At 41.3% G+C, this 57,092-nt stretch carries 56 protein-coding genes and 1 tRNA gene (2 of these 57 cut by a window edge); 31 read left to right on the plus strand and 26 right to left on the minus strand.

The annotated features are described in order from the left end of the window. Together AC4MCD_RS04820 and AC4MCD_RS04825 are read left to right on the plus strand one after the other, a co-directional pair. Positions 1-185, plus strand: the final stretch of a protein-coding gene (locus tag AC4MCD_RS04820; protein ID WP_419365358.1) for a GFA family protein. The gene continues 226 nt to the left of window position 1, outside the view; the window shows 185 of its 411 coding nt (coding positions 227-411); its start codon lies off the left edge, out of view; the stop codon is at positions 183-185. A 406-nt stretch (positions 186-591) separates the two neighbouring features. Then, positions 592-1,929, plus strand: coding sequence for an MATE family efflux transporter (locus AC4MCD_RS04825; RefSeq protein ID WP_180002831.1), 1,338 nt, complete (start codon positions 592-594; stop codon positions 1,927-1,929). Positions 1,930-1,973: 44 nt separating this feature from the next. On the opposite strand, the gene AC4MCD_RS04830 is transcribed toward AC4MCD_RS04825, so the two are convergent. Then, entirely contained in the window at positions 1,974-3,209 is a 1,236-nt protein-coding gene (locus AC4MCD_RS04830; RefSeq protein WP_491876669.1) for a pyridoxal phosphate-dependent aminotransferase, read from the minus strand. Positions 3,210-3,462: 253 nt separating this feature from the next. Next, on the minus strand, positions 3,463-4,290 hold the full coding sequence (gene map, locus AC4MCD_RS04835) for a type I methionyl aminopeptidase (protein WP_004784494.1): 828 nt from the start codon (positions 4,288-4,290) through the stop codon (positions 3,463-3,465). Positions 4,291-4,497: 207 nt separating this feature from the next. Between map and rpsB the strand changes: the two genes are divergently transcribed. From rpsB to AC4MCD_RS04850, 3 genes are all read left to right on the plus strand, one after another. Beyond that, positions 4,498-5,244 carry a 30S ribosomal protein S2 gene (gene rpsB / locus AC4MCD_RS04840; RefSeq protein ID WP_004784492.1) on the plus strand — a complete coding sequence of 249 codons (747 nt, stop codon included), beginning with the start codon at positions 4,498-4,500 and terminating at the stop codon, positions 5,242-5,244. Positions 5,245-5,385: 141 nt separating this feature from the next. Further along, entirely contained in the window at positions 5,386-6,261 is an 876-nt protein-coding gene (gene tsf / locus AC4MCD_RS04845; RefSeq protein WP_004784491.1) for a translation elongation factor Ts, read from the plus strand. Positions 6,262-6,336: 75 nt separating this feature from the next. Then, positions 6,337-6,843, plus strand: a complete 507-nt coding sequence (locus AC4MCD_RS04850) for a DUF3465 domain-containing protein (protein WP_491876670.1) — start codon at positions 6,337-6,339, stop codon at positions 6,841-6,843. A 45-nt stretch (positions 6,844-6,888) separates the two neighbouring features. Here the strand turns inward: AC4MCD_RS04850 and AC4MCD_RS04855 are convergent, their stop codons facing one another. The 7 genes from AC4MCD_RS04855 to AC4MCD_RS04885 all read right to left on the minus strand — a co-directional run bounded on the left by AC4MCD_RS04855 (position 6,889) and on the right by AC4MCD_RS04885 (position 12,965). Next, the gene (locus AC4MCD_RS04855) at positions 6,889-7,344 is read right to left on the minus strand and encodes an Mpo1 family 2-hydroxy fatty acid dioxygenase (protein ID WP_491876671.1); all 456 of its coding nucleotides are present in this window, start codon (positions 7,342-7,344) and stop codon (positions 6,889-6,891) included. Positions 7,345-7,576: 232 nt separating this feature from the next. Continuing rightward, on the minus strand, positions 7,577-8,191 hold the full coding sequence (locus tag AC4MCD_RS04860; RefSeq protein WP_004784482.1) for a septal ring lytic transglycosylase RlpA family protein: 615 nt from the start codon (positions 8,189-8,191) through the stop codon (positions 7,577-7,579). A 289-nt stretch (positions 8,192-8,480) separates the two neighbouring features. Then, positions 8,481-9,482 (minus strand): lytic murein transglycosylase B, encoded by a 1,002-nt coding sequence (gene mltB / locus AC4MCD_RS04865; RefSeq protein WP_491876672.1) that lies wholly within the window; start codon positions 9,480-9,482, stop codon positions 8,481-8,483. 289 nt (positions 9,483-9,771) lie between these two features. After that, on the minus strand, positions 9,772-10,425 hold the full coding sequence (locus tag AC4MCD_RS04870; protein ID WP_491876673.1) for a hypothetical protein: 654 nt from the start codon (positions 10,423-10,425) through the stop codon (positions 9,772-9,774). Positions 10,426-10,444: 19 nt separating this feature from the next. Then, positions 10,445-11,260, minus strand: coding sequence for an NADPH-dependent 7-cyano-7-deazaguanine reductase QueF (gene queF, locus AC4MCD_RS04875; RefSeq protein ID WP_491876674.1), 816 nt, complete (start codon positions 11,258-11,260; stop codon positions 10,445-10,447). Next, entirely contained in the window at positions 11,260-12,033 is a 774-nt protein-coding gene (locus tag AC4MCD_RS04880) for an ABC transporter permease (RefSeq protein ID WP_180179032.1), read from the minus strand. Before AC4MCD_RS04880 ends, queF begins: the two co-directional genes overlap by 1 nt. Next, positions 12,030-12,965, minus strand: coding sequence for an ABC transporter ATP-binding protein (locus AC4MCD_RS04885; RefSeq protein ID WP_180010723.1), 936 nt, complete (start codon positions 12,963-12,965; stop codon positions 12,030-12,032). The genes AC4MCD_RS04880 and AC4MCD_RS04885 overlap by 4 nt, the downstream gene beginning before the upstream one ends. A gap of 179 nt (positions 12,966-13,144) precedes the next feature. Here AC4MCD_RS04885 and AC4MCD_RS04890 point away from each other — a divergent pair. Continuing rightward, positions 13,145-13,220: transfer RNA gene (locus AC4MCD_RS04890), tRNA-Arg, on the plus strand. 62 nt (positions 13,221-13,282) lie between these two features. On the opposite strand, the gene AC4MCD_RS04895 is transcribed toward AC4MCD_RS04890, so the two are convergent. Beyond that, positions 13,283-13,456, minus strand: coding sequence for a hypothetical protein (locus AC4MCD_RS04895; protein WP_179993406.1), 174 nt, complete (start codon positions 13,454-13,456; stop codon positions 13,283-13,285). Between the two features lie 209 nt (positions 13,457-13,665). Between AC4MCD_RS04895 and AC4MCD_RS04900 the strand changes: the two genes are divergently transcribed. Then, the gene (locus tag AC4MCD_RS04900) at positions 13,666-14,319 is read left to right on the plus strand and encodes a hypothetical protein (protein ID WP_491876675.1); all 654 of its coding nucleotides are present in this window, start codon (positions 13,666-13,668) and stop codon (positions 14,317-14,319) included. Positions 14,320-14,831: 512 nt separating this feature from the next. Here AC4MCD_RS04900 and AC4MCD_RS04905 read toward each other — a convergent pair. After that, positions 14,832-15,764, minus strand: a complete 933-nt coding sequence (locus AC4MCD_RS04905; RefSeq protein ID WP_419365521.1) for an IS5-like element IS17 family transposase — start codon at positions 15,762-15,764, stop codon at positions 14,832-14,834. 221 nt (positions 15,765-15,985) lie between these two features. On the opposite strand from AC4MCD_RS04905, the gene AC4MCD_RS04910 reads away from it, so the two are divergent. Continuing rightward, positions 15,986-16,210 (plus strand): hypothetical protein, encoded by a 225-nt coding sequence (locus AC4MCD_RS04910; RefSeq protein ID WP_419365342.1) that lies wholly within the window; start codon positions 15,986-15,988, stop codon positions 16,208-16,210. A gap of 262 nt (positions 16,211-16,472) precedes the next feature. Here AC4MCD_RS04910 and AC4MCD_RS04915 read toward each other — a convergent pair whose 3' ends face one another. Beyond that, positions 16,473-16,823: a hypothetical protein gene (locus AC4MCD_RS04915; RefSeq protein ID WP_166135969.1), complete on the minus strand. Its 351-nt coding sequence runs from the start codon at positions 16,821-16,823 to the stop codon at positions 16,473-16,475. Between the two features lie 294 nt (positions 16,824-17,117). Then, on the minus strand, positions 17,118-17,816 hold the full coding sequence (locus AC4MCD_RS04920) for a putative quorum-sensing-regulated virulence factor (RefSeq protein WP_491876676.1): 699 nt from the start codon (positions 17,814-17,816) through the stop codon (positions 17,118-17,120). A 350-nt stretch (positions 17,817-18,166) separates the two neighbouring features. Here AC4MCD_RS04920 and AC4MCD_RS04925 point away from each other — a divergent pair, with 350 nt between their 5' ends. From AC4MCD_RS04925 to rnk, 3 genes are all read left to right on the plus strand, one after another. Next, positions 18,167-19,396, plus strand: coding sequence for an alpha/beta hydrolase (locus AC4MCD_RS04925; RefSeq protein ID WP_419374670.1), 1,230 nt, complete (start codon positions 18,167-18,169; stop codon positions 19,394-19,396). A 154-nt stretch (positions 19,397-19,550) separates the two neighbouring features. Further along, a complete protein-coding gene (glyA, locus tag AC4MCD_RS04930; protein ID WP_004784306.1) occupies positions 19,551-20,804 on the plus strand; it encodes a serine hydroxymethyltransferase in 1,254 nt (417 codons plus the stop codon). Positions 20,805-21,194: 390 nt separating this feature from the next. Beyond that, positions 21,195-21,599: a nucleoside diphosphate kinase regulator gene (rnk, locus tag AC4MCD_RS04935; protein WP_491876677.1), complete on the plus strand. Its 405-nt coding sequence runs from the start codon at positions 21,195-21,197 to the stop codon at positions 21,597-21,599. Between the two features lie 63 nt (positions 21,600-21,662). Here rnk and AC4MCD_RS04940 read toward each other — a convergent pair whose 3' ends face one another. Next, positions 21,663-22,151, minus strand: a complete 489-nt coding sequence (locus AC4MCD_RS04940) for a TIGR00645 family protein (RefSeq protein ID WP_005236522.1) — start codon at positions 22,149-22,151, stop codon at positions 21,663-21,665. Positions 22,152-22,552: 401 nt separating this feature from the next. Here AC4MCD_RS04940 and AC4MCD_RS04945 point away from each other — a divergent pair, with 401 nt between their 5' ends. From AC4MCD_RS04945 to ahpF, 4 genes are all read left to right on the plus strand, one after another. After that, the gene (locus tag AC4MCD_RS04945) at positions 22,553-23,344 is read left to right on the plus strand and encodes a tellurium resistance protein (RefSeq protein WP_491876678.1); all 792 of its coding nucleotides are present in this window, start codon (positions 22,553-22,555) and stop codon (positions 23,342-23,344) included. 16 nt (positions 23,345-23,360) lie between these two features. Further along, on the plus strand, positions 23,361-24,494 hold the full coding sequence (locus AC4MCD_RS04950; protein ID WP_005236518.1) for a toxic anion resistance protein: 1,134 nt from the start codon (positions 23,361-23,363) through the stop codon (positions 24,492-24,494). A gap of 37 nt (positions 24,495-24,531) precedes the next feature. Further along, positions 24,532-25,449, plus strand: coding sequence for a hypothetical protein (locus AC4MCD_RS04955; RefSeq protein WP_491876679.1), 918 nt, complete (start codon positions 24,532-24,534; stop codon positions 25,447-25,449). Between the two features lie 225 nt (positions 25,450-25,674). After that, a complete protein-coding gene (ahpF, locus tag AC4MCD_RS04960; RefSeq protein ID WP_491876680.1) occupies positions 25,675-27,240 on the plus strand; it encodes an alkyl hydroperoxide reductase subunit F in 1,566 nt (521 codons plus the stop codon). A 247-nt stretch (positions 27,241-27,487) separates the two neighbouring features. On the opposite strand, the gene AC4MCD_RS04965 is transcribed toward ahpF, so the two are convergent. The 3 genes from AC4MCD_RS04965 to AC4MCD_RS04975 all read right to left on the minus strand — a co-directional run bounded on the left by AC4MCD_RS04965 (position 27,488) and on the right by AC4MCD_RS04975 (position 29,699). Continuing rightward, the gene (locus AC4MCD_RS04965; protein WP_419374667.1) at positions 27,488-27,742 is read right to left on the minus strand and encodes a YfhL family 4Fe-4S dicluster ferredoxin; all 255 of its coding nucleotides are present in this window, start codon (positions 27,740-27,742) and stop codon (positions 27,488-27,490) included. 3 nt (positions 27,743-27,745) lie between these two features. Continuing rightward, positions 27,746-29,155 (minus strand): prephenate-dependent tRNA uridine(34) hydroxylase TrhP, encoded by a 1,410-nt coding sequence (trhP, locus tag AC4MCD_RS04970; protein ID WP_491876681.1) that lies wholly within the window; start codon positions 29,153-29,155, stop codon positions 27,746-27,748. A 133-nt stretch (positions 29,156-29,288) separates the two neighbouring features. After that, positions 29,289-29,699, minus strand: coding sequence for a Cd(II)/Pb(II)-responsive transcriptional regulator (locus tag AC4MCD_RS04975; protein ID WP_312332070.1), 411 nt, complete (start codon positions 29,697-29,699; stop codon positions 29,289-29,291). A gap of 85 nt (positions 29,700-29,784) precedes the next feature. Between AC4MCD_RS04975 and AC4MCD_RS04980 the strand changes: the two genes are divergently transcribed. From AC4MCD_RS04980 to AC4MCD_RS04990, 3 genes are all read left to right on the plus strand, one after another. Beyond that, positions 29,785-30,408, plus strand: a complete 624-nt coding sequence (locus tag AC4MCD_RS04980; protein WP_491876682.1) for a cation efflux transmembrane domain-containing protein — start codon at positions 29,785-29,787, stop codon at positions 30,406-30,408. Positions 30,409-30,598: 190 nt separating this feature from the next. Continuing rightward, a complete protein-coding gene (locus AC4MCD_RS04985) occupies positions 30,599-30,850 on the plus strand; it encodes a hypothetical protein (protein WP_180002853.1) in 252 nt (83 codons plus the stop codon). A gap of 18 nt (positions 30,851-30,868) precedes the next feature. Further along, a complete protein-coding gene (locus AC4MCD_RS04990; RefSeq protein WP_180105119.1) occupies positions 30,869-31,051 on the plus strand; it encodes a YgdI/YgdR family lipoprotein in 183 nt (60 codons plus the stop codon). Positions 31,052-31,121: 70 nt separating this feature from the next. Here the strand turns inward: AC4MCD_RS04990 and AC4MCD_RS04995 are convergent, their stop codons facing one another. Together AC4MCD_RS04995 and AC4MCD_RS05000 are read right to left on the minus strand one after the other, a co-directional pair. After that, positions 31,122-33,536: a membrane-bound PQQ-dependent dehydrogenase, glucose/quinate/shikimate family gene (locus tag AC4MCD_RS04995; RefSeq protein ID WP_491876683.1), complete on the minus strand. Its 2,415-nt coding sequence runs from the start codon at positions 33,534-33,536 to the stop codon at positions 31,122-31,124. 370 nt (positions 33,537-33,906) lie between these two features. After that, the gene (locus AC4MCD_RS05000; protein ID WP_005236496.1) at positions 33,907-34,686 is read right to left on the minus strand and encodes a ferredoxin--NADP reductase; all 780 of its coding nucleotides are present in this window, start codon (positions 34,684-34,686) and stop codon (positions 33,907-33,909) included. A 105-nt stretch (positions 34,687-34,791) separates the two neighbouring features. Between AC4MCD_RS05000 and tsaA the strand changes: the two genes are divergently transcribed. Next, on the plus strand, positions 34,792-35,511 hold the full coding sequence (tsaA, locus tag AC4MCD_RS05005; RefSeq protein WP_180033815.1) for a tRNA (N6-threonylcarbamoyladenosine(37)-N6)-methyltransferase TrmO: 720 nt from the start codon (positions 34,792-34,794) through the stop codon (positions 35,509-35,511). 53 nt (positions 35,512-35,564) lie between these two features. On the opposite strand, the gene AC4MCD_RS05010 is transcribed toward tsaA, so the two are convergent. Both AC4MCD_RS05010 and AC4MCD_RS05015 read right to left on the minus strand, forming a co-directional pair. Next, positions 35,565-36,635 carry a hypothetical protein gene (locus AC4MCD_RS05010; RefSeq protein ID WP_491876684.1) on the minus strand — a complete coding sequence of 357 codons (1,071 nt, stop codon included), beginning with the start codon at positions 36,633-36,635 and terminating at the stop codon, positions 35,565-35,567. A gap of 129 nt (positions 36,636-36,764) precedes the next feature. Beyond that, positions 36,765-38,021: an MgtC/SapB family protein gene (locus tag AC4MCD_RS05015; protein WP_491876685.1), complete on the minus strand. Its 1,257-nt coding sequence runs from the start codon at positions 38,019-38,021 to the stop codon at positions 36,765-36,767. A gap of 226 nt (positions 38,022-38,247) precedes the next feature. Here AC4MCD_RS05015 and tfpB point away from each other — a divergent pair, with 226 nt between their 5' ends. The 4 genes from tfpB to AC4MCD_RS05035 all read left to right on the plus strand — a co-directional run bounded on the left by tfpB (position 38,248) and on the right by AC4MCD_RS05035 (position 42,605). Further along, a complete protein-coding gene (gene tfpB, locus AC4MCD_RS05020) occupies positions 38,248-40,005 on the plus strand; it encodes a type IV pilus assembly ATPase TfpB (RefSeq protein ID WP_180033818.1) in 1,758 nt (585 codons plus the stop codon). Positions 40,006-40,100: 95 nt separating this feature from the next. After that, complete coding sequence (locus AC4MCD_RS05025) at positions 40,101-40,466, plus strand: NirD/YgiW/YdeI family stress tolerance protein (protein WP_034170733.1); 366 nt, start codon at positions 40,101-40,103, stop codon at positions 40,464-40,466. Positions 40,467-40,602: 136 nt separating this feature from the next. Continuing rightward, positions 40,603-41,274 carry a response regulator transcription factor gene (locus tag AC4MCD_RS05030; protein ID WP_180002863.1) on the plus strand — a complete coding sequence of 224 codons (672 nt, stop codon included), beginning with the start codon at positions 40,603-40,605 and terminating at the stop codon, positions 41,272-41,274. Then, a complete protein-coding gene (locus AC4MCD_RS05035; RefSeq protein WP_491876686.1) occupies positions 41,271-42,605 on the plus strand; it encodes a sensor histidine kinase in 1,335 nt (444 codons plus the stop codon). The genes AC4MCD_RS05030 and AC4MCD_RS05035 overlap by 4 nt, the downstream gene beginning before the upstream one ends. Positions 42,606-42,681: 76 nt before the next feature. Here AC4MCD_RS05035 and hemP read toward each other — a convergent pair whose 3' ends face one another. Further along, on the minus strand, positions 42,682-42,852 hold the full coding sequence (gene hemP / locus AC4MCD_RS05040; protein ID WP_004784247.1) for a hemin uptake protein HemP: 171 nt from the start codon (positions 42,850-42,852) through the stop codon (positions 42,682-42,684). Positions 42,853-42,990: 138 nt separating this feature from the next. Between hemP and AC4MCD_RS05045 the strand changes: the two genes are divergently transcribed. Next, positions 42,991-43,890, plus strand: a complete 900-nt coding sequence (locus tag AC4MCD_RS05045) for an NUDIX domain-containing protein (protein ID WP_491876687.1) — start codon at positions 42,991-42,993, stop codon at positions 43,888-43,890. Between the two features lie 41 nt (positions 43,891-43,931). Here AC4MCD_RS05045 and AC4MCD_RS05050 read toward each other — a convergent pair whose 3' ends face one another. Both AC4MCD_RS05050 and mrcB read right to left on the minus strand, forming a co-directional pair. After that, positions 43,932-44,480, minus strand: a complete 549-nt coding sequence (locus AC4MCD_RS05050) for a tetratricopeptide repeat protein (protein WP_419374656.1) — start codon at positions 44,478-44,480, stop codon at positions 43,932-43,934. A 14-nt stretch (positions 44,481-44,494) separates the two neighbouring features. Continuing rightward, on the minus strand, positions 44,495-46,885 hold the full coding sequence (gene mrcB, locus AC4MCD_RS05055; protein ID WP_491876688.1) for a penicillin-binding protein 1B: 2,391 nt from the start codon (positions 46,883-46,885) through the stop codon (positions 44,495-44,497). Positions 46,886-47,076: 191 nt separating this feature from the next. On the opposite strand from mrcB, the gene AC4MCD_RS05060 reads away from it, so the two are divergent. After that, positions 47,077-48,015, plus strand: coding sequence for an NAD(+) kinase (locus tag AC4MCD_RS05060; RefSeq protein ID WP_125279078.1), 939 nt, complete (start codon positions 47,077-47,079; stop codon positions 48,013-48,015). A 2-nt stretch (positions 48,016-48,017) separates the two neighbouring features. Beyond that, a complete protein-coding gene (locus AC4MCD_RS05065) occupies positions 48,018-48,290 on the plus strand; it encodes a YeaC family protein (RefSeq protein WP_004784238.1) in 273 nt (90 codons plus the stop codon). A 59-nt stretch (positions 48,291-48,349) separates the two neighbouring features. On the opposite strand, the gene AC4MCD_RS05070 is transcribed toward AC4MCD_RS05065, so the two are convergent. Beyond that, on the minus strand, positions 48,350-49,351 hold the full coding sequence (locus AC4MCD_RS05070; RefSeq protein WP_491876689.1) for a glycosyl transferase family protein: 1,002 nt from the start codon (positions 49,349-49,351) through the stop codon (positions 48,350-48,352). A 414-nt stretch (positions 49,352-49,765) separates the two neighbouring features. Here AC4MCD_RS05070 and AC4MCD_RS05075 point away from each other — a divergent pair, with 414 nt between their 5' ends. Further along, positions 49,766-51,109 (plus strand): dicarboxylate/amino acid:cation symporter, encoded by a 1,344-nt coding sequence (locus AC4MCD_RS05075; protein WP_005236469.1) that lies wholly within the window; start codon positions 49,766-49,768, stop codon positions 51,107-51,109. 166 nt (positions 51,110-51,275) lie between these two features. Continuing rightward, the gene (locus tag AC4MCD_RS05080) at positions 51,276-52,418 is read left to right on the plus strand and encodes an acyl-CoA dehydrogenase family protein (protein ID WP_491876690.1); all 1,143 of its coding nucleotides are present in this window, start codon (positions 51,276-51,278) and stop codon (positions 52,416-52,418) included. A 71-nt stretch (positions 52,419-52,489) separates the two neighbouring features. Here the strand turns inward: AC4MCD_RS05080 and AC4MCD_RS05085 are convergent, their stop codons facing one another. Beyond that, positions 52,490-53,008, minus strand: a complete 519-nt coding sequence (locus AC4MCD_RS05085) for a DJ-1/PfpI family protein (protein WP_180179014.1) — start codon at positions 53,006-53,008, stop codon at positions 52,490-52,492. A gap of 486 nt (positions 53,009-53,494) precedes the next feature. On the opposite strand from AC4MCD_RS05085, the gene pheA reads away from it, so the two are divergent. The 3 genes from pheA to AC4MCD_RS05100 form a co-directional block, all read left to right on the plus strand. Further along, complete coding sequence (pheA, locus tag AC4MCD_RS05090; RefSeq protein WP_034170724.1) at positions 53,495-54,604, plus strand: prephenate dehydratase; 1,110 nt, start codon at positions 53,495-53,497, stop codon at positions 54,602-54,604. A 66-nt stretch (positions 54,605-54,670) separates the two neighbouring features. Continuing rightward, entirely contained in the window at positions 54,671-55,762 is a 1,092-nt protein-coding gene (gene hisC / locus AC4MCD_RS05095; RefSeq protein ID WP_491876691.1) for a histidinol-phosphate transaminase, read from the plus strand. Between the two features lie 3 nt (positions 55,763-55,765). Next, positions 55,766-57,092 carry the 5' portion of a bifunctional prephenate dehydrogenase/3-phosphoshikimate 1-carboxyvinyltransferase gene (locus AC4MCD_RS05100; RefSeq protein ID WP_491876692.1) on the plus strand. Its footprint extends 920 nt past the window's final position, so the window shows 1,327 of its 2,247 coding nt (coding positions 1-1,327); it begins with the start codon at positions 55,766-55,768; its stop codon lies beyond the right edge, outside the window.

The following is a 57,092-nucleotide window of genomic DNA, read 5'->3' on the forward strand; positions in this document are numbered from 1 at the left end:
GGCGGACCAAAGATCATTCCTTTGCCAATATTAATGTATTTACTTTAGAGCAACTACCAGAGGATCTGGATTTCAATTTAGAAATTTATGTAGATCATCAGCCAGCGTTTTACTCATTTAACAATCAAACCAAAAAAATGACAGAAGCTGAGGTCATTGCCATGTTTCAGCAACCGGATTCCTGAAATAAATATAATCAGATAAAGGAAAAGTAAGTCCCGTAATTTGATCTGATAAAAATACTTTTTTTAAAACTAAAAGCGCCATATAAATACTTATATATCATTAAATAAAAATACTGATCAGCAGGTTCGTATTTCAGATAGCATCCTGCTTTTCATGTAATGATCATTCTTTCTTTTGATTAAATTGTTAAAAATTGGAACGAAAAACTCATAATTTCTGAACTCAATAAATTATTATTTTCTATAAGCAAACGAAAGATAGAGACTGAACTTTTTATAAAAATTAATAAATATAATGATTTATGGCACAAGGATTGTATGTAATTTTCATTGTATGTCGAAGCCTCAAATAATTCAGTTTGAAAATAAATTTCGAGAAAAGAATTAATAATAGAGTGATCTTGCAATGAAACAGTTTTTGCATCTTTGGGTGCCTATTTTTCTGAGTAATGCCATTATTATGCTGGGTGGTTTATTCGATGTGATCTTCCTGTCACATTTTTCACCCCAGCATGTTGCTGCTATGGCTGTGTGTGTTTCAATTTATTCATTGTGTTTTGTTTCAGGGGTCGGAGTTCTGCAAGGCATGATGCAAGAACTGGCTGAAGCCAATGGGCGTCAGGCTTTTTCTGAAATACAGCAGATTGTGAAACAAAGTATTTTGATTGTACTTACACTATCTGTTTTGGCAGCTTGGTTATTTACCCATGCCACACCCTTATTGAATCTTTTAAAAGCTGATGCTGAACTGCAAGCCCTGATTACACCCTGTTTGTGGTTAATGGCATGGGTAATTCCAGGACATCTTTTATTACGTATTCTATATATTCTGACGCAAACTTGTGGGCAGGCTAAACGTGTATTTTATGCCAATATTTTGTATTTAATCATCAAGGGGTTATTAGGGTATTGCCTGATTTTTGGTGTTGAAGGTTATATCGCTGCTTATGGTGTGCAAGGTGCTTTCATTTCAAGTTTGGTTGCACAGTGGTTATTGTTATTTGTTTATTATTTTGTATTTCTAGAGAAGAAATTACAAATACAGTGGTCAGGCACATTTTTACATTGGGCTACCTTGCTCAAAATTCTCAGAATTGGTGTGCCTAATGGTGTTGTCACGTTTGTGGATGTATTTGCCATAAGTGCGATTGCATTGCTGATTTTACCCTTGGGGGACATCGTTATAAATTCTCATCAAATTATGCTGGGCTTGACGGGATTGATGTTTATGGTGCCGATGTCAATGGGGTCTGCTTTTAGTATTTTGGTATCGACAAAAATTGGCGCAGAACATATTGATTCAGCATGGCAATTAAGCAAAAAAGCAGTTGTAGTTGTTGTGTCGATTGGATTCTGCCTCGCTAGTTTTGTATGGATTTTTCAGAGTGGGATTATTACTTTATTTAGTGGTGATCAGCAGGTATTGGCTGTGGCATTCAGTTTGATGATGCTCGTGTGTTGGATGCATATCTTTGATGCCATTCTGGTAATTAGTGTCAATATGCTGCGCTGCTGGAAAGAAGTGGTATTGCCCATGTTTATTTTTACAGGTGCAGTTTTGGTACTTGGTTTAGGTGGAGGTTGGTATGTTGCCTATCATCCTATTTCATTTATGAATATTGGTTTCAATGCATTGGGAATTCATGGCTTTTGGTGGATGCTGGCTATTTCATATACCTTCGCTGCATTGATGTGCTTGCTGTGCTTGGCACTTAAATACCGTAAGCATATACAAACTGCATAAAAAAACCCGCGATCATCGCGGGTTTTTTCATCTAATCAATTAGATTATTTTGCAGCTTTTTCAGCTTCGATCGAAGCAATCGCCTCATCAACGCCTTCGATAGAATCAGCAGCTTTTTTGATACGTGCAAGTGCATCAACTAATACTTCGTCAGCAGTTGCGTAAGAGATACGCATGAAACCGCCTAGACCGAATGCATCACCAGGAACGACTGCAACACCAGTTTCTTCCAGTAACCAAGCAGAGAATTCTGTGCAAGAGTTCAGACCTTTCGCACGGATCAATGGTTTGATGTTCGCGTATGCATAGAATGCACCGTCAGCAGGTAGGCAAGAAATACCTTTAATGTCATTCAAGCCATTCACAACCAGGTCATGACGACGTTTAAACGCTTCAACCATTGGTACAAGAACGTCTTGAGGACCATTCAATGCAGCTTCTGCAGCAACTTGTGAAATAGAAGTTGGGTTAGAAGTTGATTGAGACTGGATTTTTTTCATCGCACCGATCAGTTTAGCAGGACCTGCCGCATAGCCGATACGCCAGCCTGTCATTGCATAGGCTTTAGACACACCGTTTAATACGATAGTGCGGTCGTAAAGGTCTGGGGCAACAGTTGCGATGTTGTAGAATTCATCTTCCCAACGGATTGGTTCGTACATGTCATCAGATGCGATGAATACTTTTGGGTATTTACGCAGTACTGCAGCTAAAGCTTCTAATTCAGCTTTAGTGTAGATCATGCCAGTCGGGTTAGAAGGGCTGTTTAATACCACTAGACGAGTTTTGTCAGTGATCGCAGCTTCTAATTGCTCAGGAGTAATTTTAAAACGTTGTTCTTCACCACATTTCACGATTACTGGTGTACCTTCAGCAATGATCACCATGTCTGGATAGCTCACCCAGAATGGAGCAGGGATGATCACTTCATCACCTTTGTTTAACAAAGCAAGTGCCAAGTTAAAGAAAGACTGTTTACCACCACAAGAAACCAGAATTTGGTTTGCTTGATAGTCAAGGTTATTGTCACGTTTTAATTTAGCAATAATTGCTTTTTTAAGACCTGGCGTACCATCAACAGCGGTGTATTTGGTGAAACCGTTGTTAATTGCTGCAATTGCTGCATCTTTGATGTGTTGAGGGGTATCAAAATCTGGCTCACCTGCGCCCAAACCAATAACGTTGTGACCAGCAGCTTTCAGTTCAGCAGCCTTATTTGTCACAGCAAGCGTAGGGGACGGTTTGATGGCATTCACACGATCAGAGAGACGTACGTCCACGGCAGTATTCCTTCTTATAGGGATTAAAAAATAAAAAGCACATTATCTTAGCCTAAAATGGTGCACATTGGGCAAAAGAATTTGGAAAAATATACGAAAAAAATGCTGAATCAGTGCAACCTTATCTTGAACATCGATAGGTAGTTTAGATAGACATGAACTAAGAATATGCTTTGAGGATGAGAATAATAGGGGAAATATAAACTAAAAATGGCCACTTTAAAGTGGCCATTTATGTGAGAAAGTGTTGTTGTTATGCACTAAAACGTGACAAATCTTCTTCAGGACGGGCAGTCAGCACTTCAATGCCATTTTTTGTTACTAAAAGAGTGTGCTCATATTGAGCCGATAATTTATGGTCTTTAGTGACCACAGTCCATTTATCACCCAACAGTTTGGTTTGCCAAACACCCGCATTCACCATAGGTTCAATCGTAAAAGTCATACCTTCTTCAAGAACCATCCCGGTATCTGGCTGACCATAATGCAGCACCTGTGGTTCATCATGGAAAGTTGTACCGATTCCGTGGCCACAGTATTCACGAACAACGCTAAAACGTTCAGATTCAACATATTTTTGAATCGCATGACCAATATCACCAATCGTTGCACCGGGTTTAACTACAGCCATACCACGATACATGGCTTCTTGAGCGACTTTGCACAGACGGTTGGCCAGAATTGAAGTTTCACCACCCACGATGTACATCATATTGGTGTCGCCATGGAAACCATCTTTGATGACAGTGACATCAATATTTAAAATATCGCCTTTTTTCAGGATCTTGTTTTCAGATGGGATCCCGTGACAGACCACATGGTTTACAGATGTACAGATTGTATGCTGGAAAGCAGGGCGGCCAGGCGCTGCACCATAACCTAAACATGCAGGAATAGCATTCTGCACATTTACAATATAGTCATGACAAATCGTATCCAATTCCAGTGTCGTTACGCCGGGTTTGATATGCGGTTTGATCATATCCAACACTTCTGCAGCCAGTCGTCCAGCGATACGCATCTTTTCGATATCTTCTGCGGATTTGATTAAACGACGGGGAGCTTGATAAGTAGTGTTCATGATCTCTAAAAACTTTTGGAAATTTGTATGTGACTATGGTATAAATAGCCGCCCATTTTATCAAATGCTTTTTCGTGAATATATTTGCGAGGCTGATGGAATGGTGTATTAAAAATCCGCACATATATCGTCACATTACTCTGGGTGCCCGCAAGGGTGGAGAATGCGGATATATGGAGGCCTAACCCAAACTTTAAGGTAAAGAAAATGGCAGATTACAACGTAAGCATGCGCGACCTTCTACAAGCTGGCGCGCACTTTGGTCACCAAACTCGTTTCTGGAACCCAAAAATGCGTCAATACATCTTTGGCGCGCGTAACAAAATTCACATCATCAACCTTGAGCACACTGTTCCTGCGTTAAATGATGCTTTGAACTTCGCTAACCAATTGGCTAGCAAAAAGAACAAAGTTTTGTTCGTTGGTACTAAACGTGCTGCTTCTGCAATCATCCGTGAACAAGCTCAACGCGCTGGTCAACCATACGTAGATCACCGTTGGTTAGGTGGTATGTTGACGAACTGGAAAACTCTTCGCCAATCTATCAACCGTTTAAAAGACCTTCAAACTCAATCTCAAGACGGTACTTTCGCTAAACTTACTAAACGTGAAGCTTTAGAACGTAGCCGTGAGATGGAAAAACTTGAACGTGCTTTAGGCGGCGTTAAAAACATGGGTGGTTTACCTGACGCATTATTCGTAATCGACGTTGATCACGAAGCGATTGCAATTAAAGAAGCTAAAAACCTTGGTATTCCTGTAATCGGTATCGTTGATACTAACTCTAACCCAGACAACGTAGACTACGTTATTCCGGGTAACGACGATGCGATCCGTGCAGTAACACTTTATGCTTCTGCTATGGCTGATGCGATTCTTGCTGGTAAAGAATATGCTCAATCACAAGCAAATGCACAAGCTAAAGCAGAAGAAGCTCCTGCTTCTGAGGCTTAATGCGTTAGACGCTAGCTTGTCATTTTTGCGACACGTGATGGTGGCAAAGTAAGCGTTATGTATGCAGGCGGCCCATGAGAATCCTCTGGGCCGTTTCTGTTCTAAAAAGAATTCATTTTCTACCGAATTTAGGAGATAAACATGACTGCAGTTACAGCAAGCATGGTTAAAGAACTGCGTGATCGTACTGGTCTAGCAATGATGGAATGTAAAAAAGCTTTGACAGAAGCTGGTGGTGACATCGAATTAGCGATCGACAACCTTCGTAAATCTGGTCAAGCAAAAGCAGCTAAAAAAGCTGGTAACATTGCTGCTGACGGCGCGATCACAATTGCTCAAGAAGGCAACAAAGCAATCCTTCTAGAAGTAAACTGCCAAACTGACTTCGTTGCTAAAGACGAAAACTTTGCTGGTTTCTCTGCGAAAGTTGCTGCTGCTGCACTTGCTGCAAACGAAACTGACGCTGCTAAAATCGCTGAACTTAAACTTGAAGATGGCGCTACTGTAGAAGAAGCTCGTATTGCGCTAGTTCAAAAAATCGGTGAAAACATCCAAGTACGTCGTGCGAAAATTGTTGAAGGTGAAAACCTTGCTGTTTACAAACACGGTCTTCGTATCGGTGTGGTTGTATCTTACTCAGGTGATGCTGAAACTGGTAAAGGTTTGGCAATGCACATTGCTGCATTCAATCCGGTTGCTGTAAACGCTGAACAAGTTCCTGCTGACCTTATCGCGAAAGAAAAAGAAATCGCTGAAGCTAAAGCACTTGAATCTGGCAAACCAGCAAACATCGTTGAGAAAATGGTTGTAGGTTCTGTTGAGAAATACTTGAACGAAGTTGTTCTTGAGCGTCAACAATACGTAATCGACAACGACAAGAAAGTTGCTGAAGTTCTTAAAGCGACTGGTACTACTGTTGCTAACTTCGTTCGTTTCGAAGTGGGTGAAGGTATCGAGAAGAAAGCTGAGCTTTCTTTCGCTGAAGAAGTTGCTGCTGCTCAGGCTGCTGCAAAATAATTCGGTAACGAATTAGAAAAAAGCCCCGAATGGGGCTTTTTTTATGACTAAATAAAGAATGATCAAGGAGAAATTATGGCAAATAAAACCAATATGGGGATCGGGGCTGTCATTGCACTTTTGGTGGCTGCTTATTTAGGTCTGGATTTATCAGAATCTAAACAACAGACCAATACTTTTGTACCTTCAGCAGAAGTTGCGATTCAAGAGCAGCCTAATGTTCAAAAAAGTACGCATAAGGTTTCTGATGATACCCAGCGTATAGAGCAAGCTTACCAGCAAAGACAAAGTGATCTTCAGGTTCAGGCGAGCGGTAAGGTGGTAGCGTTATTAAAAGATGATAATGAAGGTTCCCGTCATCAGAAATTTATTCTGGAATTATCTACTGGTCAAACTGTATTGGTTGCGCACAATATTGATCTGGCGCCACGCATCCAGAATATTCAAAAAGGTGATCAGGTTGAGTTTTTTGGTGAATATGAATATAGCGACAAAGGTGGGGTGATTCATTGGACCCATCATGATCCATCCAATAAGCACATCAGCGGTTGGTTAAAACACCAAGGAAAAACCTATCAATAAGGGAATTTTCCTTGGTTTTATAAATGTAATGATATTACATACGCTTTAAGTGCACTGTATTGCCTCAGATTGACGAGATTTCCATTTAGGTAGGACTTTGCCTAAATAGGCATCCATGCACCATAACGGGCCAATGAGAAGGAATTGAAGGTCTTTAAAGAAAGAAGGCTTTTTACCTTCGACTTTGTGTCCATAAAATTGCCCAATCCAGGCAAAAACAAACAAGGCTATAAAGAAACCGACACCTACAGGTAAAACCCAGATGAACCAGGCCATCATCAGGGTTAGCGCTGCCATTGCTACAGCCAGTACGATATCTAAACGTGCATAAAACACAAAAGCCAGAACCAAGAGCAGGGCAGTCAGTAAAGCGCTAAAGTGCGCCATGATTCCAATAATGGAAAAATAGATGGTAGGCACGCAGACCCAATGGATCAGTTTGTTGGTTTTGTTTTGATGACTTTCACTATATTCATCTAACCATTCGGATATTGTTTTCATTCTATCGCTCCCATCCATGAACGTACTGTTAGTTTTCAAAATATAAAACAGTTTGGAGGTATGGTCAAAATGAAATCGATAGTGGGTTGATAAGGGTTAGAGAAGGCTTATACCTGAATGGAATAACATCGACAGTATTAAGGATAAAAGCAGTTCGAATTCCTGCTCTACATCACCAAATAAAAAAGCCACATGACTGTGGCTTTTGAGTTAAATGTAGAGCGGTCAAATCTTATGAGTTTGGACCATCTACACGCTCAATATTGACATGTGCAGTACCAGCATTGGTAATACCAAGCTGTTTAGCAGCACCGTAAGATAAATCTAGAACACGATTGCCATGGAATGGACCACGGTCATTCACCTTCACAACCACGCTCTTACCATTGTTTTTGTTGGTCACGCGGATAAAGCAGTTTAATGGCAGGCTACGGTGTGCAGCAGTCATTGCATTCATATCGAATGTTTCACCACTGGCAGTTTTACGGCCATGGAACTGACGACCATACCAAGATGCTGTACCTGTCTGACTGAATTTACGAACTGTGTTTGAAGCAACATTGTTCAGTTTCTCAATCACTGAAGGCTCTTCTGCAGGAATTGCAATTTTTGCTGCAATGGTTTGACGACGAACTTTATCGCCAGAACGCTCAGTGATTGAAAGGCTGTTCAAATTTGTGAAATTTGAATTGAAGCTTTGAGCTTCTTTGTTTAATACACGCGCTGCAAGACGCGAATTGTCATGATCATTATTGAATGATGATGACTGAACCATATCTGCTTGCGATTGCGTTAGGGTAACGGTCGCGGCGATGGCCATAAAATACTTCAGAAAAGAAGAATGCATTGAATCAACTCCTAACAGCATGTTTCATTAGATTGGGCCTAAGTAGCTGATAACCCTATAAACATGCCTGATATTTAACTTATGCAACTACATTTAACGAATTGGATAATATTCATGCTGGCAACTGGCTGTCTAGTGTTTAATTAAAATAGTTAAAAAAAGTACGCAAAATAAACAATGAGTGATTAAAAAATAATCAATATTGTAACAAGAAGTAAAAAATGCCTAAAATTTAGGCATTTTGTTTAATAAAAATCTTGACTTTAATAGTATGTAGTAATTTTTACTGTTATCGGCTCGTAATTTCTGTACCTAAAAGCCACAATGCAGTGGCATACATACGACTACGATTGTATGTGGTAATCACTTGAAAATTTGGATAAGTAATATAGTAAATCGGTCCGTAATTTTCTTGTAATTGAATGACATTGACCATATCAAGATCATCAATACGAACAATCGGATTCATCGGACTGATCCTTTGGGTTTTGATTACACCATAAGGCGTTGGCTGTGTGAGATCTTTGGCGATAACAGAATCAGGATTCGAACCGCTATAACGGGCAGGAAAGGCAATCGGCTGATCACGTTGCCAGCCATTTTGAGCCAGATAGTTTGCAATTGAACCAATCGCATCTACCGCAGAATTACGTAGATCGATATGGCCATTGCCATCATAGTCGACCCCATACTTTGGAATATTACTTGGCATAAACTGCGGATAACCGACCGCACCCGCATAAGAACCCACGATCGAGGATGCTGACACACCATCCTTATATGACCATGCGATCAATGCCGCCAGTTCATCCTGAAAGTATTGCGCACGACGTTCATAACCAAAGCCAAGAGTTGCTAGTGCATCACGGGTCACAAATGAACCCTTGTTGCTGCCAAAACCGGTCTCAACCCCTAAAATACCCAAAATGATCGATTGTGGTACACCAAACTGCTGCTCAGCGCGATTTAGTGTTGCAGCATATTGCTGCTTGAAACGTACACCACGTTGAATCGTACCTTCAGACAGAAAATTGGTCTTATAGGCATACCATGGCTTACTTTCACCTGGACGATTCATGATATTGATAATATTTGGAAGATTTTTTGCTCCCGTCATTGCACTGTCTACTTGCTGAGCACTTAGACCATAAGTCTGCATGGTGTTCTGCTTGAAACTGGCATAAGAAGGATGATATTGAAAATCGTTGGCCAGGCTTAAACTACTGAGTCCGAATGCACTGACAAGGATCGAAAGTTGCTTCAATTTTTTATAAAAATTCGATTTCAACATCTTGGTATGATTTCCAATTTTTTGGTGAATTTGTGGCTATGTCATTTGAATCGTGCCATGAAAAAGATCAATTTACTTTTCTCAGTTTTCTGGCATTAGAGGCGAGATTAAAGATAACATTCTGATGAATAGGAGTCATATAAACTCCCTTAAAAATAGGAAAGGGTTGGTTGTTTTTTCAGCATTTTGTATTTTAGTTCACAATAACTGTAACAAGCTATTTCTTAAGCCACAAAAAAGCCTGACTGAAGTCAGGCTTAATCTACATTATTTGAATAAATGTGCGGCTTTATTCAGTAAAGAATAAAGTGTCGTGATATTCTGCCATCGCCTGCAACTCATCCTTATTTAAATTCAGGATGATTTTATCTGCTGCAATATTAATCGCTTTGATTACAGCTGAAGCACCAATATCAGCAGCCTTGCGTTTAATCATGCCTAAATCTAAGGTTTTATTAAAGTCGACCATAAAATGACGTACAGTTGCTTCACCAAACTGTTTGTACAGATTGCTGAGACTCTGCTTATCGACACTTTGGCCAGCTTTTAATGCTGCATAATGGTGTTTTAGGTTGGTGACCAGATTGGCATCCAGAGACTCACCAATACGGAAGTTTCCTTCCGGATCTTTAAACAGGCTGCGTTCAGAAAAAGCAATCGACTCTTTGACGACTTCATTTGGCGCTTTACCCAGCAACTGTTTCAGTAACACTGCCACAGTGGACTTGATATAGCCCGCCAGTTTTTCTGCCGTATCGCGTTTTTCGCTCGCAGGAAAACGGCGTACCAGTTCCGTGAGAATTGCATCAATAATTTCATCATTAATCATTAATGCGGTTTTATCACGCAGTGGATAAAGCGGTTCACTCGAGTTTTTATTTTTCTGTGCAGTCTGAATTGTATTTAATAGTTCTGCAGAAGGAATAAAACCAAAAAAAGGCATTCTTAAACCTCAATGTTTTTTATTGTCGCGCTAAACGAATAGGGCGAGGCATCCATGTGGAATCCGATACACGACAAGGGTTGATATCCAATCCACCACGGCGTGTATAGGTCGCATATACCATCAGCTTTTCCGGTTTCAGATTGTGCCAGATATCGGCAAACATCTGTTCCACACATTGTTCGTGAAAACCGTTGTGCTGACGATACGAAATAATATAAGCCAAAATACTCTTATAACAAGGTTTTTTGCCCTGATAGCGTATAAATACTGTACCCCAGTCCGGTTGTCCAGTGACTGGGCAGTTACTTCTTAATAAATGTGAATAGAGTTGCACTTCGATATTTTCATCGCTTTGCTGATCTAAAGACAATAAAGAAGCGTCCGGATGATTTTCCAGGCGTTCCGGAGTCAGGTCATCAATACAGATACCCTCAGGCTTAGAAATTTCAAGTTCATCAACATGGAAAAGATCCAGTGTGATTTCAGCACCAGCAGCTTTTGAGAGGTCTTTTTCAACAGTTGTAATAAAAGCCTCTTTCGAATCAAACTTGGCAAAGTTCAGGCTATTGAAATACAGCTTTAAAGATTTTGATTCAATGAGATTTGGGGAAAATGCTGGCAGGGTAATCCGACCAATCGCCACTTGAGGCACGCCAATAGCATTTAACCAAGAAATTTCAAAAACATGCCACCAGTCTTTGCCTTGCTGAATAGCTTCAACATGGGCATATTTTTCACGGGCAGGCGCACGGGAAATCGGGAACAAAATATCGGGCTGATATTCTGTTGGGTAGTTGGTGTCTTTACCAAGGAGAGAATTTTCTACACTCATTATTCACGCATTCCTGAACCACGAGACAATAAATAGTAAGCAATACCGTAAAGCACGGCACACCAGAAAGTAATCACGACCAATGAAATGGAAACATTGACATCGCTATGACCTAAAATGCCGAAACGGAACGCATTGACCATATATACGATCGGGTTAACTAAAGAGAGATTTTGCCAGAACGGACTTAAGGCTGAAATCGCATAAAACACACCGCCTAAATAGGTCAGTGGTGTGAGTACAAAAGTCGGGATGATCGAGATATCATCAAAAGATTTGGCATAGACAGCATTAATAAAACCGCCTAGAGAGAATAATAGCGAGGTAATGAGTACTGTATATATAGTCACAAACCAGTTGGTAATATAAAGGTCTGCAAAAAACAGGCTCATGGCACTGACAATAATCGCAACCAACAGACCACGAATTACACCACCCAATACATATCCCCATAAAATGGCATGTAAAGGTACTGGACTCATGATTAGCTCTTCAATGCTTTTCTGAAATTTTGAGCTAAAGAAGCTGGAAGAGACATTGGCATAACTATTGGTAATCACCGCCATCATGATCAGACCAGGGACAATAAACTCCATATAACTATAGCCGCCCATTTCCCCAATACGTGAACCGACCAGATTACCGAAGATCACGAAATATAGACTCATGGTAATTGCTGGTGGCAACAGAGTTTGTGGCCAGATCCGCATAAAGCGGCGAACTTCTTTATGAACGATGGTATATAAGGCGACGCCGAGCTGATTTATATTCATTGTGCAGCTCCATCCAGATTTTTCTCGACCATTTTCACAAATAGTTCTTCTAAGCGGTTTGACTTGTTACGCATACTGCGTACCTGAATGTTCTGTGATTCCAGTAACTGGAACAAATCATTCATGGAATGGGCTTTATCCAGTGTCACTTCTAGGGTCATTGGATCAACTAAATTAAATTTCACACCAATAATTTCAATATTTAATGGCTCAATAGGTGCAGCCAGATCGAAGATAAAGGATTCTTCATTGAGCTGATTCAGGAAATTTTTCATGGTGGTATCTTCTTTGATCACACCACGGTCGATGATGGCAATCCGACGACATAACATCTCTGCTTCTTCCAGATAATGAGTCGTTAAAATAATAGAAGTACCATTATTGTTCATTTCATTAAGAAAATCCCACATGGAACGACGCAATTCGATATCTACACCAGCGGTCGGTTCATCCAGAATCAGTAATTTTGGTTCATGCATCATCGCACGGGCAATCATCAAGCGGCGTTTCATACCCCCTGAAAGCATACGAGCTTGAGTAGAGCGTTTTTCCCAAAGACCCAGTTTATTTAAGTATTCTTCAGCACGAGCTTGGGCAATTTTTTTTGGAATACCGTAGTAACCGGCTTGAGTAACCAGAATATCAAAGGTTTTTTCAAACTGGGCGAAGTTAAATTCTTGGGGTACTACGCCTAAACATTGTTTGGCTTCAGAAGGGTGGGTGTCCAGATTGTGACCAAAAATTTCAACGGTTCCAGAGGTTTTTCTTGTTAATGAACTGATAATACCAATAGTAGTGGACTTGCCCGCGCCATTAGGTCCTAACAGAGCATAGAATTCACCTTCAGGTACAGTTAAGTTGATTCCTTTAAGTGCCTGAAAACCATTTCCATAGGTCTTCGACAAATCCCTTAATGTCAGCGCATCAGTCATAGAGATCTCAAATGGTGAAAAGTTGAGATATTGTGAGTGATCTTGCAGAATAAACCAAGTCATTCACATGGAATTCTCTGTTGCTGTTTTGGCACACTGTATAAAGGATAGGCATAAAAATAACGAAGTTATAGATAGTTGCTTTACCTTATGCATTTTTTTGTTATGATGTGCATCGCGCGCTCATAGCTCAACTGGATAGAGTACAGGTCTCCGAAGCCTGTGGCGTGGGTTCGAGTCCCGCTGAGCGCACCATCATTTTATTAGTTCACTTATCTCATTAGACTAAAAAAACAATTCCAGATTTATAAAATAAATTATGGATTCTCTTCCTCTTCATCCTGATGTTTTTGACGTATTTGATCTCTTTTCACCTGAGGGTCTTGATTCACGCCTAACTGACCGCGTTGAATCTCTCGATCCTGTTTCTCTTGTGGATCTAATTCTTCTTCTGGAAACTCTTCATTCAGTTCTTCATCTGGTTTAGCCATCGGGAATTACCTCTTGGGAATATATATGTATGTATAAGTCGCCCTAGTCCTTTAATTCTATAAAAGTGGATGAATTACATTGTTGTATTTATAGTCTGTTTAATCTCATAAATTGTTGTTTCTATAAATAGATGTGAAATAGATGTGCTGAGTAGTTTTTCTCTTAAAAAATTAGTATCTTATGCTCACAATAAAAATGAGACATAGATATGAAAAAACTATTATTCATTGGGGTAATGATTGGGGCTTCTTCAGTTGCTGGAGCGAATACACCTTTAGCTATTCAACATGGTAATCCTGTTCCAATAGATAAAGCAGTAATTACAACTACATCTTATCATGCTCAAGAAAACCTAATAAGTCAGTACTCTTTAGCTTTTGGCTACGCCGGTTCAAAAATAGGGGCAGACAGTTTTTTTGGTACGGAATCATTCGATGGGCTGTTTATTAATGGTGAATATCAATCCCATCCGACGGCCAGCTTATGGGCCGAATATAAATTTCAAAGTTCAGATATTGATTACAATCAAGTTGCAATTGGGATAAAAAATAAATTTCTGGAAAATGATCAGCTTTATTCAGCAGTTTCTATAGGCTTGGGAATGAGCTGGGTAGATGAAAGTGAAACGGATGCAGATCTTGGTCGAATCGATCTTGAATTGGATTATTTTACAATTCCTGTTGCACTGGAAGTCGGTTATAAAGTTGCTCCTGAAGCAGATTTATTTGGATCTTTTGGTTATCAATGGATGTTTAACCGTGATGCCAAGATTTGTATGAATGGCGCATGTGTCTCTGGCAAGAGTGATGATCTGGACTTAAATGGGGTTACTTATCAATTTGGTTTTCGCTATTACTTTTAGTGGCTAATCAATCGCCTTAATAGCGAATTCGTTTACTTAAGACTTGAAATTGTATCTAGATAAAATTATTCATTTTTCATATAAATAAAGAATATTTTTATTAAAATTTAAATAGATAGGGTATAGAGATAGAAAAGAATAGAGTTGTTTGTAGTACTCTATTGATCCAGCCAAAATATTCTAATCTGCTTTTGAAAAAGCACAATTTAAATATTGTATAAGTCTTCTTTTAGAAGTGTAAAAGCGTATTGTAGGTAAAAAAAATCCTGCTATATTGAACTCATGGTAGGTCATAAAACGAAACGACGCTACCAATAAGTTGGACGGATCAATGACAGTTAGTTGAGCTGGAACTTACGTTCAGGCAATAAATCTAGCACTAGCCATCCAACACAGAGCCCGCAGCGATGCGGGCTTTTTAATGCAAAATTTTAAGCGAGATTTATTAATAATTTTGACTGGCTTTGTTGCACAAAGATTTGAAATGCAAAGCGCCCCTAATTGAGCCAAATTTAAGGCGTAATTTGGGTAAGTGGTCGACCTAATTCCGTAAATCGGTTGAGGACTGCTACACGTGCATGAATTTCATTCACCTGACTAGGAAAGCTTCTTGCCATTAATTTATCGCCTAATAATTTGATGCAATGCATCTTGGTTTCCACCAAACTGCGGCGATGATAGCCTGACCATTTTTTCCATAATGTCCTGCCTAAACGTTTAACTGTTCGAAGTAATTCATTTCGCTCTAGCGAGCTACTCTTTCTATCTTTCCATGGTTTCGCATTTTTTCTAGGTGGAATCACCGCATGTGCTTGCCGATCTGCAATGACCTGACGGCATTGCTTGGTGTCATAAGCTCCATCGGTATAAACAGAGTCAATCTGCTCATCTTGTGGAATCTGATTAAGTAAATCACCAAGCACCTGTGAATCACTGACATTATTGGTCGTGAGCTGAATAGCGCGTATTTGTAGGGTTTTGGCATCTATACCAATATGTAGTTTACGCCATTGGCGACGATATTCAGCTCCATGTTTCTTGCGTTTCCATTCGCCCTCACCTAGAAACTTCATGCCTGTAGAGTCTACAAGTAGATGCAGCCCCTCACTACTTTTTTGGTAGCTGATTGCAATATCAATATGCTTTTGTCTTCTACAAAGCGTACTGTAATCTGGTGCGGTCCAATTTAATCCGCAAAGTTCAATCAGACTTTGCACAAAGCCAGTGACCATACGTAAAGATAGACGGAATAAGGATTTAATCATTAAGCAGCATTGGATAGCTGCGTCGGAGTAGGTTTGATTTCGCCCTTGTTTGCCTTTTGATGGAGCATACCATTGCGTAGCAGGATCAAACCAAATGGCAATATTTCCGCGACTCATGAGTACTCGGTTATATGCGGGCCAATTGGTTGTGCGGTAGATTTTATGTGTAGGCTTCTTCATTTGAAAATTATATCGCTGAAAAAGCCTTTACAGATAGGTTTGTGCAACAAAGCCATTTTGACTCATTTATTTGTATAGCACATTCTTCATTAGCGACTATATAGTCAATAAAAGGTGCTCGCTAAAAAATCTTACATATTCGTTTGAAAGCCTTTCAAATAACTATGTTATAAGAATTCAGACAAGCAAATTTAATAATGCCAATAAAGGGAGGTATGACGATGACAGAAGATTTAATTGAAGTGCGAGTCAAAAACCAGTATGGCAAAATCCTGAATGTAAAAGCATTACTACGTGCTGGTGCTCAGCATAGTGATCCGTCCCAGCGTTTGGAACAGCAAGTTGAATATATTGTAGTGGATGATGAAATTATCAGGCCAACGATTGAACTGTTATTTGCCAGTGAGCAGACTGACTGTATCTATCGTGTTTTGGATCCTAAATAAAGATCCGGGATTCATTAAGCTGCTTTGCGACCCTTAAAAAAGATATAGCTCATCAAATGATGAGCTTGATTTTGATATCTTAGTTCAGCTTCTTTATTAAATAGTTTGATGCAGAATAAAAACTGATAAATTTAATTAGAAGAGATTGGATAAATTCCTATCATTTCTCAGTTTTATAATTTTTTATATTAAATAACATCAAACTCTACATATATGATATAAATTAACTTCTTCAAAAATACGCTCTGAGAAAAGTATTATTTCAGAAAACTTTTAATGTGACATTTACATCATAACGGTCAAACTCGTCCAGAATTTGATGAAGTGTTTGCTGTCCCAGTTCATCTGCCGGCCTGATATGAACTTCCTGATTGGTCGCGCTGTCAAAACATTCAATTGTTTGAATTAGCCAATGATGTTCAATTGAACTCTTTTGAATTAATACCCGTCGTGGCTGTAATGCGTCACTGATCTGGCGTGGCAGTACATAAGTAATCGCAAGTTGTATAGTGTCCAATTCTTCAGCTGGACTTAAAAAGGTGATCACCCAATTACCCACTTTACTGAGCTGCATGGGATTATCAAAGGCATCGAATTCAAGATAATATTGCATAGGAAGAAAGAGGATTAATTTATATTATTTCCTATATGCACCTGTTTAGAGGTGTGTTCTATCACGCTAAAGTATAAGAACAGTTAGGCGTTAGAAAGGATTAAATATTAAATTATTAAAAATCAATAAATTAATATTGATTTGTATCTATTTTTATTCTGAATATCGATTAGTTAAGAGCTTTAAAGACTAAGGTAGTCATCTTTAAAATACTTTATTTCACTTACTGAATAAAAAAAACATTATTAGTTAAAAATCCCTCTCCATATTTAAAGAGGGACGAAAAAATTTCATTTATAGCGTAAGGATCGCTGTATTTTCCAATGCTTTGCGTAGATAGGGATCTAAATCATCCTGACGAAGGAGCCACTGAACATAGTCAGCAGGAAGATCAACAATCGCAGTGCCACGGTGCTTACCAAAATTGATGGTCCGTGGAATACGCGCATCTTCAGATGCCTCATAGAGTTCTTCAATACTGCTGATTTTCAGGTGATGCACAATATGCATCAGGATATTCGCTGTCAAAATGATATCCATATCGGCGCGATGGGCTTTACGGATCATTTCCCGAGCGCGTTCACTGCCTTTGGTAATCATATAGATTAATGCAGAGATATTATGTGCTTCTGCCTCTGGCCAAACCAGGCGGGCGAGGGCAAGGGTACAAATTGCTTTAATATTCGATGAATCGACGCCACATTTTTCTAGGGCACGAATATCATAATCAATATTATGGCCAATGATATAAGTGGTTTCTTGCGGAAGTTCAAAGCTGCTGTAGTGCGGTTGTCCTTCCAAATCGGACTGCAGAATATGGTGTACAGCCATTGCTGCAAAGGAAATTGGTTCGTCGCATGAATAAAGCTGATCAAACAAGCGGCTTTTATCCAGACTGATTTTATGATCTATGATCTCTACAGGCGCATAGGCAATTTCAATGGGTTGACCATTCAAGGTATGGGTTTCAGTATCGAGAATGATAGCCTGCATGACGAAAATATGCCTGAAAAAAGTGGATATCAAAATCTAACATTATTGTTTCGATCCTGACAATTGAAATGCCGGATTTCATCTTTAATTGCAGACTTTTTGACTGATACAGAACATTTGTAATCTAGACTCATAAATAATAGTTTTTAAAGTTTATGTAAATATTTCCAAAACTTAAATTTATCGTATCGGAATGGTCATAAATTAAATCACTATTTATTAGAAAAATAACAAAATAATCTCTTGTATTTAATGAAATAACTTGGGAAATTAATGTCTATTTTTATCAACGGATAAAGATAAAACTATAAAAATCATGAGAGATAATAATTAAGACAAGGATAAGATCGATGAAACGTCATGTATTGACTGGTTCTCTACTCGCGCTAAGCGTAGCTTTAACTGCCTGTAATGATAGCGATGATGATCGTTATTATGAATCCAAACCTGCTATCCCCGTAAATAATATCGACAATCCTGTAGTGGCAACACCTGTAGCCTATAACAAAACAGATTTGTCTGCTGTTGCTGATGAAAGTGTGGTCATGACCTATAAGATGTTAGGTACTAATAATAAGGAAACCCAAGCGACGGCACTGCTTTTCACTCCAAAAGGAACGCCTCCTGCAAAAGGTTGGCCGATAGTGGCATGGGCACATGGTACAACGGGTGTGGCCGATCAGTGTGCGCCAAGTCGCAATGAAATAAATCCTTATATCAAAAATATGATTGCCGGATTTCTTCAAGCTGGATATGTGGTCGTTGCACCTGATTATGAAGGTTTAGGAGAGCCGGGTGGAAAAGAACTTCATCCTTTCCTTAATCTTAAGAGTGAAGCTTATTCGATTACCGATGCTGTAGTCGCAGCAAAAGACTATTTAGGTTCGGATGCTTCTAATCAATGGATGGCTGTCGGTCATTCTCAAGGTGGTCAAGCGGCTTTAGGTGCTGCCCAATATGCAGCACGTGCTTCTCAAATGACTTATAAAGGTACGGTAGCTTTAGCTCCTGCTTCTAATTTCAGTTTGATTTTGGCAGGTGGTGAGGCTCAAGCTGGACAAGAAACAGATCTGAATAAAAAAATTCAAACTCTAGCATCTTTAGATACTTTTACCGCGCTGATCGTCGCGGGATTGCGTAATCCGAATCCAAATCTGCAATATAGTCAGGTTTTTAAAACACCAACAGACGAGATTGCCAAGAATGCTGAAACAGATTGTTATGATGTATTAGGCAACAAATTCGGTACGGCAATGGGAGCTTATGCCCAAACCAATGGAAATCTGGAAGGATATCCGCGTACTCAAGCTAATTTTATGACTATTTCAGTAGTGAAGAATTTCCTGGAAAAAGACTCTCAGCCTTTACAGGTTAAAGTGTCTACACCTGTGATTATTTATCAAGGAGAGGCGGATCCTACTGTTCCAAAGGCTGCAACAGATGTTTTAGTGAGCTTAGCGAATCAGAAACAAACCTCGGTACGCTATATTACGGACGGTTCATGGGACCATGGCAGCGTCTATGCACTGAATATTGCTAATATTATTTCAGATGTAAAATCTCTAATGCCAATTCAATAACTTATTTTTATCTCTATAGCTCATGTTTTTTAAGCATGAGCTATTTTTTATTGCAAACTGAATAAAGTTCATGGTCGAAATTGGCAAAGTTCATGTTACAATACGCGCCAATCTTAGCACGGCTTAAAAGCCCTAATTTAATAGGACCTCGCTAATGTTTGCCAATATCTCTATTGCTGAATTTGATCCAGAAATCGCTCAAGCAATCTCTAACGAAGATGCACGCCAAGAAGCGCACATCGAGTTGATCGCTTCTGAAAACTATTGCTCACCAGCAGTAATGGAAGCTCAAGGATCAAAACTCACTAACAAATATGCAGAAGGCTACCCAGGCAAACGCTACTATGGCGGTTGTGAATATGTAGATGTCATTGAACAATTGGCAATTGACCGTGCTAAAGAATTATTTGGTGCTGATTATGCTAACGTTCAGCCACATGCTGGTTCTCAAGCAAACTCTGCAGTTTATTTAGCGCTGCTTAACCCAGGCGACACAGTATTGGGTATGAGCTTGGCTCACGGTGGTCACTTGACTCACGGTGCGAAAGTAAGCTTCTCTGGTAAAACTTACAATGCAATTCAATACGGTCTAAACCCAGAAACTGGTGAGATCGATTATGAAGAAGTTGAACGTTTAGCTGTAGAACACAAACCACGTATGATCGTAGCTGGTTTCTCTGCATACAGCCAAATCGTAGATTGGCAACGTTTCCGTGACATCGCGGACAAAGTTGGCGCTTACTTATTCGTAGATATGGCTCACGTCGCTGGTCTGGTTGCTGCTGGTGTTTACCCAAGCCCAGTGCAAATTGCTGACGTAACAACAACGACTACCCACAAAACTCTTCGTGGTCCTCGTTCAGGTCTGATCCTTGCGAAAGCAAACGAAGAAATCGAGAAAAAACTTCAATCAGCTGTATTCCCAGGTAACCAAGGTGGTCCTCTGGTTCACGCGGTTGCTGCTAAAGCAATCTGCTTCAAAGAAGCAATGGCACCTGAATACAAAGCATACCAGCAACAAGTGGTTAAAAATGCTCAAGCTATGGCCGAAGTTCTAATCGAACGCGGTTACGATGTTGTATCTGGCGGCACTAAAAACCACCTGTTCTTGTTGTCTCTGATCAAACAAGATATCACTGGTAAAGATGCTGACGCTTGGTTAGGTGCTGCTCACATCACTGTGAACAAAAACTCTGTACCAAACGATCCACGTTCTCCATTCGTGACTTCAGGTATCCGTATCGGTACACCTGCTGTAACGACTCGTGGTTTCGGTGAATCAGAAGTTCGTGAACTTGCTGGTTGGATCGCTGACATCCTTGATGCTAAAGGCGATGAAGCTGTGATCGCTGCTGTTAAAGAAAAAGTTGCTGCTGTTTGCGCTAAATTCCCTGTTTACGCTAAATAAGCCTAACTTGAGAAAAGCCCCCTCAAGGGGGCTTTTTTATTGAGTGATATTTTTTCTAACTCATCTTCTGCTGCTCACTTTTATGATCAGTTAAAAGAGAAGATAAGATCAAAGCCTAATCAATCCTGTATATAAAATACTTATCCTTTTATAAAAAAGTTGAGAAATACAGATCCTATAAATCTGATTTCGAAAAGAGTATTGAGTTTTTCTAAAACTGGTTACATTCTTTAAAAAACAGCTACAGCTTCTGAGTTAAGCTACAATTTTTTAGCAGCTAAAAAAGATTTTTTTACATTTGAACTTAATTTAATTCGATTAATCACTTAGAACCTAGATTCATTTGCTTTTTAAAGACTATTCAATCATTCATTAATCAAGGTAGTAAGAATGGCTAAACCAAAAATTATTTTATCTGAACAGGATTTGGAGCGTCTCGAAACCATGCTTGAAAATCAGGACAAGCTCAGTGAGACCATGCTTCAGCTGGAAGATGAACTGGCTCGTGCTGAAGTGGTCAAGCCAGAGGACATGCCAAGCAATGTGGTGACCATGCATGCGCGTGCATTGCTGACCATTGCACCATCAACGGAGCCTGTAGAAATTACCCTGGTCTACCCACATGAGTTTAAAGGTGAAAAAGGGCAGGTGAATGTCGTAGCACCGATTGGAACTGCAATCTTGGGCCTGGCAGAAGGACAGACCATTGAATGGCCACAACCTGATGGTCAGTTGATGAAAGTCACGATTGAAAAGGTGCTGTATCAGCCGGAACGAGAAGGTGACTATCTATAATTTTTTAGTTAATTCGCCGATATAAAAAGGCCCCTATAATCGGGGCTTTTTAATGTCTATGTTTTAATGCTTGGTGAGTTTATCCAGATAACCCATAATAAATGCAGAAATCACAAAAGTCAGATGCATGATGATGTACCACATGATTTTGTCATTCTCGACGTTACGAGCATCCATAAAAATACGCAGTAAATGAATCGAAGAAATAGCTACGATGGAAGCCGCAACTTTGAGTTTAAGCGAATTGGCATCCATAGTGCCGAGCCAGTTCAGGCGGGTTTTATTTTCATCGATTTTGAGTTGTGAAACGAAATTTTCATAACCTGAAAACATTACCATCACAATAAGTCCACCAACCATGGTCATATCAACCAGGGATAGAATCACCAGGATCAGGTCAGCTTCAGTATATTCAAAGATATGCGGCAGGACATGAATCACTTCCTGAAAGAATTTTAAGGCCAGCAATAATAAAGCGAATGATAAACCAAAATAGACAGGAGCTAAGATCCAGCGTGCGGCATACATCGTATTATGAAAAAAACGTTCCATTTTATTCTCAGGTTACCTACTTTATTGTTGATCTTGATCATAAATAATTCATGCTTAAAATTCGAGAATTATTTATGTTTTATAATGCCTTATAAGTATTCTTAAGTTTAAAAAAAGCTTAATTAAGACCATAAATTAACTTGGCATTTATTGTGCTTATTCTTATTTAGTTGGTTATTAGCCTATTTGAGGCCGATGGAAAAGATTCTAGAGAGCAACAGCAGGCTAGAGGCAAAATGATTCATACAAGAAATGACTGTATGCCAAACTTAATTCCAACAATATCTTCAACTTATATAAAGAAAATTCTATGGCTTGAAGCATTCCTTTGCAAAATGCTACATGTTATGTTGAATGAAAAGACGTACTATAAAAATCGAATTCACTGAGTTTAAAGGGCCATGTCACAGATAGATGTTTTGATTCCAATCCAAGACATTGTAGTAGAGCAGAGCGAGATTCTAAGTATCAAGCGCAATGAACTTGTGCCTTTACTCAACGATCAATACAAGCTGAATCATTATGCTGACCCACTTATTCAGGCGCAGTCCGTACTATTAAATGGGGTAGATCCGCATCTGACACAACAACTGAGCCAGACGATTGAACAGCTGATTCAGATGCTGGCTCAATCAAAAAAATATCTGAAAAAACGTAAATTTAATGCTTTACAGAAATGGCTAGGTATTGATCTGGACTATGGTTCAAGTCAGGTTGAATACTATAAAAAACTGGACTATTTACTGGATCAGGCAGATCACCTTAGCCGTAAGTTGCAAATTGAAATCCAGAAATCCCAATCGCGATTCCAGCAGCTGATCGGTTTACGTGAGCAAATGGCCAAGCATATTGTGGCAGCAGAAGAATTTTTATTTGAATATCCGCAGTTTGTCAGGAATCAGCATCCACTGGATAATTTTTCTGAGCGGCTGTCAAAAAAGGTGCATACCTTAAGAACCTTGCAAAGCAGTAATGACATTGCCATTACTCATATGCAATTGTCCCAGCAACTGTCTTATAGCCTGCTGGATCGATTTAAAGAAGCGCAACAGGTGCTGATTCCGGCCTGGCAATATCATGTCAAACAAAGCCAGACGAAACACTCGACAAGTGATCTGGAAAAACTTGATAATAGCCGAGACAATCTGATTAAAACGTTAAAAAAGTCACTCGAGAAACCCTCGAATACATAACAATATAAGGTGAAACATGACCAAATCTGATGTAGTAAATTTACCTGTCGAAAGCTCAACTGAACTGACTGAACAGAAGTTCCAGCAAATGGATCTGAAAGAGCTGGGCTTGCAGCCTGCCGATTTTCAGGAGGTCTTGGCAGCACGTAAAGAACTGCAAAATATGAGTCATAATAGTGTGGCCGAATATGGCAAAAATATAGCCACCAAAACTTCAAGCTATACCGATGAATTGCTGAATCTGGTGCAGAACAAAGATTTGGATGCAACCGGTCAAAAGCTGAATCAGGTGGTGCAAGTGGCACAGCAACTGAATACCAGCAGTATCCTGAACAAGAAAAAGAGTTCAGGATTTCTTGGCAATATCATCAGCAAATTTAAGGGCGTGAAAGATAACTTTGACTCGCATTTCAATACCACCAAAGAACAGATTGATGTGCTGGTCAAGGAAATTGAAACTTCGCAATCCGGATTAAAAGCCCGCGTTGATACGCTGGATAAAATGTTCGATGGGGTGCAGGAAGAATACAAGCAGCTGGGTATTCATATTGCAGCTGGACGTTTACGTGAACAGGAATTGCAGCAGGAAATTGCTGCGCTCACAGCTTTGCCACAAGATCAGAGCACCACGCAAAAAATCTATGACCTCAATCATCTAGCCAATAATCTGGAAAAACGCATCAGTGATTTACAGGTACTGCAGCAATCTGCGATGCAGACTTTGCCAATGATCCGCATTATCCAGTCCAATAACCTGATGCTGGTCGATAAGTTCTATGCCATTAAAAATATTACGTTACCGGCATGGAAAAACCAGATCAGTCTGGCCATTTCACTGAATGAACAGAAGAACAGCGTACAGCTGGCCAATACCATTGATGATGCGACCAATGAGCTATTACGCCGTAATGCAGATTTATTGCATCAGAACTCAGTCGATACGGCAAAAGCCAACCAGCGTTCTGTTATTGATATTGAAACGCTTGAACATGTGCAAAATACCCTCATTAAAACTGTTAATGATGTGATTCAGATCCAGAAAGAAGGTGTACAGAAACGTACTGAAGCAACGGTACGTTTAAGAGCCTTGCAAGATAATCTGAATCATTTGGTGATTGAATCAAGTACCAGTGGATCTAAACCCAACTAAATCCAGTAGGGCCAAGATCTAAAAAAAGGAGTAGAGATTGCCGCCCTTAGATGAATATGCTGTAAATCCTCAGGAAATCAAGCAAGGGGTCGTCGCACTCAAAAAGCGTCAACGTAATTTGATGCTTTTGGGGCTGACCACCTCTACGGTCTGTATCGCATCTGTGATAGGCCTGTTCTTTCAGCAGGAACTGGTTTATGGCTTTTTTGGCCTGAGTACTCAGCTTCAGCAGCTGCATTTGCCAGTTAGTGTCGATGCTAATCTGGCCAGTATTGGGGATAGTCCGGATTATTTCTTTGCTCTGTTAAGCTGGTTTGGCTGGCTGATCCTGAAAATCTTTGCCTCTTTTATTGGTGCATTTTTTCTTGTTGGGCTGCTGAAGAAGTTTCGCTTCTTCTATGTTCGCTTTCAGTCTTTCATATTGAAGTTTGTAGGCTGGCTGATTTCCTTTATCGTGATCTGGTCAGGACTGACTTATTGGCAATATGACTTGAGAAATGACCGAGAAGATGCTTATCAGCAGGTGGTCTATTACGATAGTAATATCAATGATAGTGAAGTGGCACGTTATCTGGTTGATTCCGATATCCCTTCACCGGTGAAATCTTATTTACTCGCCCAAACTGCACTCTTGCATAAACCCGTCGATTTATCTGCAGCCCGACCTTATGTCGCACAAGTAGTTGAAGCAGAGCGGCAGGATAACAAGTTTGAACAATACGGATTTAAACCGGAACAAATCTGGACGATGCAGCAACAGGTCTATGGTAAAAGCCTAACGCCTGTAGCACAAAGTGTAGATCGTCAAGCTCAGCAAGCAGAACAAGTCAGCAAGATTACCAATGTCATCATTATTGGCATTGCCATCTTATTTGCCTTGCTTAGCTTAATCATATATGCACTGGCCAATTCAATTAAGGGGCGTTCGCTACGTATTGAACAGCGAATCTTCTAAACTTAAAAATGCTCCGTTAAAAGGAGCATTTTTATTTTCCAATCTATATTCGGTTTCTTTGGGATAAAAGGCATAAATTCTAGCGATAATAAAAAATAAAATGAGGAGATGGTTTAGATCTATAAAAACGATCATTAAGATAAAAACAAACTGTTTTACCTATTTTTTTTATTCACTTAATATAGCTTCATCGAATAAATATTTACTCCCTTGGAGACGTTAGCAATGTTAGATCAAAATACTTCAGCTCAATTAAAAACACTACTTGAACGTTTGGAAGGCCCGATTGAATTAGTGGCAACTCTGGATGGCTCTGACAAATCAGCCAAAATCAAAGAACTGGTTGAGGAAATCGCTCAGCTTTCTGATTTAGTCACTGCCCGTTTTGATGGTACCAACAAACGTGCACCAAGCTTTGGTGTTGCAAAAGCCGGTGAACAGCCTCGTGTGTTCTTTGCAGGCTTGCCGATGGGCCATGAGTTTACTTCCTTGATTTTGGCATTGCTACAAACTTCAGGCTATGCACCCAAAGTTTCTGCTGAAGTTCTGGAATCGATCAAAGGCTTGGGCATTAAATCTGACTTTGATGTATTCGTATCACTGAGCTGTCATAACTGTCCGGATGTGGTGCAGGCATTGAACCTGATTGCCATTTATAACCCGGGTACAACAGCAACCATGATTGATGGTGCCTTCTTCCAGGACGAAGTGGAAGAACGCAAAATCATGGCCGTACCGATGGTCTTCCAGGACAATGAACATATCGGTCAGGGTCGTATGACACTGGAAGAAATCATTGCCAAACTGGATACCAATGCGGCAGCCAAAGATGCTGAAAAACTGAATGCCAAAGATGCATTTGATGTGTTGGTGATCGGTGGTGGACCTGCTGGTAATACTGCAGCGATCTATGCAGCACGTAAAGGTATCAAAACTGGGATCGTGGCTGAACGCATGGGCGGTCAGGTGATGGATACCATGGACATCGAAAACTATACGTCAGTGCAAAAAACTCAAGGTCCAAAATTCGCCGCTGAAATGGAAGCACACGTGCGTGAATACGGTGTTGACATCATGAACCTGCAACGTGTCTCTGACATCAAAGGTGCAGATAGCACAGCCAATGGTCTGGTAGAAGTGACTTTAGAAAATGGTGCGAAACTTGAATCTAAAACAGTCATTCTGTCTACCGGTGCACGCTGGAGAGAGATGAATGTTCCAGGTGAAGCAGAATACAAAACTCGTGGGGTAGCGTACTGCCCACACTGTGATGGGCCATTGTTCAAAGGCAAACGTGTTGCGGTGATTGGTGGTGGTAACTCGGGTGTAGAAGCTGCGATCGACCTTGCAGGGATTGTTGAGCATGTAACGCTGGTTGAATTTGATACCAAACTGCGTGCGGACCAAGTGCTTCAAGACAAATTGAACAGCTTGCCAAACACCACTGTAATCAAAAATGCGCTTTCTACCGAAGTGATCGGTGACGGTTCACAAGTCACAGCGTTGAAATACAAAGACCGTGCGACTGATGAAGAGCACACTGTTGAGCTTGCAGGGATCTTTGTTCAGATTGGTTTGTTGCCGAACACCGACTTCCTGAAAGGAACTGATTTTGAGTTAACTAACCGTGGTGAGATTGTGATTAACGAGCGCAACGAAACCAATGTGAAAGGTGTGTTTGCTGCAGGTGACTGTACCACTGTTCCTTACAAACAGATCATCATCGCAACTGGTGAAGGTGCCAAAGCATCATTATCTGCCTTTGATTACATCATTCGCTCTGGTCAGTAAAAAAAAGAGCACCTGGAATCCCCACATTCCAGGTGCTTCATCTCAAACACCTATTATTATTTTCGCTTTATAGGAACTCAGGACGCTAACACCCGGGTTCCTTTTTTTAGTTATTATTAGATCAGCCAAAAGCGTCCCCAATCGCTTTTAGCTGTTCCTTTCCTCTGGACAATTTTTGTTTTCAACCCTTATTTTTATCTTTCCCCAAGGTTGTTCTTAGATGAAGTCATAAGACTTCATGCATCATTCAAGCTTTGAACAGATTCAAACCTTTAAATTTCTCCATTAACTGTTCTTTCGTTTCCCGATGTTCGGGATGCGGCACAATGCATTCAATCGGACAGACGGCAATACAGGTTTGATGATCATAGAAACCCACACACTCGGTACAACGAGTGACATCAATTTCATAGACCTTATCGCCCTCATAAATTGCTTCATTTGGGCATTCCGGTAAGCACATATCACAGTTGATACATTTATCGGTAATCAAGAGCGCCATTTTTTAACTCGCCTGATAAGCCAATGAAGAGGCTGAAATGTCTACAGTCGATGATGGCAGATTACGGATCAGCAGGGCATACTGCATATCGACATCTGCAGGCACTGGAATTTCAACGACATGACCTGAACCTTTGGCATCTTCAATCAGATTGCCTTTACGGTCTTTGATCTCAGTTAAGGTAAAAGTGATGTTGCCTTTAGTGGTCATCAACTCTAGTGAATCACCGACGACAAAACGGTTTTTCACATCAATCTTGATATAGTCGCCATTACGCTCTAACACTTCCCCGCAGAACTGCTGATGATCGAAACTCGATGAACCATTTTCATAGTTTTGATATTCACTATGTACATGACGGCGTAGGAACCCTTCGGTATAGCCACGGTTTGCCAAGCCTTCCAGTTGAGTCATCAATGAAGGGTCGAATGGTTTACCAGCAAGCGCATCATCAATGGCTTTACGGTAAATCTGCGCAGTACGCGCACAGTAGAAATAAGATTTGGTTCGACCTTCAATTTTTAGTGAATGTACGCCAATTTTAGTCAGACGTTCTACATGCTGCACTGCACGCAGGTCTTTGGAATTCATAAAATAGGTGCCGTGCTCGTCTTCTTCAGCAGCGAACATATTCTCGTCATTACGTTGCAATAACACGGGTTCATCAAACTGATGTTGTACTTGCATACGTGACTCATCAGCATCTTTTGAACAACAGCCAGAATTAATATTTTTAACCGGGATCACGTCACCAGTCACATCTTCCTTGGCATCCAGTACTTTGTATTCCCAGCGGCAGGCATTAGTGCAGGCACCCTGATTGGCATCTCGCTTGTTCATATAACCAGACAGCATGCAACGGCCAGAATAGGCCATGCACAGTGCGCCATGAACGAAGACTTCAATCTCCATATCTGGGACTTGCTGTTTGATTTCTTCAATTTCTTCGATGGATAACTCACGTGACAGGATTACGCGAGTGAGGCCCATGTTTTTCCAGAATTTCACCGTTGCCCAGTTCACTGCGTTGGCTTGAACTGAAAGATGAATATCCATATCCGGGAAGTGCTCACGCACCATCATGATCAAGCCAGGATCAGACATAATCAGTGCATCTGGCTGCATCGCCACAACTGGTTCAAGATCGCGAATAAAATGTTTCAGTTTGGAGTTATGCGGCTGAATATTCACAACCACATAGAATTTTTTTCCAAGCGCATGAGCTTCCTTGATACCAATCGCCAGATTGTCATGGTCAAATTCATTATTACGAACACGCAAGCTATAACGCGGCTGGCCGGCATAGACTGCATCTGCACCATAAGCAAAGGCATAACGCATGTTTTTTAGGGAGCCAGCAGGTGAGAGAAGTTCGGTAACGTGAGAAATGCTCATGATAAAATCGAAAGACATATAAAAAGTACGTCTTTATTCTAGTCATCTAAAATCAGGATTCAACCTAGTAAATAACTCGGAATTGGCATAATTCAACTCAATTTCAAGTTAAAAGATAAACAGTAAGCGATTTAAAATATCCATAAATATTTCAGCTATTTTCAATAGATTCCAGTGTTTTCAAAATCTGGCAATGATCAATCGTGGTTGGGGTATTACAGCTTTCGCGAAGCGCCATTAACTGCTGTTTAAATAACTGTAATTCTTTAATTTTATTTGAAATATCTATAAGGTGCTGATCAATCATCTGGTTAACTTCACAGCAATCCTGTTCTGGATTCTGCTCCAGCTGAATCAGGTATTCAATTTCTTTTAAAGACATGCCTAAAGCACGGCAGCGTTTGATAAAAATCAAGCGTTTTAAGGCATCTTCGCCATAATAACGATACTGGTTACTTGCTCGAAAATTCGGCTGAATCAAACCTCTTTTCTCATAAAATCGAATGGTATCAGTACTTAAATCAGTTTTCTTGGCTATATCAGAAATCAAATAATGTGACATAAATACCTCAGGCTTGACCTTGGAGTGACTCCATAGTTTCTAATGACTGTATCGCATTCAGGATAAAAAATCATCGGAGAATAATATGGCCTGTAGTTGTAGTCATGAACCCGCGCCGCACAACTCTAATAGCAAATTTAGAACAGCTTTATGGATTGCATTATTGATTAACCTGACCTTATTTGGTGTGGAGCTGATTGGCGGTACTTATGCACATTCATCGGCCTTATGGGCAGATGCACTAGATTTTTTTGGAGATGCTGTGAATTATGGTATTTCTCTGGCGGTGATTGGTGCAAGTCTGTATTGGCGTGCAACAGTTGCTCTGATTAAAGGATTGACCATGGCAGTATTTGGTCTGGTCGTCATTGGTAAAGTGATTTATGCCTTTATGCAAGGTATTCCACCTGAAGCCATTACGATGGGGATCATCGGGATATTGGCCTTAATCGCAAACGTTGTCACAGCCATAATTTTATATGCTTTCCGGGATGGCGATGCCAATATGAAATCAGTCTGGTTGTGCAGCCGTAATGATGCGATCGGCAATGTGGCCGTCATTTTTGCAGCAGTGGGAGTGTTTGGCACTGGCAGTCTATGGCCAGATGTTATTGTTGCATTCATTATGGCAAGTCTAGGCTTAAGTGCTGGATATCATGTGGTGAAACAGGCTTTAGCTGAACGAGTATTGCAGCATGAGTCAGTCTGATTCTTAATATTAAATTTAATTATGAAAAAGCTGCTGATCAGGCAGCTTTTTTATTAGCCATAAGTCTAAAAAATAGATGAAAAATAAAGCTTTACAAATGCGATAAATTTAGGAAGAATCATGCGCGAAATTTAGAAAAGATTCATATAACTAAACAATTTAAATTTTTTAGTGTTTTTGAGGGGGAGCAATGAGCTTCATAAAACTATTTTCACTTTCAACTATTGTACTGATGACTGGCTGTAGTTCTATGGTCGTCACTTATGACGCATCTGGTCAGGTGATTGGATCATGTAAAGCTACACGTGGTCTGCTTTCAACTGCTAGTGCTCATTGTAATGGATCAGGCAATGCAATTGGCGTGAACTACAATACGGTGGATGCCAAGACAGGTTTATTGCCAGTACCACCAAGTCAAAATCAGATTCATTTAGCACCATAAATCTTAGAGGGGAATATTATGAAATTATCAGCACTTATTGCATTAGCAGCGACTATTGTACTAACTGGTTGTGCATCAACAGTGACTACATTTGACTCACATGGCCGTATGATCGGTTCATGCAAAGCAGAAAGCGGCTTTATTATCGGTGGTGGTGCAGGCTGTTCTGGTTCTGCAAACCAGGAAGGTGCAAATCGTTAATGTGATTTTGATTCACTTTATATAAAAAACCGAAGCCTAAGCTTCGGTTTTTTCTTTATCCATTAAAAAATTATTTTTGGTCGGGTAAAGCAAAGGCAATGATATAGTCGCCAACATCTTTAGAATGGCTTGCACCACCTGCAGAGATGACAACATACTGTTTGCCAGTTTTTGGAGATTTATAAATCAGCGGTGCAGCAACAGCAGCAACAGGAAGCTCAGCTTTCCACACTTCTTTACCAGTTTTTGAATCCAACGCACGTAGGTAATAATCCTGAGTACCTGCGAAGAACACCAGACCAGAAGCAGTTGAAGTAGGACCACCGAGTGTTGGCATACCTAAAGGAATTGGCATATGGGTTTTAACACCTAATGGCCCCAATTCTTTGGCCGTACCCATTGGTACTTCCCAAACGACTTTTTTAGATTTCAAGTCGATGGCAGTCATGGTACCAAATGGAGGTTTGTTACAAGGCACACCCAGTTTAGACTGCATGATGTCAATTTTCACACCCGCATAAGGACCAGCCAATTGTGGACGTACTGTACCCATGAATCCTGGTACTTCGTCAGTTGAGATATGGTATTTGCTCATATCTTCTTTACGAACAAGAGACATACGAAGTGGCATACGCATATCGTTGACGTACATCATGCCAGTCGATTCATCAATGGAGATACCACCCCAGTTGAAACCACCAAGCAGGCTAGGCCATTCAATATATGGTTTTTCACCAGGTGCAGTGTATAGACCGTTATAGACAGAGTCCTTAAAGTCGATACGACATGCCAATTGGTCAAAGGTTGAGATCCCCCACATATCCTGTTCAGTCAATGTGGCATTCCCAATTTGTGGCATGCCAACAGAGAATGGTTGGGTAGGAGAAAGTTTTTCGCCTTCAGCACCATTGGTGTCGACTGGACGTTCTTCAACTTTAGTCACTGGTTTACCAGTACGGCGGTCAAGAACGAAGATTTGACCCATTTTGGTAGTTTGAATCAACGCTGGAACTTTTTTGCCATGATTATCAGTCATGTCATAAAGCACAGGTTGTGACGGCAAGTCATAATCCCAGACATCATGGTGAACAGTTTGATATGTCCAAACAGTTTTACCAGTTAAGGCATTTACCGCAACAATGGCAGAGCCAAATTTTTCTTTGGCTCCGTTACGGTCGCCGCCCCAGTAGTCAGGAGGACCATTACCTGTAGGCAAGTAAACCAGATTCAGGTCTTTGTCATAAGTCGGGATGGTCCACATGTTTGGTGTTTCTAAAGTAAAGCCTTTGCCATCTTTAGGTTCACCAACCAGTTCAGGATTACCGACATCCCAAGCCCAAGCCAATTGACCAGTACGAACGTCATAAGCACGGACAACACCAGAAGGTTCACCATGCACAATATCACGTACCCAACCGCCTAATACAGCGACATGACCCGCAATCAGTGGGGTCGAGGTTGGGTGATAACGTTTACTTTGTTCAGTTGGGCCCATGTCATGCAAGACATCGACTTGACCATTCACACCAAACTCAGGACATAAAGCACCTGTTTTGGCGTTCAAAGCAATTAAACGGCCATCAACAGTAGAAGTCAGGATACGTTGTGGACAAGCTTTAATACCCGGTGCTTGTAGGTCTGCTGCAGTTAAAGATTTGTCTTTAGTTGCATCATAGTAACCAACACCACGGCAAGTGATATGCTCTGCAGTTTTTGCATGGGGATCATATTTCCAAAGTGCTTTACCACTGTCACCATCAATTGCTGAAATGATGTTAGTCGGTGTACATGAATATAAAGTACTACCAATTTGAATTGGTGTATTTTCATCGACACCGGCAGAAGTATCACGACCTGTATGGTAAGTCCAAGCAACTTTCAGATCTTTAACATTTTCAGGGGTAATGTCGGTATATGGTGCAAAACGGGTACCATTACCATTACGACCGAAATATTCCCAGTTGTCTGGGTTTTCTGCATTCGGTTTAGCCAGTGCAGGGTCTTGTACGATATCAACAGGATTGAGGATTTTGCCATGTGGGAAGAACGCAGCAATCAGGGCTGCGACACAGGCAAAGAAACCGGCAAAGCCAACAAGATTGGCAGCTTTGATTTTTGCAGCATTGAGTGCTGGCAGGCTTTTGCTTGCCCACATGCTGAGGACAAACAGAATAGTTGGAACCACCAGACGTGGGATATATTGCCAGAAGCTCAAACCTTGAACTTCAGCAATAGACCAGAGGATGGTTGCAATAAAAGTAACAATAGAAAGCCAGAAACCAAAGGCTTTTTTCATCGCATATAAAATGGTGATTGCAACATAGGCAATCCCTGCAATGAGATAATAGCTTGTACCACCGAGGCTGAGTAATTTAGCGCCTTGAATGATCAAGTACAGCGCAACAAGTAAAGTCAGTACGACAACAAAATATCGATAGACTTTAGACCCTGTACGCTCGATAGAGGAGGGTTGTTCAGTGCTCATACCTTGCCTATAAAAAACGGCTTGGTTGCATAAACGGTGAAACAGGAGAATGGGATCAAAACAGATCGAATTAAAAGTTTACAGAGTTTATGTAACTAAGTTTTTAGCGAGGATAAATCCTCAGGAGAAATCAATTACAGTTACATATTCTAACATTTAAGAAGGAATTTTTGACTAAAAAATATAATACAGGCATTGATATTTATCATTTATTTTATTGTTTTAACCAATTTTATTTTCCTAATTACGCTAATTATAAGAAATTTTAAGTAGAGAGTAGGTTGGGTTAATTCTTTCAGATTAAGACTTACTAGATATAAAAAACGCATGCTTTAAGCATGCGTTTTGAATTGCAAAAGGTTTTTGCAGTTTATTTTTCAACGAATGCACGTTCAATTACGTAATCGCCCAGAACCCCCATACGTGGAGATTCTTTCAGACCATGTTGATCCAGAAGCGCAGCAACGTCGTCCAGGAATGCAGGAGAACCACAAAGCATTGCACGGTCAGTTTCAGGGTTGAAACGTGGCAGACCGATTTTCTCGAATAATTGACCAGATTCAATCGCAGTGGTTACACGACCTTGAGTATGGAACTCTTCACGAGTAACAGTTGGGTAATACACTAATTTTTCTTTAGCGCCCAATTCACCGAAGAATTCATGGTTTGGAATTTCGTTCAAAATCAAATCTTGATAAGCCAGTTCTGAAATGAAACGTGTACCGTGAACGACGATGATTTTTTCGAAACGTTCATAAGTTTCTGGATCACGAATCACAGAAAGGAATGGTGCAAGGCCAGTACCCGAAGAAAGCAGGTACAGGTTTTTACCTGGGTTTAAATCATCAAGAACCAGCGTACCTGTAGGTTTTTTAGAAACCAGGATTTCGTCGCCAACTTTAACTTTTTGTAGAATAGAAGTAAGAGGACCATCTGGCACTTTAATAGAGAAAAACTCTAGCTCTTCTTCATAGTTTGCACTTGCGATTGAATACGCACGCATTAAAGGCTTGCCATTGACTTCAAGACCGATCATCACAAACTGACCGTTTTTAAAACGTAATGCAGTGTCACGAGTCGTTTTAAAAGAGAATAAAGTGTCATTCCAATGGTGGACGTGAGTAATCTTTTCGACGTTAAAAGCAGCCATTAAAGGTCTCAATAAGTTATCAAATTAGAATAGGTTGCTATTCTAATCTAAATTCATTCTCTATAAACTGAATATATTTAATTGAGCTTATCAAAAAAAGTGATTATGACCGAACTCACTCTGCCGATTATTGGCTATATGCATTCTCCCTATAAAGAAAAGTTTGGCATCCCGCGTCAGCCTAATTTGGTACAGGTTGAAAGCTATATTGAAATGACCGGTCCATATAATGATTTACTCGCATTTGAAGGCATCGAAGAGTTTAGTCATCTCTGGTTAGTCTGGCAGTTTCATGATAATAAAAATCAGCAGAGCCAGCAATTTCGTCCGCAGGTTCGTCCACCCCGTTTAGGCGGAAACCAGAAAATCGGGGTGTTTGCGACACGTAGTATGTACCGTCCTGCACCCATTGGTTTATCAGTCGTGAAATTAAATCGTGTCGAAAAAGTCGGTAAAAATGTCCGGGTTTATGTCACAGGAAGTGACCTGTTAGATGGAACGCCGATTATAGACATTAAACCCTATATTCAGTATTCAGATGCCGTGATTGAGGCACAAAGTGGTTATGCACAGGATGAGCCACAACGTAAATCGGTAATTTGGACAGAAGAGGCGGAGCAGCAAAAACAGCAGTTCATGAGTAAGGGAAAAGTTTCTCCACAAATACTGCAAGAACTCGAAAAAGTTCTCTCTTTGGATCCGAGACCTGCTTATCAGGATGATGAGGAACGGGTTTATGGAATGAAGTTTGCGGATTTAGATGTGAGGTTTTTGGTAAGAGAGTTATCTGTTTATATATCAGAAATAGAATATACTGAATTGTGATTGAAGAAACTAAGATAAGCGTATCTTATATACGCTTATCTCTAGTCATATTTTTACTTCAATTTACGATATTTATCAATTTCTTGACTAGCAGTAGAGTTGAAAACAGTACATTCTTTTTGTAAAGATTGAATATATAACTCTTGTTCTAAAATATCCTCTGCATCTGTAAGGTTGTCAGACTTAAGTTCTTTTAAAATTTGTCTTTCAATTTCAATTTCTTTATTTAAAGAGTAATAGGTACCTGATTTATTGTATTCACCCATTCGATATTTATTATCAATTTGCACAAGGGCACTAACATATTCATTTGGGTAAATTGAATTCGAGATGAAAGCGTTATATCCACCTAAGTTTATAGTTTTATATCCGTCAGAGAATATGTCTGGGAAACTATCAAAAGTATCGTATGGATTTTGATACATCATAATGAAGTCTTTGCTCGAAGATAAACTTAATCCTCTTAAGCATTTTGAGCCACTTGGAAATGTCTTGCCTTTAAGTTTTGAAAGATAGAGTTGTCCGAAATCCCCATAATTATTTAGCTTGGGTTCGGAAGAGACTAGATACAGATGAGTGTCTATGTATTCAATCAATGGTTTACCAGATAGATCGACTAACTCATATTTTTCAGTTAATTGAAGGCCTGTATGTCCAATTTTAGAGGATGGAATATAAGTTTTCTCAGTCACCGAGTTTTTTAGAAGTGATCCAATTTTATAGCCTAATTCAGGATCTTTATTTAACTCTAATTCGTACAGACCTTCATTGGTTAAGTAATCACCAAAAATATACAGTTCATTTATATCAAGATTTTCCATATCTTTTAGGTTGCTTAAATAGTCTACACGGACATACTGCGTATCTCCTTTACTCGTAAAAGTGAGTTTGTCGAATAAATAATCGGAGCCAGTAAAATATGAAGGAGAATAGGCAGACCATTCGGAATCATTTGTTGTAGTATTTCCAGTTCCAGTTCCAGTTCCAGTTCCAGTTCCAGTTCCAGTTCCAGTTCCAGTTCCAGTTCCAGTTCCAGGGTTTGAATCAGAAGAAGAGGATCCCCCACCACAAGCACTTAGCATGAATGCACTAAAAATTGCGAGTGATAAATTCTTAAATTTCATAAAAATCCCTATAAAAAATCGTAGTAATAAAATTGTTTTTTAAAATAAAGCAGACTAATTATAGCGAATAAATATCAAAATTAAATTTACAAAATATATAAAAATTAAATATTTAAATATACTTAACAATCAAAATACCATCCACCACAAAATACCAATCAACACCGCCATATGTAAAATCTGTATCGGTGCAAAATACAACGCGAATTTAAAACCACCTGTTAAGGCTGCATTGACCGATTTAGCCAAAGCATGTGCGCCTAAACCTAAGAGTAAGGCATAGATCAAACGGGTATTGGAGGGATCTCCTTGAATGACCACACTGGCCATTGCGGCATGAATTTCAAATAAGGACGCAAATAAAGTACCCGCCAGAAGACCAGCATTGCCCAGTAATATTTCCAATCCATAAACGCCAGCCTGAATCAGCGTCAAGGTAACCGCAATAATGACCGCTTCTTTCAGACTAAACATGCGGCTATCTTCTTCTTTTTCACAATTTTCTAGCGGTTTAGCTTTTCGCAGCAACAGAAATGCACAGGCAGCTAGAATAACCATTGCAACCAAAGAAGGAAGCAAAAGAATTTTAAGCCATTCAAATGAAACGCCACCGACTACAATGAACAGTAGGACCAATGTCGAAATACAGGACATTAGCGCAGCACCGGCATTGGATCGAGCATCCATTTCACCTTTACGGACTTGTAGACCCAACTGGGCAATAGTGGCGGTACTGGAAACAAAACCTGAAGCAATCGAAGATAGCATTAGTGCGTTTTTGGAAGAGAGTAATCGTTTGGCAATATGAGCCAGCGCTTGTACCACTAAAATTAAAGTCAAGAGTTTCAGAATTAGATAAGGATTAAGCACCTTGCCCCATAGCGGTGTATCTGGCGTCAGTGGTAAGCCAATCAGTACCAGTGCCAGTAACAATAAACCATCGCGGAATTCCGCTTCAGTAATCCATTTTCCAGCAATATTGTGCATGGAATGCTTGGCCATCAGAATGACAGTGATGAGTACTGCAAGCCCGGCCGCCAACGGAATATTCCATAGACAAATCGCCCCAATAAAATAGGTCATGACAAAGGCAAGTTCTGTCGTAATGCCGGGATCACTGGACTGATGCTGTATGGAAAAAATCACCATACCTCCAGTAATCAGCGCACCCACCAGACCAATCGCAGTTCCGAATAAAAAGCAGATAGCACCCAGCAAGGCACAGATGGCAAAGGAACGTAAGCCAGCAAAACTCGGCTGTTGCTCACGCTGTCTATGACGTTCCCGCTCCAGGCCGATCAATAAACCACAGCCCAATGCTGAAGTCAGAATCGTGAGCAGTTCCTGAAAAGAACTGTCATTCATAGGCATTGCGCTAAAATCCATACCTGACCTCAGCTGAGTAAATAATTATTATCAAACGTATATCTGAAATATAGGCGATAAGCTAAAGCATGAACAAGAGAGAAATGTGCGAGATGATGTAGGGGGAAGACAGCAGCTATGTTAAAGATTTACCTCATGCAGCAGAAACAGGCAGATGACGCAGCAGGATAATGCGAAAAATAGTAAAAACTTGTTATAGTGAAGGCAAGTTTGGGGACCTATAACAATGAAATTTGACTTTGAAATTGATACAGGCTGGTGTTTGGATCAGCTTTTAAAAGACGGAAAAATAACTGAACGTGACCGGATGCGAGTTCAGACCACACATCGTCAGCGTGAACAAATAAAATGGCATCCCTTGCAATGGATCGCACACTTTAGTCTGGTTGATCAGTCTCATCCTCAAAGTACTTTGACACTCAACCGTTTATGTCAGTGGCTGGCAGAAAAAACCGGTTTAATGTTCTATATCATCGATCCGCTCAAAGCTGATGTGCAGGCCTTGACCAATGTCATGTCACAGGAATATGCACTGCGTAACCGTATTCTGGCAGTAGAAATTCAACCAGATAAAGTTCTGATCGCCACAGATCAGCCTTATAAAACTGAATGGGTCTCAAACCTCGAACAGAATATTGCACCAAAAAAAATTGAACGGGTATTGCTCAATCCGGAACAGCTCCAGCGTTATATTGTTGAATATTATCAGGTCAGTCGTGCAGTCAGTGGCTCGCAAAAATCATCTGCTTATGACCGGGAAAATAAAGGTGTAGAAGCCTTGCTGCAACTGGGTGATTCCCAGAATCCGGATGCCAATGACCAGCATATCGTGAAATTGGTAGACTGGGTGCTGCAATTTGCCTTTGAGCAGGGTGCCAGTGATATCCATATGGAACCGCGCAAAGACACCGGCAAAATCCGTTTCCGGATTGATGGGGTATTGCACACCATCTATAACATGCCAGCCAATACCCTGACTGCGGTCATTTCCCGAATCAAAATCCTAGGCCGGATGAATGTGGCAGAAAAACGTAAACCACAGGATGGCCGTTTAAAAACCCGGACTCCGAAAGGGCAGGAAACTGAACTGCGTTTATCGACCTTACCCACCGCATTTGGTGAAAAGCTGGTAATGCGTATCTTTGACCCAGAAGTTCTGGTCAGAAGTTTTCAACAGCTCGGTTTCGAAGGACATTTACTCAATGACTGGAATAATCTGACCAGCCATAGTCACGGTATTATTTTGGTCACCGGACCGACCGGCTCAGGTAAAACCACCACACTGTATTCCACTTTAAAGCAGCTTGCGACTGAGCAGGTGAACGTCTGTACGATTGAAGATCCGATTGAGATGCTGGAACCAAGCTTTAACCAGATGCAGGTCAATAACGGGATTGAGCTGGGCTTTGCAGATGGTGTGCGTGCACTGATGCGTCAGGATCCGGATATTATTATGGTGGGTGAGATTCGTGACCAAGATACGGCCAATATGGCGATTCAGGCTGCATTAACCGGTCACTTGGTGCTTTCTACCTTGCATACCAATGATGCGCCGTCGAGTCTGACCCGTTTGCATGATCTGGGTGTACAGCCATTTTTAACAGCAGCCACCATCTTGGGGGTTTTGGCTCAGCGTCTGGTGCGTAAGCTATGTCCGCATTGCAAGCAAGAGAGTTTCCTGGATGAGCAGGAATGGCAGCATCTGGCAGTGGACTATCCTTTACCACGTCCGGAATTTGTCTTTAAAGCAGTTGGCTGTGAAGAATGTCGTCATACCGGTTATAAAGGCCGAATCGGGATTTATGAGTTTATGCCGCTTAGCCTGACCACCAAGCAATTAATCGGAGCGGATGCTAACCTGAATCAGTTACGTCAGCAGGCAAAAAAAGAAGGGGTAGAACCTTTACGGATTGCCGGTGCTCGCAAGATTCTGGAAGGGGTCACCACGCTTGAAGAAGTCTTGAGAGTTGTGCCATTAAATTAATTCTGAAGATGAAGCAATCTTAAGATTCAATTCATCTTCGGCTGTTTTAATAGCATCATCGAAACAGGGCAAGACTTTAAAAAGAGGTAACTGCAATGAAAATGATGATGAATACTGTTTTAGCAGCTGCATTAATGGGTTCAATTGGGACTGTCGCAGTTGCGAGTAGTGAAACTGCGGTGAATCAGGCTGCATTTGCTAAAACTACTACAGTTAAGCAAGCGTTGACCATGAAAGATGACAGCAAGGTTCAGCTGAAAGGTTATGTGGTAAAAGCTGTCGGTGATGAAAAATACCAGTTCCGCGATAATACCGGCACCATTACTGTCGAAATTGATGATGAACTTTGGCAGGGTAAACCAGTATCAGCTAAAACACCTGTGGTAATCATTGGTGAAGTAGACATTGACTATAAACCTGCGAAACGTGTTGAAATTGATGTCGACCAAGTTCAGTTCTAATTTCAGCATGATTTCCTGAACTGAATCTGAAGACAGCAACAAAAAACCACATGCAAGTTACCAAAAAGCATGTGGTTTTTTTGAGTCTGGAACTTTTTCAAGGCAAGATAGAAAGATAAAACAAGCGGAGCATAACATGCGTATTCTTTTGGCAGAGGATGATGAATCTCAGGCGGAAAGTATTCAAACTTGGCTGGAAATGGACGGTTATGTAATTGATCGGGTCGATCGAGGGGATCATGCCATTCTGGCAATTGAACAGCATCAGTATGACTGTATTTTGCTGGATCGTGGCCTGCCGAATGCAACCGGTGATGATATTCTTAAAAGCTTGCGCAATAAACAGAAAGATACCCCTGTTATCTTTATCACCGCCAAGGACAGTATTCATGACCGGGTCGCAGGACTTGATTTGGGGGCCAATGATTATCTGGTAAAACCCTTTAGTCTGGAAGAGCTTTCCGCTCGCGTGCGTGCCCAGCTCAGACAAAAACAGCAAATGCCAAATCATGTCCTGCAGTGGCAGGATCTTAGTCTGGACACCCAGGCCAAGACAGTAATGAAGGCGGGGCAGAGTATTAATCTGACTGCAAAAGAATTCCAGATTTTATATAAGCTGATGCAAAAACCAGAACATATCATTACCCGGGAGCAGCTGGAGGAATCCCTCTATGCCTGGGGAGACGAAATCGAAAGCAATGCGATTGAAGTCTTTATTTATCAGCTACGTAAAAAAATTGGCAGTCAGATGATCAAAACTATTCGTGGCTTGGGCTACCGGATGCATAAACCCGAGGCCTCCATATGAAGGCACCCATTTCCCTGCAAAGTCGGCTGATTCAACATGCCATGTTCAGTTCCATACTGGCAGGATTTCTGGCGTGGCTGCTGTTATTGGGAATTTCCAGCTATCAGGCGATTGATCTGCATGATGACCTGATGGAGGAAATTTCAGAGTTACTTCTGGGGGATGTTAACCAGGCCAAAAATACGCAGGTCGATGAAATCAGTGAGCAGTTTGATATTCAGTATGCCTTACTACTGAATCAGCAGGTACTAACCACTTCAATTGATGATGAACTGATTAATGAGATACCAGTTGCACAGAAAAATGGGTTTCACTTTGATTATGAAAATGGTCATTTTATTCGAATTCTGATTGCTGAAGATCAAGGCTTGAAAGTGAAAGTGGTACAGCCGCTTTCGGTACGCTTTGATGAGCTTTGGCAAACAACTTTAGGTTTCGGTGGGATTTTATTTATCCTATGGATATTACAGTGGTTAATTTTACGTTTTGCCATTAAGCGGCAATTAAGACCTTTAAATAAAATTTCCCGAGAAATTGGTTCTAAATCTGCACTGGATCTCAGTCCGATTCAAAGTCCTGATCCTGAGATTACCGAACTGCAACCGATTGTCCGTCAGCTGAATGCTATGTTGAGCCGTTTAGAAAAATCATTGGCTGCCGAGCAACGTTTTACTGCCGATGCTTCACATGAGTTGCGTTCCCCATTGTCTGCCATTCAAATGCGTTTACAGGTGCTGAAACGTAAATATCAGGAAGATGCCCAACTTAGGCAAGCATTGCAGTTAATTCAAAATGACGTCAACCGCGGTACGCAGATTCTGGAAAACTTACTGCTATTGGCTCGGCTCGATCCAGAACATGCAGAGCAGCTGCCCAAACAGCAGGTTAATCTTAAAGTTCTGGTTCAGGAGGTTTTACAAGCTTTACAACCTTTTGCTCAGGAAAAAGAGATCCACTGGAACTTAAAACTTGAAGATGCAGTGATTGAAGCAAATGCAGAGCTGATTTTTAGCTGTATCCGCAATCTGGTTGATAATGCCATTCGTTATACGCCGATGCAGGGACAGGTCGAAATCAGGACGATAGTTGAAGGTCAGAATCTACAACTTATGATTGAAAATTCGGGGGAGGGAATTCAGGAAGAAGTTGTTCAACGTTTAGGTGAACGTTTTTACCGGGCCTTGGGCACGCGCACACAAGGTTCAGGTTTGGGATTGTCGATTTGTCAAAAGATTATGCAGTTACATACGGCCAAGATTGATTGTGCGCCGTCAGGTTTGGGTGGACTTAAAGTTTCATTAATTTTTCAATCTGAACAACAAAGACATTAGGTATAGCAATTAAAAAAGCAGTATGCGCTGATTCATACTGCCTGTTCCCACGTTTATTATTTTTGGAGTATTTAAATTACTTGGTCAGAATGAGACGGTTATTACGAGTCAAACGTAGACGGTATTCTTCACCCGCATGCATAATCCGGATTTCTCGTCCAAGCGCAAATAAATTATTCGAATGCAACATCGGTAGCGCATGCTGAGTATCATTATTACGGGTAAATAGGCTAAATGGTGCGTTCATTCCGTCGACTCCGTGGTGTGTTTTGGATTGATTTAAATGATAATCATTATCGAATGGATCTGTCAACGAATAAGTGCTTCATTTATAAAAAACTCTAATTTGCTTACAATCTGTAAAACTTCAATGGTTCAGAACATTATGTCCAAAGCCACGATTCATGTCGCAATCGCTATTTTATTTCATCAAAATCAGGTGCTGGTCGGCTGGCGTGAAGCTAAACAGCATCAGGGCAATAAATATGAGTTTCCAGGCGGAAAAGTAGAACAGGGCGAATTGCCTATAGAGGCATGTCGACGTGAAGTGATTGAAGAAGTCGGAATTGACATCGAGCAATGGCAGGCTTTTGATTTTATTTCGCATGAATATGAAGATGTCATCGTCAATCTGCATATTTTCCATGCTTCGGTTCAGCCAGAACAATTAGCTGGAATCAAGCAGCAATGGCGCTGGTATAGCCGGGATGAACTCAGTGAACTAAATTTTCCTAAAGCCAATCAGGCCATGATTCAAAAGCTGCAATGGCCGCGAAAGATCAAAATTTCTGAAGACTTAAGTCACCTGAATAATCTGGAAACAGACCAGATGCTGTATTGGCGAGTAATGGCTACCCCTGAACACATCAGCCAGTTACAGCAGATTCCAGTTGATCAGTTATCCAGATTGATCATCAATCAGGAACTTTGGTTACATCTGAATGAATTGCAGCAGCAAACCATTCGTACCATTCACCTGAAACAGTCTCAATTGATACAACTGCAAAAAGGGGAGTTGGCTGGTGGCTATCGTTATCTTGCAGCCTGTCATGATCTGGAAGCATTAAAACATGCAGAAAACATAGGCTGTGAAGCAGCTTTACTCAGCCCGGTACTGGCAACAGAAACACATCCTGATAGCGAAGCTTTAGGCTGGGAAAAATTTAAACAGATGGCTGAACAGATACAGATTCCTGTATTTGCCTTAGGCGGTTTGAAAGTTGAAGATCTAGAGTATGCTCAAAACCAGCATGCTTATGGGATTGCAGGGATCCGTTATGTTTAAGTCAGAAACTTATTATAAATAACGGGACTCACGCCCAGGCCTTAAAATTTCTTTAAGGCCTGCTGAGCTTGCTGAATGGCTTTGGTGTTTTTTTGCAGTTGAGCTGCTTTTAGGCGCACCTGCCAGAGCTGCTTTTTCATTGCATTGGTCTGCGCATAGCTCAAACCACGTAGGGCAAAAGCATCTGCACGGGCCGGCTGATTTTTACGGTTTGCGATCAAGCCAAGATACAAATAAGTTTCTGAGGCTTGAGGTGCCAAACGCTGGGCCTGTACTGCAGAAGTTTCAGCTTGATTATATTGCTGCTTGCTATAGGCTTGCTGAGTTTGCTGCATCAATTTTTTAAATGCAGGTAAGTTACGTCCATCATCAAACTTTTGTGCCTGGGGCTTTTGCTCAGGGATCACAATCTTCTGACGTTTAATCTCCGGTCGATCATAGGGCGTAATCACTACACCATCAGGTGTAGAGGATTTTGGTTTTTGTTGAACCGGAGGTTTGGACGGAGCCGCAGGCTGTTCTGGCTCCGATATGCTTTGGCAGCCCACCAGACCGAGGATGAGCAGACCAGGAATCAATTTTCTTAACATAAACATAGACTCAATTATTGGCTATAACTTCCACTCGCGATAATACGGGTTTGTTTAGCAACTTCGCGTTCTATTTCTGTTTCACTTTCTTGTATATAACGACTGAGATCATCTTCTTCCTCATCTTCTGGTGAAGGTTCTGAATCAATCGTATAAGGCTCAGTGGCGTAATTTGAGATGCCACAAGCAGTCGCCTGATTTGGCAGGGCATGACGTGAAATCGGAATATACATGGCACCATCACAGCCTTGGGCAGTCAGTTTACCTGTATAACGGTCCAGCCAGTGCCATTCGATTTCATTAGGCTGAGCCAGATTCACCGGCTTCTGACGGAGCTGTTTCATGACATTGGTCCAAACTGGAAGTGCACCTGAAGAACCGGTTAATCCAGTGACTTTGTTGTCATCCAGACCTAACCAGACCACTGTCATATAGTTGCCAGAATAACCTGCAAACCATGAATCACGGGTATCGTTTGTCGTACCCGATTTACCCGCCAGATTCAGGTTGCGTGGCAAACTGTTATAAGCAGAACGACCAGTACCACTCGACATGACCTGTTGTAAACCATAATTCAGAGCATAGGCTGATGCTGGATCAATCGTCGGCTGAACACTTAAGCTGTAACGTTCAAGCGAGTGGCCATTCGCATCAACTACAGAACGAATCGATTTCACCGGATATTTAAAGCCACCTGTTGCGAAGTTACCGTAAATATTCATCACTTCCATCGGTGACATATCTACTGCACCTAAATAAATAGATGGATAAGATGGAATGTCAGAAGTCACACCAAATTTTTGCAGATGGTTGATAAAGGTCGACAGGCCAAATTCCTGTGCCAAACGCACCGCAGACAGGTTATAGGATTGTGACAGGGCAAGAGACATCGGTACTACACCATGTGCGCTACCACTATAATTTTTCGGTGTCCATGGTTTGCCATCACTTTGAATGGTGATCTGGCTGTCTTCAATTGGACTGGCCCAGTGGTAACGATTCGATTCTAGCGCTGTCAGATAAATCACCGGTTTGAGTAATGAACCCACCTGACGCTTGGCATCTAAAGCCCGGTTAAAACCGGTAAAGTCCTGAGTAGAACCTACCGCTGCAACCAGTTCGCCATTTTCAGGGTGTGCGACCAGAACAGCACCTTGCAAATCTTTTAGACGACCTGGATTGCCTTTACTTAAACGGGCTACGCTTTCCTTAAAGCTGTCCTGAATTCGGGTTTGTGCCAATGGATCTAAGGTGGTGAAAATACGCAGACCCTGATTGGTTAAATCAGTTTCCTGATATTCGGTACGCAACTGACGGCGAACGATGTCCAGAAAATCCGGGAAGCGGGCAGGGCCTAAAGTTGGCTTGGAAATCACGTTCAGCGGGCGGGCAGTTTCTGTTTCATACTGATCTTGAGTCAGATTACCCATTACCAGCATATTATTCAGAACCACATCACGACGTTTTTTCGCAAGTTCAGGATTGCGCCATGGGTTATACAGGCTTGGACCTTGGACCAGACCGACTAAAAAGGCCTGTTGGGAAATATTCAGTTCACGTAGTGGCAAGCCAAAATAAAATTGTGAAGCCAGACCATAACCATTTACGGAATAGTTACCGTTCTGACCCAGATTCACTTCATTTAAATAGGCTTCCAGAATCTCATCTTTGCCATAATGCAATTCAATCAGCATCGCCATAAACGCTTCATTCACCTTACGTTTTAAGGTGCGTTCTGGTGTTAAGTAGAAATTCTTGACCAGCTGCTGGGTGAGGGTTGAACCACCTTGACGCTTACCACCAGTAATATTGCTCACCACTGCACGTGCAATCCCGCGTGGAGATACGCCATGGTGATTGTAGAAATTACGGTCTTCGGTAGCAATTAAAGCGTCAATTAACGGTTTAGGCACTTTATTGAGCTTAATCAGCACACGGTCTTCATTATGCTGCGGGTAAATACCGCCAATCAATAAAGGTTCCAGACGGGCGATCCCGCTAGAAGAGGGCTTGGTCGTACTTACTTCAGCAATCTGATCGCCATCAAAGCTAACTTTCAATACCTGTTCAGGTTCAACGCGATCGCCAAAATCAAAGCCACGGGTATGCACATACATGGTATTGCCAGTGCTGACAAAGCTGCCCGATTTGGTATAGCTGTCTGAACCTTTATAACCCAGTAATTTTAATTCTTGTTGGAAATCCTGCTGGCTGACAGGGGCATTTACATACACTTCCATCGGGCGTGCGAAAACCTTGGCCGGAATATCCCAGCGTTGACCTTCAAATTTTTCACGCACAATATTATCTAATTTAATCAAATAAATACTAAATGCTACAAATGCAGAAATGACTAGAATGGAGAAGATTAAGGCAATGAACCCCATACCTCGTTCAGATTTCATAAATGACGATAAGACCCTGTGAAATTGTGCTAATCATGCGAAGCTTTTCATTATTTTGCAATATTTAATCAATTATTGAGATTAAAATTAAAATCAAACTTCACATTTTCTCCTTAATTTCAATCTATTTCAATTCAATCCTGCACAGCTTTGTCATGTTATAAATTGTCATCCTATTCCAGCTTAATGTTATGATAAGCAGGATTCGAAGCGGAGCGACGACACTGGTGCAAATTTCCCACAAGACATTTCGAAATATCGGGTTGATTGGACGCCCGGATAAATCTTCAGTGGTTGAAACCTTATGCCTGATCCACGATCATCTGCTCAATTTAGGTCTACATCCTGTTTTTGATGCAGATACAGCTGAACTGGTTCCTTATCAGAATACCCAAACAGTTAGCCGTGCCTTGTTGGGCGAAGTGGTTGATCTGGTGATTGTGGTAGGTGGGGATGGTTCACTGTTACATGCAGCGCGGGCATTGGTAAAATACAATACGCCAGTGATCGGGGTGAACCGTGGTCGTTTGGGCTTCCTGACCGATATCAAGCCAACTGAAGTCATCTTTAAACTGGATCAGGTATTAAAAGGTGATTTTCAGGCAGAACGCCGTTTCCTGCTGGAAATGGAAGTTCGCTCCAAAGGTGAAATCATCTATGATGCGATTGCCCTGAATGATGTGGTCTTGCACTCGGGCAAATCTGTACACATGATTGATTTCGAGCTGAATATTGATGGACAATATGTCTATCGCCAGCATAGTGATGGCTTGATTGTGTCTACACCGACCGGTTCGACAGCCTATGCACTGTCCGGTGGTGGACCGATTGTGCATCCAAGTATGGATGCAATTGTGCTGGTGCCGATGCATCCGCATACCTTGTCTTCACGTCCGATTGTGGTCGGAGGGCATAGTGAAATTAAACTGATGATTCGTGAAAATCGCGTACTGCCGATGGTGAGTGCGGATGGACAACACAGTGTGTCTTTGAATGTTGGCGATAGCGTCCATATTCGTAAGCATCCCTTTAAACTGAATCTTCTGCATCCGCCAGGTTATGACTTCTATAATGCATGTCGAACCAAACTGGGCTGGAATCAGGACTTCGACTATCTTAAGCAGGATTAAATATGAATATTGAACAAATGCTTGCCGTACTCAATCCTGAGATTGTAGAACGCTTAAGAACAGCCATTGAAATTGGCAAATGGCCGAATGGTGTAGCGCTGACTCAGGAGCAGCGTCAGACCTGTATGCAGGCTGTCTATGCCTGGGAAATGAAAAACCTGCCAGAAACCGAACGTAGCGGTTATATCGATCGTGGCACTAAAGAAGAAGGCGAACAATGTGATGATGATCATCATAAAAATGAGCCGGAATTCAAGCCAATCCGTTTCGTTTAATCGAAACCGAAAAAAAGACCACAGATGTGGTCTTTTTTAATGTCTGTTTTTTGGCTTGATCAAACTGAAAGGCGGCTATTCCAGAGCTCTCTGGCTTTTTGCATCGCTACTTCATAGCTGTCACATTCGCCCATGGTATACAGTGCAATGCCCATAGTTTCGACAACTGCGATCTCACCATATTCATGTGAGCGTTGACCTTCCCATACTTGCTTAAACACAGCTAGATCCAGCTCTTCTTCAATCGGACTACGATTGTCAGTCAGTTTTGGTAATTCGTGCTCATAAAGTTCGCCATTCTTAATTCCACAGATTAAAGTTTTGGCATCCGGGTTACGTTCGAACTCACCACCTTCACCTTTAATGACTGCACTATTTTGATAACCTAATTTATAAGCGGACTGCTGATGTGAACTACGATAAGCAGGGTGGAAAATAGCCTGTAAAGTTGCTTTGGCATTAAATGGATTAATCAGGCGTGCCAGCGTATGAATCGGAGAGCGTAAGCCCATGACATTACGTAGCCCGATCAACTCAGCCAGAATTGGAGAGATCACCTCCAATGGCAGGTAAGCAAAATGTTTGTCTTTAAGCTGCTGTTCCACCTCAACATCATTTTGGCAGATCGGATAGCCTAAGTAGTTAAGTACCTGTTCTGTATAGACCCGATTCAAGGTATGACCTGAAGCACCATGCATCACGATATTATAGCCATGCTTAGCAAGGGTAAGCGCAGCCAGAATGAACCAAGGATAATGTTTGCGTTTACCTGCATAAGAAGACCAGTCTAGATCAACATCAAGCGCCTTAAAATTCAGTTGGTCACGGGTCGCCTGCACAAAGCCTGCGAGTTCATCAACAGATTCTTCCTTGACACGTAATAGCATCAGAAAAGCGCCCAGTTGTACGTCCAGTACTTCATTTTTCAGGATCATGCTAAAAGCCTGATAGGCTTCTTCATAGCTTAAAGAACGTGCACCATTTTTTCCCTTGCCAATAATACGAATAAACTGGGCAAAAGGATGTTCGGCATCTTTATAAATATTTCGCTTTGTGGTCATGGGCATAGATCAATCATGTTCATCAAGTATTGGCATATTTTACGCTGATATTGGTATTTCACCTTCTTATTTTGCAGAATTATTATAGTTTTATAAGACTATAGTCTAAGAGGTATTGTTTAGTATTTAGGCAAATTTAACATTTCGGGTTAAACAAAAGTCTAAAAAGCGGTTAAAATTTCACGCAATTCTTGTGTTTGCTTTATCTCCTGATCAATGCACTGACTTTTCTTAAAGATCGGTGTTCCTGTGATTGTTAAATGTACATACACATTCTAATTTCAGTATCAGATTAATTTTTTGATACATAGGCACTTTTTTGTTTCAGACAATGAAGTATTGGACGCTTGTTTTTTAAAAATAAGTGAAAACTGAATATTGCTTCTGGTTAGAAGTATATCGTGAAGTAAGGTTATGGCTAAAAAACCAATTTATAAGTCGCTTTATTTTCAAGTGATTGTAGCCATTATTGCGGGTATCCTCGTCGGACATTTCTCGCCAAGTGGTACACAAATCATTAATGGTGCAGAACAATATGTTCCAGGTCTGGGCGAACAACTGAAGCCGCTGGGTGATGCATTTATCCGTTTAATTAAAATGATCATCGCACCTGTGATTTTCTGTACCGTGGTTAGCGGGATCGCAGGCATGGAGAGTATGAAATCAGTTGGTAAAACTGGTGGTGTCGCTCTACTTTACTTCGAAATCGTGTCAACGATGGCGCTGATCATTGGTCTTCTGGTAATTAATATTGCCAAGCCAGGCGTTGGGATGAATGTTGATCCGGCATCGCTGGACACGGCCGGGATTTCTAAATATGTAGAGTCGGGTGCTTCTCAGTCTACCGTTGATTTCTTTATGAATATCATTCCAAATACGGTAGTCGGAGCATTTGCCGAAGGCGAAATCCTGCAAGTCCTTTTATTTGCGATCCTGTTCGGTTTTGCATTACACAAACTGGGTGCACAAGGTAAGCCAGTCCTCAAACTGGTAGATCAGATTTCACATGTGTTCTTTAACATCGTGAACATGATTATGAAACTTGCACCTATTGGTGCATTTGGTGCGATGGCTTTCACGATCGGTAAATATGGGATCGGTTCTCTGGCACAATTGGCTCAGTTGATCATCTGCTTCTATATCACCTGTTTGCTGTTCATCTTTATTGTGCTAGGTTCAATTGCTCGCTTTACCGGCTTTAGCATTGTCAAGATGATTCGCCTGATTCGTGAAGAGTTACTGATTGTACTCGGTACTTCATCATCTGAATCTGTATTGCCACGTATGCTGAAAAAACTCGAGCTTGCAGGTGCTGAAAAGTCAGTGGTGGGTCTGGTCATTCCAACAGGTTATTCATTTAACCTGGATGGTACTTCTATTTATCTGACAATGGCGGCAATCTTTATTGCACAGGCAACCAATACGCAACTTGATTTGTCCCACCAGATTACTTTACTTCTTGTATTGCTTATTTCTTCTAAAGGTGCAGCAGGTGTAACTGGCTCAGGCTTTATCGTGATGGCAGCAACTTTGGCGGCTGTAGGTAATATTCCGGTTGCAGGTCTGGCCTTGATTCTCGGTATTGACCGCTTCATGTCTGAAGCCCGTGCCTTGACCAATCTGGTCGGGAACTCTTTGGCGACTCTGGTTGTAGCAAAATGGGTCGGTCAGTTAGACATGGACAAGCTGAACTATGCATTAGCAAATCCGGCTGAAATTGATGAAAAAATGGCGCAGGAAGGCAACAACGCTCATTAAGTTTGAGTTCGTCTTGTAGGTCATAAAAAGGAAGCTTCGGCTTCCTTTTTTATTTTTATCTGACTGTGAAGTTAGCGAAAAAACAGGTCAGGCACATGACAGCCTTTATAAAAATAGTTAGCCTGTGCACAGGAAATAAAACGATAAACACGATAAGGATAAAAGAATGCTGGCTTACGATGCTGACCTGGAACTTTTCCGCGACAATTTCAAACGCTTTATGAATGAACATGTAGCGCCTTACTATGAAGAGTGGGAGCGTGAAGGCATGATGCCGCGTTCAGTCTGGAATGCGATGGGCGAAAATGGCTTCTTGTGTGTCGATGTTCCGGAAGAATATGGTGGCTATGGTGTTCCGACCCACTATTCCCTAATGTTGATTGAAGAGTCAGCTCGAGCAGGTTATAGCGCCATTTCAACCGGCCTGTCTTGTCACTCGGATATCGCAGCGCCGTATATCCTGCATATTGGTACTGAAGAACAAAAAAAATACTGGCTACCGAAAATGGTGTCTGGTGAAGTAGTGGGTGCGATTGGTATGACTGAGCCGGGTGCAGGTTCTGATCTGCAAGCCATGCGAACCAATGCCATCTTGCAGGATGACCATTATCTGTTGAATGGTTCTAAAACTTTTATCTCCAATGGTCAGCATGCTGACTTAGTCGTATTAGCCGTGAAAACCGATCCGCAAGCACGCGCCAAAGGTGTGTCTTTGATGCTGGTGGATACGCATCTGGAAGGCTTTAAAAAAGGCAAGAACCTGGACAAGATTGGCCTGCATTCTCAGGATACTTCTGAACTGTTTTTCGACAATGTCAAAGTACCGAAAAATCAGTTGCTGGGTCAGCCAGGTCAGGGCTTTGTATACCTAATGCAGGAATTGCCACGTGAACGTACCGCTATTGCGGCAACCGCACTGGGGGCGATTCGTGGCTCGATTGATGTAACGACTCAATATGTCAAAGAGCGTCAGGCCTTTGGTCAGGCGATTGGCCAGTTTCAGAATACCCGTTTTGTACTGGCACAAGCCAAGATTGATGAGCTGGCAACAGCAGCTTTCTATAACCAGAATGTTGAGTTGTATATGCAAGGCAAGCTGGATGTTGAAACTGCAGCAGCGCTAAAGAGTTTCTCTACTGATATGCAGATGAAAGTTGCTGACAATCTGCTTCAACTCTTTGGTGGTTATGGCTATATGACGGAATATCCGATTTCGCGTTTCTTTGTCGATGCCCGCATTCAACGGATCTATGGTGGTACCAATGAAATCATGAAAGAAATTGTCGCACGTGGTCTGCTTGGACGTTAAAAATAAACAGATAAAAAAGAGTCCTAAATGGACTCTTTTTTATGGAAAAATATTTATGAAATCTAGATATTTTAAGATTTTAGTACATCTAGACATTCATGAATAAAAATTGGTAAATCATTGGGTACTCGAGATGAAATCAGCTGATTATTGTCATTGACCAGTTCGACATCATAATAAGTCGCACCCGCATGTTGTACCCGAGGTGCATGGGCGCGGATACTGGTAATGATGCGGTTTTTTAAAACATCAGCTTCACTGAGTAATAAAGATGCATCACAAAAACTGAAGATGGTCTTTTTGGCCTCATTAAAAGCCTGGATAAAATGTAAGACTCGCGTATCGTTGGCGAGGGACACTGGTGATTCACCGCCCGGAATGAGTAAGGCATCAAAATCATCAATACTGATATGATCAATTCCCCGATCAATGGTTACACTCGACTGGCCATGTAGTCCATGTACGACTTTTCCGGCATGCAGTTCAATATTACAGACACTGTGCTCTGCAGCGAGTAAGGCCGCAACAGGCTCAGTATATTCAAGATCTTCAAAATTATTCGTTACAAGTACCGCTATTCTTTTTGGCATTATAGGCACCCCCAATATAGTTTTAAATTAGACTAGCGATTTAAGGTTTAAAAAACGTCTCTGCTTTGTAACCAAATAGTGATTTAGTGTAAAAAATCCAATTAAATCAAAGGAAAATGACTAAAAAAACAGTTTTCTATGTGCATTTTATTGTGAACTGTCACTCAGATTTTAAGTGGTCAAACTAGAGGTATCGAGATGGCTTTATTTTTATTTTCTTATGCTTAAAATCGTTATGTAGATTAAGAAATAGTGATATTTCATCTTGATAAAAATCAGTTAAGATGAGCGGGCAAAGTTTACAATTTGATAATGTAAAACATGCGAAAATGCTGAAAGAAATGTTACCAGATATGACTAAAGCGATGAACGGTTAAAATCAACTCCCTGTTTTTAAGAATTAATCTACTAAAGTTATATTGTGTAACATTTACGGCACACTATTGTTATACTGCACAGATAAGGTTTATGAAGGGCGACATCACGATGATCAACGACGATCAAAACACAACGGCTTCTTTAGATTTGGCTAAAATTCGTGAAGATATCGATTCAGTTGATCAACAAATCCAGCAATTGATTAACCGTCGTGCACGTTTGGCTGAGGCTGTAGCAAAAGCGAAATTCGCATCTGAAGAAAATCCGCTGTTTTACCGTCCGGAACGTGAAGCACAGGTTTTGCGCAATGTTATGGAGCGCAATGAAGGACCATTGTCAGATACGACGATGGCACGTCTGTTCCGCGAGATCATGTCAGCTTGTTTGGCGCTTGAAGCACCGCAAAGTATTGCGTTTTTGGGACCTGTTGGTACTTATACACATTCAGCAGTGTTGAAACATTTTGGTCATGATGCTGTGGTTCGTCCATTACCCACCATTGATGAAGTATTCCGTGAAGTAGAAGCGGGCAGTGCGCATTATGGTCTGGTGCCGGTTGAAAACTCCTCTGAAGGTGTAGTGAACCATACTTTAGATTGTTTCAAGACTTCGCATCTGAATGTGATTGGCGAAGTGGAATTACCTATTCATCACCAGTTCCTGATCTCTGAAAATACCCGTAAAGACAGTATTAAGCAGATCTACGCACACCAGCAGACTCTGGCTCAATGCCGTAAATGGCTGGATGCTCATTATCCAGGTGTAGAACGTGTGGCACTCAGTTCAAATGCTGAAGCGGCACGCCGTATTCAGAATGAATGGCATTCTGCTGCGATCGCTTCTGAAATTGCTGCGAATATTTATAATCTTGAGATTATGCACAGCAATATTGAAGACAACCCAGAGAACACGACACGCTTCCTGGTGATTGGCCGTGAAAAAGTGCCACAAAGCGGTAATGATAAAACTTCATTACTGGTGTCTGCACATGACCGTGCCGGTGCATTGCTGGAAATTCTGGCTCCATTTGCCAAGCACAACATTAGTCTAACCAGTATTGAAACTCGACCTGCACTTCCTGAAAAATGGGCTTATGTATTCTTTATCGATCTTGAAGGTCATATTGAGCAGGAAAATGTTAAAGCTGCGATTGAAGAAATTCGTCCGCTTGTGAAAGAAGTCCGCGTGCTTGGTTCATATCCTGCAGCTGTTTTATAAAAGCAGCCTTTCGTGGTTAGTGCGAGGGTGCTAGCCACTATTTCATCTGTAAATCGGAAGTATAAAATGTCGTTTGTCCCAGCCAATGAAGGCATCTCTAAATTAAAGCCATATCAACCAGGTAAACCGATCAGTGAACTTGAGCGTGAGTTGGGCATCACTGATATCGTGAAACTGGCTTCAAATGAAAACCCGCTAGGCTGTTCAGATAAAGTCAAAGAAGCAGTGGCTGCGGAACTGGCGGAAATTGGCCGTTATCCTGATGGCGGTGGCTTTATCCTGAAAGATCAGATCAAGACACAATTCGGTTTTGATCATAACCAGATTACTTTGGGTAATGGTTCAAACGACTTACTTGAAATATTTGCCCGTGCATTTGTTTCTGAAAAAGATTCAGTGATTTATAGCCAGCACGCATTTGCGGTATATGCATTGGTCACTCAAGCGATTAATGCAGAAGCAATTGAAGTCCCAGCAAAAGGTTTCTCGCATGACCTTGAAGCGATGGCAGCTGCGGTAAAAGACAACACCAAGCTGATCTTTATTGCAAACCCGAACAACCCGACAGGGACCTGGTTCGAAGAAGCCGAATTTGAAGCGTTCATGCAGAAAGTGCCTGCAAACGTGATTGTGGTACTGGATGAAGCTTATGTGGAATATTTCCCAGAGAACTTCAATAGCCTGAAATTCCTGAAACAGTATCCAAATCTGATTGTCAGCCGTACGCTGTCTAAGTGCTATGGTCTGGCAGCGCTTCGTGTAGGTTTTGCCCTGGCATCTGTTGAAGTGACTGACTTCTTAAACCGTATCCGTCAGCCATTCAACGTGAACCATTTAGCGATGGTTGCGGCGGTCGCTGCACTGAAAGATGAAGCATTCATCGAGAAATCTCGTCAAGTAAATAAAGCAGGTATGGCACAGCTTGAAGTTGGCTTCAAAGCTTTAGGCCTGAACTATGTGCCTTCGCGCGCGAATTTTATCTTGGTGGATGTGCAAGCTGATCCAGTAGAAACATTTAACAAGTTACTGAAAGAAGGTGTGATTGTACGTCCAGTGGGTATTCTAAACCACTTGCGCGTATCAATTGGTACTGAAGCTGAAAATGCCAAATTCCTAGCTGCATTAGGCAAAGTACTTGGCTTAGAGGCGAAAGCTTAAGTTATGTCGCAGCCACTGTTTGAAAAAGTTGCCTTTATCGGACTTGGACTGATTGGTTCAAGTCTGGCGCGTGTCATTCAAGCCGAGCATTTAGCCAATGACATCGTGGCATCGACCCGCTCTCAAAAAACCTTGGAAGATGCCAAGGCACTGGGTCTGATTTCCGACAGCTATGCAGATCCTGTAGAAGCTGTTAAGGGGGCAGACTTGATCGTGCTGGCATTACCTGTTCGTGCCACCCAGAAAGTGCTGGAAACCATCAAGCCTTATCTGACGGAAAATGTCATTCTGACCGATGTTGGCAGTACCAAAGGCAATGTGGTAGAAGCAGCCAAAGCTGTGTTTGGTGAAAATCTGCCAGCCGGTTTTGTTCCGGGGCATCCGATTGCTGGTGCCGAGCATACCGGTGTACATGCAGGCAAGGTCGATCTATTTGCCAATCATAAGGTGATATTGACGCCGTTACCGACCAGTGCAGCGTGGGCCGTCGATAAACTGATTCAACTGTGGCAAGCAGCAAAAGCGGAAGTGATCTGTATGGATGTGGAAAAGCACGATGAAGTGCTAGCCCATACCAGTCATCTTCCGCATCTGATGGCCTTCAACCTGGTCGAACAACTGGCCAAGCGCGAAGACAATCTGGATATATTTCGTTATGCTGCCGGTGGCTTCCGCGACTTCTCGCGTATCGCTGCCAGTGATCCACAAATGTGGCATGACATCTTTTTTGCCAATAAAAAAGCAATTCTCAACGCCGTGGATGGTTTTGAGGCCCAGCTAGCGATTATCCGCAAGCTGATCGAAAATGAAGATTCACAAGCATTGATGGGCTTATTGGGACATGCACAGGCAGCTCGCCAGCATTTCAACCATATGCTCGCCAAGAAACCTTTCATGGAGAAAAATAACGTGACACAACAATTTACCATTCAGCCGGGTGCCAAGAAATTCCAGGGCAAATTTACCGTGCCAGGTGACAAATCTGTGTCACACCGTTCCATCATGTTTGGCGCCATCGCGGAAGGCACAACGCATGTGACCGGGTTCCTTGAGGGTGAAGATGCGCTTGCAACTTTACAAGCCTTCCGTGATATGGGCGTAAGCATTGAAGGCCCTAAAAATGGTGAAGTGACCATTCATGGTGTGGGTATGCATGGTCTGAAAGCACCACAGTCTGCACTGTATATGGGTAATTCAGGTACTTCAATGCGTTTGCTGTCTGGCATGCTGTCTGCACAGAAATTTGACTCGGTGATGACCGGTGATGCTTCACTGTCTAAGCGTCCAATGGAGCGTATTGCTAAACCATTACGTTTAATGGGTGCACAGA

The organism is Acinetobacter sp. CAU_H_78, from assembly GCF_058599365.1.

What these genes read in the sequence shown, in the direction of transcription:
- AC4MCD_RS04825 (WP_180002831.1), top strand. Translation starts at nt 592, where the DNA reads ATGAAACAGTTTTTGCATCTTTGGGTGCCTATTTTTCTGAGTAATGCC.
- map (WP_004784494.1), bottom strand. Translation starts at nt 4,290, where the DNA reads ATGAACACTACTTATCAAGCTCCCCGTCGTTTAATCAAATCCGCAGAA.
- rpsB (WP_004784492.1), top strand. Translation starts at nt 4,498, where the DNA reads ATGGCAGATTACAACGTAAGCATGCGCGACCTTCTACAAGCTGGCGCG.
- tsf (WP_004784491.1), top strand. Translation starts at nt 5,386, where the DNA reads ATGACTGCAGTTACAGCAAGCATGGTTAAAGAACTGCGTGATCGTACT.
- AC4MCD_RS04850 (WP_491876670.1), top strand. Translation starts at nt 6,337, where the DNA reads ATGGCAAATAAAACCAATATGGGGATCGGGGCTGTCATTGCACTTTTG.
- AC4MCD_RS04855 (WP_491876671.1), bottom strand. Translation starts at nt 7,344, where the DNA reads ATGAAAACAATATCCGAATGGTTAGATGAATATAGTGAAAGTCATCAA.
- AC4MCD_RS04860 (WP_004784482.1), bottom strand. Translation starts at nt 8,191, where the DNA reads ATGCATTCTTCTTTTCTGAAGTATTTTATGGCCATCGCCGCGACCGTT.
- mltB (WP_491876672.1), bottom strand. Translation starts at nt 9,482, where the DNA reads ATGTTGAAATCGAATTTTTATAAAAAATTGAAGCAACTTTCGATCCTT.
- AC4MCD_RS04870 (WP_491876673.1), bottom strand. Translation starts at nt 10,425, where the DNA reads ATGCCTTTTTTTGGTTTTATTCCTTCTGCAGAACTATTAAATACAATT.
- queF (WP_491876674.1), bottom strand. Translation starts at nt 11,260, where the DNA reads ATGAGTGTAGAAAATTCTCTCCTTGGTAAAGACACCAACTACCCAACA.
- AC4MCD_RS04880 (WP_180179032.1), bottom strand. Translation starts at nt 12,033, where the DNA reads ATGAATATAAATCAGCTCGGCGTCGCCTTATATACCATCGTTCATAAA.
- AC4MCD_RS04885 (WP_180010723.1), bottom strand. Translation starts at nt 12,965, where the DNA reads ATGACTGATGCGCTGACATTAAGGGATTTGTCGAAGACCTATGGAAAT.
- AC4MCD_RS04895 (WP_179993406.1), bottom strand. Translation starts at nt 13,456, where the DNA reads ATGGCTAAACCAGATGAAGAACTGAATGAAGAGTTTCCAGAAGAAGAA.
- AC4MCD_RS04900 (WP_491876675.1), top strand. Translation starts at nt 13,666, where the DNA reads ATGAAAAAACTATTATTCATTGGGGTAATGATTGGGGCTTCTTCAGTT.
- AC4MCD_RS04905 (WP_419365521.1), bottom strand. Translation starts at nt 15,764, where the DNA reads ATGAAGAAGCCTACACATAAAATCTACCGCACAACCAATTGGCCCGCA.
- AC4MCD_RS04910 (WP_419365342.1), top strand. Translation starts at nt 15,986, where the DNA reads ATGACAGAAGATTTAATTGAAGTGCGAGTCAAAAACCAGTATGGCAAA.
- AC4MCD_RS04915 (WP_166135969.1), bottom strand. Translation starts at nt 16,823, where the DNA reads ATGCAATATTATCTTGAATTCGATGCCTTTGATAATCCCATGCAGCTC.
- AC4MCD_RS04920 (WP_491876676.1), bottom strand. Translation starts at nt 17,816, where the DNA reads ATGCAGGCTATCATTCTCGATACTGAAACCCATACCTTGAATGGTCAA.
- AC4MCD_RS04925 (WP_419374670.1), top strand. Translation starts at nt 18,167, where the DNA reads ATGAAACGTCATGTATTGACTGGTTCTCTACTCGCGCTAAGCGTAGCT.
- glyA (WP_004784306.1), top strand. Translation starts at nt 19,551, where the DNA reads ATGTTTGCCAATATCTCTATTGCTGAATTTGATCCAGAAATCGCTCAA.
- rnk (WP_491876677.1), top strand. Translation starts at nt 21,195, where the DNA reads ATGGCTAAACCAAAAATTATTTTATCTGAACAGGATTTGGAGCGTCTC.
- AC4MCD_RS04940 (WP_005236522.1), bottom strand. Translation starts at nt 22,151, where the DNA reads ATGGAACGTTTTTTTCATAATACGATGTATGCCGCACGCTGGATCTTA.
- AC4MCD_RS04945 (WP_491876678.1), top strand. Translation starts at nt 22,553, where the DNA reads ATGTCACAGATAGATGTTTTGATTCCAATCCAAGACATTGTAGTAGAG.
- AC4MCD_RS04950 (WP_005236518.1), top strand. Translation starts at nt 23,361, where the DNA reads ATGACCAAATCTGATGTAGTAAATTTACCTGTCGAAAGCTCAACTGAA.
- ahpF (WP_491876680.1), top strand. Translation starts at nt 25,675, where the DNA reads ATGTTAGATCAAAATACTTCAGCTCAATTAAAAACACTACTTGAACGT.
- AC4MCD_RS04965 (WP_419374667.1), bottom strand. Translation starts at nt 27,742, where the DNA reads ATGGCGCTCTTGATTACCGATAAATGTATCAACTGTGATATGTGCTTA.
- trhP (WP_491876681.1), bottom strand. Translation starts at nt 29,155, where the DNA reads ATGTCTTTCGATTTTATCATGAGCATTTCTCACGTTACCGAACTTCTC.
- AC4MCD_RS04975 (WP_312332070.1), bottom strand. Translation starts at nt 29,699, where the DNA reads ATGTCACATTATTTGATTTCTGATATAGCCAAGAAAACTGATTTAAGT.
- AC4MCD_RS04980 (WP_491876682.1), top strand. Translation starts at nt 29,785, where the DNA reads ATGGCCTGTAGTTGTAGTCATGAACCCGCGCCGCACAACTCTAATAGC.
- AC4MCD_RS04985 (WP_180002853.1), top strand. Translation starts at nt 30,599, where the DNA reads ATGAGCTTCATAAAACTATTTTCACTTTCAACTATTGTACTGATGACT.
- AC4MCD_RS04990 (WP_180105119.1), top strand. Translation starts at nt 30,869, where the DNA reads ATGAAATTATCAGCACTTATTGCATTAGCAGCGACTATTGTACTAACT.
- AC4MCD_RS04995 (WP_491876683.1), bottom strand. Translation starts at nt 33,536, where the DNA reads ATGAGCACTGAACAACCCTCCTCTATCGAGCGTACAGGGTCTAAAGTC.
- AC4MCD_RS05000 (WP_005236496.1), bottom strand. Translation starts at nt 34,686, where the DNA reads ATGGCTGCTTTTAACGTCGAAAAGATTACTCACGTCCACCATTGGAAT.
- tsaA (WP_180033815.1), top strand. Translation starts at nt 34,792, where the DNA reads ATGACCGAACTCACTCTGCCGATTATTGGCTATATGCATTCTCCCTAT.
- AC4MCD_RS05010 (WP_491876684.1), bottom strand. Translation starts at nt 36,635, where the DNA reads ATGAAATTTAAGAATTTATCACTCGCAATTTTTAGTGCATTCATGCTA.
- AC4MCD_RS05015 (WP_491876685.1), bottom strand. Translation starts at nt 38,021, where the DNA reads ATGGATTTTAGCGCAATGCCTATGAATGACAGTTCTTTTCAGGAACTG.
- tfpB (WP_180033818.1), top strand. Translation starts at nt 38,248, where the DNA reads ATGAAATTTGACTTTGAAATTGATACAGGCTGGTGTTTGGATCAGCTT.
- AC4MCD_RS05025 (WP_034170733.1), top strand. Translation starts at nt 40,101, where the DNA reads ATGAAAATGATGATGAATACTGTTTTAGCAGCTGCATTAATGGGTTCA.
- AC4MCD_RS05030 (WP_180002863.1), top strand. Translation starts at nt 40,603, where the DNA reads ATGCGTATTCTTTTGGCAGAGGATGATGAATCTCAGGCGGAAAGTATT.
- AC4MCD_RS05035 (WP_491876686.1), top strand. Translation starts at nt 41,271, where the DNA reads ATGAAGGCACCCATTTCCCTGCAAAGTCGGCTGATTCAACATGCCATG.
- hemP (WP_004784247.1), bottom strand. Translation starts at nt 42,852, where the DNA reads ATGAACGCACCATTTAGCCTATTTACCCGTAATAATGATACTCAGCAT.
- AC4MCD_RS05045 (WP_491876687.1), top strand. Translation starts at nt 42,991, where the DNA reads ATGTCCAAAGCCACGATTCATGTCGCAATCGCTATTTTATTTCATCAA.
- AC4MCD_RS05050 (WP_419374656.1), bottom strand. Translation starts at nt 44,480, where the DNA reads ATGTTAAGAAAATTGATTCCTGGTCTGCTCATCCTCGGTCTGGTGGGC.
- mrcB (WP_491876688.1), bottom strand. Translation starts at nt 46,885, where the DNA reads ATGAAATCTGAACGAGGTATGGGGTTCATTGCCTTAATCTTCTCCATT.
- AC4MCD_RS05060 (WP_125279078.1), top strand. Translation starts at nt 47,077, where the DNA reads ATGATAAGCAGGATTCGAAGCGGAGCGACGACACTGGTGCAAATTTCC.
- AC4MCD_RS05065 (WP_004784238.1), top strand. Translation starts at nt 48,018, where the DNA reads ATGAATATTGAACAAATGCTTGCCGTACTCAATCCTGAGATTGTAGAA.
- AC4MCD_RS05070 (WP_491876689.1), bottom strand. Translation starts at nt 49,351, where the DNA reads ATGACCACAAAGCGAAATATTTATAAAGATGCCGAACATCCTTTTGCC.
- AC4MCD_RS05075 (WP_005236469.1), top strand. Translation starts at nt 49,766, where the DNA reads ATGGCTAAAAAACCAATTTATAAGTCGCTTTATTTTCAAGTGATTGTA.
- AC4MCD_RS05080 (WP_491876690.1), top strand. Translation starts at nt 51,276, where the DNA reads ATGCTGGCTTACGATGCTGACCTGGAACTTTTCCGCGACAATTTCAAA.
- AC4MCD_RS05085 (WP_180179014.1), bottom strand. Translation starts at nt 53,008, where the DNA reads ATGCCAAAAAGAATAGCGGTACTTGTAACGAATAATTTTGAAGATCTT.
- pheA (WP_034170724.1), top strand. Translation starts at nt 53,495, where the DNA reads ATGATCAACGACGATCAAAACACAACGGCTTCTTTAGATTTGGCTAAA.
- hisC (WP_491876691.1), top strand. Translation starts at nt 54,671, where the DNA reads ATGTCGTTTGTCCCAGCCAATGAAGGCATCTCTAAATTAAAGCCATAT.